This window comes from Cupriavidus sp. 86D6, assembly GCF_057815095.1.
Window position 1 is genome coordinate 169,205 of sequence record NZ_JBYPSB010000006.1, and the last position, 57,084, is coordinate 226,288.

The 57,084-nt window shown below is 66.3% G+C and carries 48 protein-coding genes and 2 pseudogenes (2 of these 50 only partly in view); 25 read left to right on the top strand and 25 right to left on the bottom strand.

Annotated elements, in window-relative coordinates; genetic code table 11:
* The 5 genes and pseudogenes from AC3G88_RS16345 to AC3G88_RS16365 form a co-directional block, all read right to left on the bottom strand.
* Positions 1 to 374: the beginning of an MDR family MFS transporter gene (locus AC3G88_RS16345; RefSeq protein WP_488893684.1), read on the bottom strand. It extends 1,117 nt beyond the left edge of the window; only the first 374 of its 1,491 coding nucleotides appear in the window; it begins with the start codon at positions 372 to 374; the stop codon falls past the left edge of the window.
* 322 nt (positions 375 to 696) lie between these two features.
* The gene (locus tag AC3G88_RS16350; protein ID WP_400396345.1) at positions 697 to 1,137 is read right to left on the bottom strand and encodes a CBS domain-containing protein; all 441 of its coding nucleotides are present in this window, start codon (positions 1,135 to 1,137) and stop codon (positions 697 to 699) included.
* Positions 1,138 to 1,324: 187 nt separating this feature from the next.
* Entirely contained in the window at positions 1,325 to 1,963 is a 639-nt protein-coding gene (locus AC3G88_RS16355; protein WP_488893547.1) for a DEAD/DEAH box helicase, read from the bottom strand.
* 385 nt (positions 1,964 to 2,348) lie between these two features.
* Positions 2,349 to 3,176 (bottom strand): annotated as a pseudogene (locus AC3G88_RS16360) (DUF72 domain-containing protein); the annotation flags it as partial.
* Positions 3,177 to 3,287: 111 nt separating this feature from the next.
* Positions 3,288 to 3,620 (bottom strand): nucleotide pyrophosphohydrolase, encoded by a 333-nt coding sequence (locus AC3G88_RS16365; protein ID WP_153946211.1) that lies wholly within the window; start codon positions 3,618 to 3,620, stop codon positions 3,288 to 3,290.
* A 91-nt stretch (positions 3,621 to 3,711) separates the two neighbouring features.
* Here AC3G88_RS16365 and AC3G88_RS16370 point away from each other — a divergent pair.
* Positions 3,712 to 3,897: pseudogene (locus AC3G88_RS16370) on the top strand (isoprenylcysteine carboxylmethyltransferase family protein); the annotation flags it as partial.
* 55 nt (positions 3,898 to 3,952) lie between these two features.
* On the opposite strand, the gene gyrB reads toward AC3G88_RS16370, so the two are convergent.
* From gyrB to dnaA, 3 genes are all read right to left on the bottom strand, one after another.
* The gene (gyrB, locus tag AC3G88_RS16375; protein ID WP_488893548.1) at positions 3,953 to 6,478 is read right to left on the bottom strand and encodes a DNA topoisomerase (ATP-hydrolyzing) subunit B; all 2,526 of its coding nucleotides are present in this window, start codon (positions 6,476 to 6,478) and stop codon (positions 3,953 to 3,955) included.
* A 184-nt stretch (positions 6,479 to 6,662) separates the two neighbouring features.
* The gene (gene dnaN / locus AC3G88_RS16380; protein ID WP_092600480.1) at positions 6,663 to 7,778 is read right to left on the bottom strand and encodes a DNA polymerase III subunit beta; all 1,116 of its coding nucleotides are present in this window, start codon (positions 7,776 to 7,778) and stop codon (positions 6,663 to 6,665) included.
* 330 nt (positions 7,779 to 8,108) lie between these two features.
* Entirely contained in the window at positions 8,109 to 9,830 is a 1,722-nt protein-coding gene (dnaA, locus tag AC3G88_RS16385) for a chromosomal replication initiator protein DnaA (RefSeq protein ID WP_488893549.1), read from the bottom strand.
* Positions 9,831 to 10,692: 862 nt separating this feature from the next.
* On the opposite strand from dnaA, the gene rpmH reads away from it, so the two are divergent.
* The 13 genes from rpmH to AC3G88_RS16450 all read left to right on the top strand — a co-directional run bounded on the left by rpmH (position 10,693) and on the right by AC3G88_RS16450 (position 20,594).
* Positions 10,693 to 10,827: a 50S ribosomal protein L34 gene (gene rpmH, locus AC3G88_RS16390; protein ID WP_008650850.1), complete on the top strand. Its 135-nt coding sequence runs from the start codon at positions 10,693 to 10,695 to the stop codon at positions 10,825 to 10,827.
* A 142-nt stretch (positions 10,828 to 10,969) separates the two neighbouring features.
* Positions 10,970 to 11,416, top strand: coding sequence for a ribonuclease P protein component (gene rnpA, locus AC3G88_RS16395; RefSeq protein WP_488893550.1), 447 nt, complete (start codon positions 10,970 to 10,972; stop codon positions 11,414 to 11,416).
* Positions 11,417 to 11,424: 8 nt separating this feature from the next.
* Entirely contained in the window at positions 11,425 to 11,724 is a 300-nt protein-coding gene (yidD, locus tag AC3G88_RS16400; protein ID WP_153946232.1) for a membrane protein insertion efficiency factor YidD, read from the top strand.
* Positions 11,725 to 11,746: 22 nt separating this feature from the next.
* The gene (gene yidC, locus AC3G88_RS16405; protein ID WP_400395190.1) at positions 11,747 to 13,423 is read left to right on the top strand and encodes a membrane protein insertase YidC; all 1,677 of its coding nucleotides are present in this window, start codon (positions 11,747 to 11,749) and stop codon (positions 13,421 to 13,423) included.
* Positions 13,424 to 13,550: 127 nt separating this feature from the next.
* The gene (tam, locus tag AC3G88_RS16410) at positions 13,551 to 14,321 is read left to right on the top strand and encodes a trans-aconitate 2-methyltransferase (protein WP_488893551.1); all 771 of its coding nucleotides are present in this window, start codon (positions 13,551 to 13,553) and stop codon (positions 14,319 to 14,321) included.
* Positions 14,322 to 14,415: 94 nt separating this feature from the next.
* A complete protein-coding gene (locus tag AC3G88_RS16415) occupies positions 14,416 to 15,189 on the top strand; it encodes a CHAD domain-containing protein (protein WP_488893552.1) in 774 nt (257 codons plus the stop codon).
* A gap of 45 nt (positions 15,190 to 15,234) precedes the next feature.
* Positions 15,235 to 16,662, top strand: a complete 1,428-nt coding sequence (gene mnmE, locus AC3G88_RS16420; RefSeq protein WP_488771624.1) for a tRNA uridine-5-carboxymethylaminomethyl(34) synthesis GTPase MnmE — start codon at positions 15,235 to 15,237, stop codon at positions 16,660 to 16,662.
* Positions 16,663 to 16,821: 159 nt separating this feature from the next.
* Positions 16,822 to 17,508, top strand: coding sequence for a DUF433 domain-containing protein (locus tag AC3G88_RS16425; protein WP_488893553.1), 687 nt, complete (start codon positions 16,822 to 16,824; stop codon positions 17,506 to 17,508).
* Positions 17,505 to 17,909 (top strand): PIN-like domain-containing protein, encoded by a 405-nt coding sequence (locus tag AC3G88_RS16430; protein WP_488893554.1) that lies wholly within the window; start codon positions 17,505 to 17,507, stop codon positions 17,907 to 17,909. Before AC3G88_RS16425 ends, AC3G88_RS16430 begins: the two co-directional genes overlap by 4 nt.
* 48 nt (positions 17,910 to 17,957) lie before the next feature.
* Positions 17,958 to 18,437 carry a hypothetical protein gene (locus tag AC3G88_RS16435; RefSeq protein ID WP_488893555.1) on the top strand — a complete coding sequence of 160 codons (480 nt, stop codon included), beginning with the start codon at positions 17,958 to 17,960 and terminating at the stop codon, positions 18,435 to 18,437.
* Between the two features lie 101 nt (positions 18,438 to 18,538).
* Positions 18,539 to 19,126: a TetR/AcrR family transcriptional regulator gene (locus tag AC3G88_RS16440; RefSeq protein WP_488893556.1), complete on the top strand. Its 588-nt coding sequence runs from the start codon at positions 18,539 to 18,541 to the stop codon at positions 19,124 to 19,126.
* 94 nt (positions 19,127 to 19,220) lie between these two features.
* Positions 19,221 to 19,781: an OB-fold protein gene (locus tag AC3G88_RS16445; protein WP_400397388.1), complete on the top strand. Its 561-nt coding sequence runs from the start codon at positions 19,221 to 19,223 to the stop codon at positions 19,779 to 19,781.
* A 231-nt stretch (positions 19,782 to 20,012) separates the two neighbouring features.
* Complete coding sequence (locus AC3G88_RS16450; protein WP_092600499.1) at positions 20,013 to 20,594, top strand: Sbal_3080 family lipoprotein; 582 nt, start codon at positions 20,013 to 20,015, stop codon at positions 20,592 to 20,594.
* Between the two features lie 31 nt (positions 20,595 to 20,625).
* Here AC3G88_RS16450 and AC3G88_RS16455 read toward each other — a convergent pair whose 3' ends face one another.
* The 4 genes from AC3G88_RS16455 to AC3G88_RS16470 form a co-directional block, all read right to left on the bottom strand.
* On the bottom strand, positions 20,626 to 22,638 hold the full coding sequence (locus tag AC3G88_RS16455) for a methyl-accepting chemotaxis protein (protein ID WP_488893557.1): 2,013 nt from the start codon (positions 22,636 to 22,638) through the stop codon (positions 20,626 to 20,628).
* Between the two features lie 296 nt (positions 22,639 to 22,934).
* A complete protein-coding gene (locus AC3G88_RS16460; RefSeq protein ID WP_488893558.1) occupies positions 22,935 to 23,909 on the bottom strand; it encodes a M14 family metallopeptidase in 975 nt (324 codons plus the stop codon).
* An 87-nt stretch (positions 23,910 to 23,996) separates the two neighbouring features.
* Positions 23,997 to 24,977, bottom strand: a complete 981-nt coding sequence (locus AC3G88_RS16465; protein ID WP_488893559.1) for a Bug family tripartite tricarboxylate transporter substrate binding protein — start codon at positions 24,975 to 24,977, stop codon at positions 23,997 to 23,999.
* Positions 24,978 to 25,114: 137 nt separating this feature from the next.
* Positions 25,115 to 26,050 carry a LysR family transcriptional regulator gene (locus AC3G88_RS16470; RefSeq protein ID WP_488771632.1) on the bottom strand — a complete coding sequence of 312 codons (936 nt, stop codon included), beginning with the start codon at positions 26,048 to 26,050 and terminating at the stop codon, positions 25,115 to 25,117.
* 90 nt (positions 26,051 to 26,140) lie between these two features.
* Here AC3G88_RS16470 and AC3G88_RS16475 point away from each other — a divergent pair, with 90 nt between their 5' ends.
* Positions 26,141 to 26,980 carry a MerR family transcriptional regulator gene (locus AC3G88_RS16475; protein ID WP_488893560.1) on the top strand — a complete coding sequence of 280 codons (840 nt, stop codon included), beginning with the start codon at positions 26,141 to 26,143 and terminating at the stop codon, positions 26,978 to 26,980.
* A 147-nt stretch (positions 26,981 to 27,127) separates the two neighbouring features.
* Here AC3G88_RS16475 and AC3G88_RS16480 read toward each other — a convergent pair whose 3' ends face one another.
* The 4 genes from AC3G88_RS16480 to AC3G88_RS16495 form a co-directional block, all read right to left on the bottom strand.
* Positions 27,128 to 28,000: a metal-dependent hydrolase gene (locus AC3G88_RS16480; RefSeq protein WP_488771635.1), complete on the bottom strand. Its 873-nt coding sequence runs from the start codon at positions 27,998 to 28,000 to the stop codon at positions 27,128 to 27,130.
* Positions 27,997 to 28,998 (bottom strand): alpha/beta fold hydrolase, encoded by a 1,002-nt coding sequence (locus tag AC3G88_RS16485; RefSeq protein WP_488893561.1) that lies wholly within the window; start codon positions 28,996 to 28,998, stop codon positions 27,997 to 27,999. Before AC3G88_RS16485 ends, AC3G88_RS16480 begins: the two co-directional genes overlap by 4 nt.
* Positions 28,995 to 29,888, bottom strand: a complete 894-nt coding sequence (locus AC3G88_RS16490; protein ID WP_488893562.1) for an SDR family NAD(P)-dependent oxidoreductase — start codon at positions 29,886 to 29,888, stop codon at positions 28,995 to 28,997. Before AC3G88_RS16490 ends, AC3G88_RS16485 begins: the two co-directional genes overlap by 4 nt.
* Positions 29,889 to 29,957: 69 nt before the next feature.
* Positions 29,958 to 31,532, bottom strand: coding sequence for a flavin-containing monooxygenase (locus AC3G88_RS16495; protein WP_488893563.1), 1,575 nt, complete (start codon positions 31,530 to 31,532; stop codon positions 29,958 to 29,960).
* 318 nt (positions 31,533 to 31,850) lie between these two features.
* Between AC3G88_RS16495 and AC3G88_RS16500 the strand changes: the two genes are divergently transcribed.
* The 7 genes from AC3G88_RS16500 to AC3G88_RS16530 all read left to right on the top strand — a co-directional run bounded on the left by AC3G88_RS16500 (position 31,851) and on the right by AC3G88_RS16530 (position 40,186).
* A complete protein-coding gene (locus tag AC3G88_RS16500) occupies positions 31,851 to 32,462 on the top strand; it encodes a hypothetical protein (protein WP_488893564.1) in 612 nt (203 codons plus the stop codon).
* A 19-nt stretch (positions 32,463 to 32,481) separates the two neighbouring features.
* A complete protein-coding gene (locus AC3G88_RS16505) occupies positions 32,482 to 34,077 on the top strand; it encodes a GMC family oxidoreductase (protein WP_488893565.1) in 1,596 nt (531 codons plus the stop codon).
* Between the two features lie 216 nt (positions 34,078 to 34,293).
* Positions 34,294 to 35,235, top strand: coding sequence for a TetR/AcrR family transcriptional regulator (locus AC3G88_RS16510; protein WP_400395025.1), 942 nt, complete (start codon positions 34,294 to 34,296; stop codon positions 35,233 to 35,235).
* Between the two features lie 220 nt (positions 35,236 to 35,455).
* On the top strand, positions 35,456 to 36,352 hold the full coding sequence (locus AC3G88_RS16515; protein ID WP_488893566.1) for a DUF1571 domain-containing protein: 897 nt from the start codon (positions 35,456 to 35,458) through the stop codon (positions 36,350 to 36,352).
* A 227-nt stretch (positions 36,353 to 36,579) separates the two neighbouring features.
* Positions 36,580 to 37,968, top strand: coding sequence for a DUF2957 domain-containing protein (locus tag AC3G88_RS16520; protein ID WP_488893567.1), 1,389 nt, complete (start codon positions 36,580 to 36,582; stop codon positions 37,966 to 37,968).
* Positions 37,969 to 38,088: 120 nt separating this feature from the next.
* Positions 38,089 to 39,312 (top strand): DUF2957 domain-containing protein, encoded by a 1,224-nt coding sequence (locus AC3G88_RS16525; protein ID WP_400393423.1) that lies wholly within the window; start codon positions 38,089 to 38,091, stop codon positions 39,310 to 39,312.
* A 22-nt stretch (positions 39,313 to 39,334) separates the two neighbouring features.
* Positions 39,335 to 40,186 (top strand): OmpW/AlkL family protein, encoded by an 852-nt coding sequence (locus tag AC3G88_RS16530; protein ID WP_488893568.1) that lies wholly within the window; start codon positions 39,335 to 39,337, stop codon positions 40,184 to 40,186.
* A 78-nt stretch (positions 40,187 to 40,264) separates the two neighbouring features.
* Here AC3G88_RS16530 and AC3G88_RS16535 read toward each other — a convergent pair whose 3' ends face one another.
* Genes AC3G88_RS16535 through AC3G88_RS16545 form a run of 3 tightly spaced genes read right to left on the bottom strand, consistent with a single transcriptional unit; the run spans position 40,265 to position 46,209 of the window.
* Complete coding sequence (locus AC3G88_RS16535) at positions 40,265 to 41,743, bottom strand: efflux transporter outer membrane subunit (protein ID WP_153946257.1); 1,479 nt, start codon at positions 41,741 to 41,743, stop codon at positions 40,265 to 40,267.
* A 2-nt stretch (positions 41,744 to 41,745) separates the two neighbouring features.
* Entirely contained in the window at positions 41,746 to 44,901 is a 3,156-nt protein-coding gene (locus AC3G88_RS16540; protein ID WP_488893569.1) for an efflux RND transporter permease subunit, read from the bottom strand.
* 39 nt (positions 44,902 to 44,940) lie between these two features.
* Positions 44,941 to 46,209 (bottom strand): efflux RND transporter periplasmic adaptor subunit, encoded by a 1,269-nt coding sequence (locus AC3G88_RS16545; protein WP_488771647.1) that lies wholly within the window; start codon positions 46,207 to 46,209, stop codon positions 44,941 to 44,943.
* A gap of 432 nt (positions 46,210 to 46,641) precedes the next feature.
* On the opposite strand from AC3G88_RS16545, the gene AC3G88_RS16550 reads away from it, so the two are divergent.
* Complete coding sequence (locus AC3G88_RS16550; protein WP_400393413.1) at positions 46,642 to 47,355, top strand: TetR family transcriptional regulator; 714 nt, start codon at positions 46,642 to 46,644, stop codon at positions 47,353 to 47,355.
* Positions 47,356 to 47,410: 55 nt separating this feature from the next.
* Here AC3G88_RS16550 and AC3G88_RS16555 read toward each other — a convergent pair whose 3' ends face one another.
* Entirely contained in the window at positions 47,411 to 48,502 is a 1,092-nt protein-coding gene (locus AC3G88_RS16555) for an ABC transporter substrate-binding protein (RefSeq protein ID WP_488893685.1), read from the bottom strand.
* A gap of 213 nt (positions 48,503 to 48,715) precedes the next feature.
* On the opposite strand from AC3G88_RS16555, the gene AC3G88_RS16560 reads away from it, so the two are divergent.
* A complete protein-coding gene (locus AC3G88_RS16560; RefSeq protein ID WP_488893570.1) occupies positions 48,716 to 49,408 on the top strand; it encodes a response regulator in 693 nt (230 codons plus the stop codon).
* A 1-nt stretch (position 49,409) separates the two neighbouring features.
* Positions 49,410 to 50,888, top strand: a complete 1,479-nt coding sequence (locus tag AC3G88_RS16565; RefSeq protein WP_488771649.1) for a sensor histidine kinase — start codon at positions 49,410 to 49,412, stop codon at positions 50,886 to 50,888.
* Positions 50,889 to 51,046: 158 nt separating this feature from the next.
* On the opposite strand, the gene AC3G88_RS16570 is transcribed toward AC3G88_RS16565, so the two are convergent.
* From AC3G88_RS16570 to AC3G88_RS16590, 5 genes are all read right to left on the bottom strand, one after another.
* The gene (locus AC3G88_RS16570; protein ID WP_488893571.1) at positions 51,047 to 51,913 is read right to left on the bottom strand and encodes a ChaN family lipoprotein; all 867 of its coding nucleotides are present in this window, start codon (positions 51,911 to 51,913) and stop codon (positions 51,047 to 51,049) included.
* Complete coding sequence (locus tag AC3G88_RS16575) at positions 51,910 to 52,275, bottom strand: DUF2149 domain-containing protein (protein WP_488893572.1); 366 nt, start codon at positions 52,273 to 52,275, stop codon at positions 51,910 to 51,912. The genes AC3G88_RS16570 and AC3G88_RS16575 overlap by 4 nt, the downstream gene beginning before the upstream one ends.
* Positions 52,272 to 52,781 (bottom strand): MotA/TolQ/ExbB proton channel family protein, encoded by a 510-nt coding sequence (locus AC3G88_RS16580; protein WP_400397596.1) that lies wholly within the window; start codon positions 52,779 to 52,781, stop codon positions 52,272 to 52,274. Before AC3G88_RS16580 ends, AC3G88_RS16575 begins: the two co-directional genes overlap by 4 nt.
* 285 nt (positions 52,782 to 53,066) lie before the next feature.
* On the bottom strand, positions 53,067 to 56,264 hold the full coding sequence (locus AC3G88_RS16585) for an efflux RND transporter permease subunit (protein ID WP_488771652.1): 3,198 nt from the start codon (positions 56,262 to 56,264) through the stop codon (positions 53,067 to 53,069).
* 4 nt (positions 56,265 to 56,268) lie between these two features.
* Positions 56,269 to 57,084 carry the 3' portion of an efflux RND transporter periplasmic adaptor subunit gene (locus AC3G88_RS16590; RefSeq protein WP_488893573.1) on the bottom strand. Its footprint extends 435 nt past the window's final position, so 816 of the gene's 1,251 nt are visible here — the last part of the coding sequence; its start codon lies beyond the right edge, outside the window; its stop codon occupies positions 56,269 to 56,271.

Consider the following 57,084-nt stretch of genomic DNA (forward strand, 5'->3'; position numbering starts at 1 on the left):
CGGCCGCGCTGGCGCGGCGCCACCACATCGGCGATGGCCGCCTGGGCCAGCGACATCAGCCCGCCGCCGCCCACGCCCTGCAGCGCGCGGAACAGGATCAGCTGCGTCAGCGACTGCGCCAGCGCGCAGGCCACCGATGCGGCGATAAATAGCGAGATCGCCAGCATCAGCAGGCGCCGGCGGCCAAAACTGTCAGACAGCTTGCCGTAGAGCGGTGTGGTGACCGTCGACACGATCAGGTAGGCCGTGACGATCCACGACAGATGGCCGAAACCGTTCAGGTCGTTGGCGATGGCCGGCACGGCCGGAATGACCACGGTCTGGTCGAGCGCGGCCAGCAGGATACAGAGCACGATCCCGCCGATCACGCGCATGATCGCGGCGTGGTCGTGGGCATCGGGAGCGGCGTCCAGCGTGACGGACTGGGAAGGCGAGGGCGATGACATGCAATGGATGCGGATGGTGTGGGGGCGCCGATGGTGCCGCGCAGATCACAAAAACCACAGACCGCACAACATCGACGCGGCCTTATTCAGTGACCGCATAATTATATGCATGCTTAGTATTTTTTCGCTCGAGCCGATTGCCCGCAAAAGGCCGCGATGGGACAAAAACCACAGGCCGAACGACGCCCCCGGGCACGTTCGCCACATGCCCGGGGTTGAGAGGGTGGGATTGGACCGCGCTGAGGGGCGGCTAGCGTGAGCCGCCCGTGATGTAGTGTTCCAGCTGTTCGATGGTGAAACGCTGCTCGCTGATGATGTCGTTGACGAGGTCGCCGATCGACAACATTCCCATCAGCGTGTCGCCATCCATCACCGGCAGGTGACGCAGGCGATGCCTGGTCATCAACGCCATGCAGTCGTCTGTGCTCTGATCGGCACGTACGTAAATCACGGCCGTGGTCATGATTTCCTTGACCAGCGTCTCGCGCGACGTGCGTTGCATCAGGATCACCTTGCGCGCGTAATCCCGTTCGCTCAGGATGCCGACGATCTTGTCGTGTTCCATTACCAGCAGCGCGCCGATGCCCTTGTCGGCCATCAGCTGCAGCGCCGCGTACACCGTCGCCGTGGGTGGAATACTGTAGATGGCGTGATTTGCCTTGTTTTCCAGAACCTGCCGTGCGGTCTTCATGTCACCGACTCCTTGTTGCCGTTTTGGAAACAGTCGCTGCCCAGACGCGATCGATCTGCGGTGCTGCGCAATAGCCCGCACCCCCCGGGGATCTGGCTGCGTGTATCCAGATTAGCAAACGAATGCGCCGCCTTACAGGGTGACTTTCACGAATCTTCGTCGGCCAGTGCTGGCATGGCGCGCGGCGTCAGACAGACGGCGACTCGCCCATCGCCGGCCGGACGGCGCGCGGCTTGCGCTGCCATTGCCGTGCCAGACGGACGATTTCCGGCGGCGGATCGGCGTCGGGGGACGCATGGAACAGCAGCGTCTGCCGCGACTTCGGGCAGCGGCTGGCCACGAAGGCGATGTCATCGGCAAACCCCATGTCGAGCATGGTGTCGGCGGCTTCGAAGATGACCGTGTTCACCGCACGCAGATCCAGGCTGGCCGCATCGATATGGTCGAGCAGGCGTCCCGGGGTGCCGACAACGATATGCGCGCCGTGAATCAGGCTATCGATTTGTGCCCGGATCGGCATGCCGGTGCAGAGCAGCGCCACCTTGACCTGGCCGGCCACCCGCGCCAGCTGCCGGATGCGCCGCGCCACCATGTCGGCGCGATCGCGCGTGGGACACAGCACCAGCGCCTGCACGTCGAAGCGTTGTGGATCGAGCCGGTGGAGCAGGGCGATCGCCAGCGTGGTGGCCCTGCCGCCCTGGCGCGCCTGGACGATCAGGTCGTGCCCGGCAAGCGCCAGGGGCAGGGCGGCGGCCTGCAGCGGCGTCATCGAAACATGGCCCGATTGCGCCAGCGCGTCGAGCCACATCGGTTCCAGCGGCAGCACCGAAAAGGGTTCGCACCGAAGCGCAATCAACGGGGATGGGGGCCGGCTGGCACGCATGGCCTTACGCGGCGGCGCGGGTGACGGCTTTCTTTGCAGCGGCTTTCTTCGCGGGCGCCTTCCTTGTCGAGGGTGGGGGTGCGGCTGGCTTGCCGGCGGCCGTCTTCGTTGCCGCCGTCTTCGTTGCCGCCGTCTTCGTTGCGGCCGTCTTCGTTGCCGCCTGCTTAGTTGCCGCCTGCTTTGCAGCGGCCTTCCTTGCCGGAGGTTTCTCCACGGATGCCTTTGTTGCGGGGGCCTTTGTTGCGCGGGCCTTTGTTGCCGGGGCCTCCGCCGATCCCTCGACGGCAGCTGGCTTCGACACCGCAACCTTCACCGGGACCTCCTCGGTCGGTGTCCAGCCCAGCCGTTGGAGCAGCGCGCCGGCCGCAGACGGCGCCCGCTCCTTCGCACCGTTGATGAAGAACAGGTAGACCGTCTTCGGCTTGAGCTTCGCGCCCGGCTTGTCTTCCACCGCCGGCAAGTCGTCGGGCGCCTTGCCTTCGGCCCAGCTTGCGACGCGTCCGGCCCACTGGTCCAGGTCCTTCGGCGCGTAGCCGGTCGCCAGCTTTTCCTGTGCATTCATCAGGCGCGCGTAGACAAAGTCGGCGGTCAGATCGGCAAATGACGGAAATTTTGGAGAATCGGTGAATACCGTGGCCGCCTTGAACTTGCGCGCCAGCTTCAGGTATTCGTCGCACATGAAGCTGGCGTGGCGCACCTCTAGCACGTGGCGCAGCGGCACGCCTTCCACGGCATCGGGCAACAGGTTCAGGAAGGCCTCAAAGTCATCGGGCACGAACTGCTTGGTCGGTGCGAACTGCCAGACGACGGGGCCAAGTTTGTGGCGCAGCTCGGCGATGCCGCTGTCGATAAAGCGATGAATCGAATCGGCGCCCTCGGCCAGAATGCGCCGGTTGGTGGCAAAGCGCGACGCCTTGACGGCGAACACGAAGTCATCGGGCGTGGCATCGCGCCAGTTGGCAAACGACGCGCGCTTCTGCGTGCCGTGATAGGTGCTGTTGATCTCGATCGCGGTAAGGTGACGGCTCGCATATTCCAGCTCTCGGGCCTGCGGCAGGCCCGCCGGATAGAAATTGTCGCGCCACGGCGCGAAATTCCAGCCGCCGATACCAATGTGGACATTGCCAAATGACTTGCCTTGCTTGCGCACTGCCATGGCGCCATCTCCGCGAAAGACGATGGACCAAGTCTAGCCGCATTTGCCGCACGCGGCTGTCAGGATGCGGACACGTGATTCGCGCGCGGCATGCTGATTCGCGCCCCTAGCCTACTTTCCCTCGTCCGGCGCCGGATACTTGCGCGCGTTCATCTCCATCTTGGCGCGCACCGCCGCATCGAGGTCGACGCCCAACGCCGTCACCAGCTGCGTCAGGTAGATCGTGATATCAGCCAGTTCCTGCTCGACGTGTGCACGCTCGGTCGTCGACATGATGCCGCGCGACTCTTCCTCGGTTTGCCACTGGAAGATTTCCACCAGCTCGGCCACTTCCACACTAAGCGCCATCGCCAGGTTCTTCGGACTGTGATACTTGCCCCAGCCCCGCGCCTCGCCGAAGGCGAGCGCCGCTTGCTGGAGGTTGCTGAGGTCGATAAGAGCCATGGTCTGCCTGGTGCGAATTCGGGATCAGGCGGCATTGTCCCATTGATCGTCGACGATTCACGGCTCAAGAGCGCGATGCCGGCGGCATACCCTTATGGTCGGTTCGCTAGGGTGGGTACTGGTGTTCCGATCCCTGATCGGTGTGATGCTGACTGCGCTGATGCTATGGCCACAGATCGCGCGGATCCGGGCCGAGGCCCCGCTGCGCGAGACGTTCGGCGACGAATATGCGCGCTATTGCGCGCGGAGATGGCGGATGGTGCCGGGGGTGTGGTGAAAGCGCCAAAAAAAATCCCGGCCTTGAGCCGGGATTTCTGTGCGTCTGCAACCCATCAAACGTCGATATTCCGCGCCACCAGCGCGTTGCTCTCGATGAAGTTGCGGCGCGGTTCCACTTCGTCGCCCATCAGCGTCGTAAAGATCTGGTCCGCCGCGATGGCGTCTTCGATCTGTACCTTCAGCAGGCGGCGTTGCGTCACGTCGAGCGTGGTTTCGAACAGCTGCTCGGGGTTCATTTCACCAAGGCCCTTGTAGCGCTGGCGCGAAACGCCGCGCTCGGCTTCGCTCAGCAGCCACTGCATGGCCTGGTGGAAATCCGCCACGGTCTGCTCGCGCTGCTTTTCGCCTTCGCCGCGCTTGACCTTGGTGCCGTCCGGAATCAGGCCCTGGAACGTGGTGGCCGCGCGCGACAGGGCCGCGTAGTCGGCGCCATGCACGAAGTCCGCATCCAGGTGCGACAGGCGCACATTGCCATGGTGGCGGCGCGCGATCATCAGGCGATGCTTGTCGGTCTTCTCGTCGAATTGCGCGTAGACGTCGGCCGTGCCGTCATCGTTCACGGCGGCACCGATCAGCGTCTTGGCGTGCATCTCGGCAAGCTTTGCCTTCAGCGCCACGGCCGAGGCCTCGGCGGCTGCGGCGCTGTCGAGGTCCAGCGACACGCCATCGGCGATCGCCCGCAGTGCGTCGACATCGACGATGCGCGACAGGCGGCCGATCACGCCTTCGGCCAGCTGGTACTGGCGGGCCAGTTCGCTCAGCGCATCGCCATTGATCTCGCTGCCGTCCGGACGCACCAGGCCCGCCTTTTCCATCGCAAGCCTCAGCATGTACGCGTTCAGCTCGGTGTCGTCCTTGATGTAGCGTTCTTCCTTGCCGTGCTTGATCTTGTACAGCGGCGGCTGCGCGATATAGACGTAGCCACGCTCGATGATGTCCGGCATCTGGCGATAGAAGAACGTCAGCAGCAGCGTGCGGATGTGCGAGCCGTCCACGTCCGCATCGGTCATGATGATGATGCGGTGGTAGCGCAGCTTTTCGAGGTTGTAGTCGTCCTTGCCGATGCCCGTGCCCAGCGCCGTGATCAGCGTCAGCACTTCCTGGCTCGACAGCATCTTGTCGAAGCGCGCACGCTCCACGTTCAGGATCTTGCCCTTGAGCGGCAGGATCGCCTGGAACTTGCGGTCGCGGCCCTGCTTGGCCGAGCCGCCTGCGGAGTCACCCTCCACCAGGAACAGTTCGGACTGGGCCGGATCCTTCTCCTGGCAGTCGGCCAGTTTGCCGGGCAGGCCCATGCCGTCCATCACACCCTTGCGGCGCGTCATTTCGCGGGCCTTGCGGGCGGCTTCGCGCGCGCGGGCGGCATCCACGATCTTGCCGCAGATGATCTTGGCGTCGTTCGGCGTTTCCAGCAGGAAGTCCGTCAGCGCCTTGCCGACCAGATCTTCCACGGGTAGGCGCACCTCGGATGAGACCAGCTTGTCCTTGGTCTGCGAGCTGAACTTCGGCTCGGGCACCTTCACCGACAGCACGCACGCCAGGCCTTCGCGCATGTCGTCGCCGCTGGTTTCGATCTTGGCCTTCTTGGCGATCTCGTTTTCTTCGATGTACTTGTTGATGACACGCGTCATCGCCGCCCGCAGGCCGGTCAGGTGGGTACCGCCGTCGCGCTGCGGAATGTTGTTCGTGAAGCAGAGCACCTGCTCGTTGTAGCCGTCGTTCCACTGCATGGCCACTTCCACGGCAATGCCGTCCTTCTCGGCGTTCGCGTAGAAGATGTTCGGATGCAGCGTGGTCTTGGCGCGGTTGATGTACTCCACGAAGCCCTTCACGCCGCCCGAGAAGGCAAAATCCTCTTCCTTGCCCGTGCGCTGGTCCAGCAGCTTGATATGCACGCCGTTGTTCAGGAACGAGAGTTCGCGGATGCGCTTGGACAGCACTTCGTAGTGGAACTCGACGTTCGTGAAGATTTCCTCGTCGGCCAGGAAGTGCACTTCGGTGCCGCGCTTGTCGGTAGCGCCCACGATCTTCATTGGCGAGACTTCCACGGGCTGGCCATCCGGGCCGGCCACGGTCTCGATGATGCGGTTCTGCACCTCGCCCTTGGCGAATTCGATCAGGTTGACCTGGCCATCGCGGCGCACCGTCAGGCGCAGCCACTTCGACAGCGCGTTCACGCACGACACGCCCACGCCGTGCAGGCCGCCAGACACCTTGTAGCTGTTCTGGTTGAACTTGCCGCCGGCATGCAGCTCGGTCATGGCGATCTCGGCGGCGCTGCGCTTGGGCTCGTGCTTGTCGTCGAACTTGACGGCGGGCGGAATGCCGCGGCCGTTGTCGACGATCGAGATCGAGTTGTCGCTATGGATCGTGACCTGGATCTCGGTACAGTAGCCGGCCAGGGCCTCGTCGATCGAGTTGTCGAGCACCTCGAACACCAGGTGGTGCAGGCCGGTGCCGTCCGATGTATCGCCGATATACATGCCGGGACGCTTGCGCACCGCTTCCAGGCCTTCCAGGATCTGGATCGAAGAGGCGCCGTAAGTGTTTTCCTGCTGCGGTTTCTGCTGATCGGTCATGTTTTCCTACTCACGATACTCACGGCAAATGCGGAGAAATCCGAACCTGCGCCGGACGGCGACGGGTGCGGAACATCCGCATTCGCGGGTTACTTAAAAACGGCAAAAGGGGCGGATCCCGTGGACCCGGCCCCTGCTGCGGTGTGTGCCCGATTGTGTATGGATGGCGACTCGGTGCTGGCCATCAAATGCGCATCGGCATCACGACGTACTTGAAGTTGTCGTCTTCCGGCACGGTAATCAGCGCACTCGAATTGGAGTCGCCGAGGCTGACCTGCACCTGCTCGCTCTTGAGATTGCCGAGCACGTCGAGCAGGTAGGTCACGTTAAAGCCGATATCGAGCGCGTCGCCCGAATAATCGAGTTCCAGCTCTTCCTGCGCCTCTTCCTGGTCGGCGTTGGTCGAGCTGATCTTCAGCACGTGCGTGTCGAGAATGCAGCGCACGCCCTTGAACTTGTCGGTCGTCAGGATCGCGGTACGCTGCAGCGCCTGTTGCAGCTGTACGCGGTCGATCGCGAACGCATTCTTGTAGCCCTTCGGGATCACGCGCTGGAAGTCCGGGAACTTGCCCTCCACCAGCTTGCTGATCAGTTCCACGTTGGCAAACGAGAACTTGACCTGGTTGGCGGCCAGCTGCACCTGAACGGGATCGTCGTTGTCTTCCAGCAGGCGCTGCAGTTCCAGGATGGTCTTGCGCGGGATGATGACTTCCTGGCGCGAACCCACGCCAGTGGCCTCGTTTTCCAGTTCCACGCCGCAATACGCCAGGCGGTGGCCATCGGTGGCCACGGCCATGACCTTCTTGCCGTCCACCACCAGCAGCATGCCGTTCAGGTAGTAGCGGATGTCCTGCTGGGCCATCGCGAAGTGCACCATCGCCAGCAGATGCTTGAACGTCTTCTGCGGCAGGCTCACGCTCGCATTGAATTCGGCGGCTTCGGCAACGGTCGGGAATTCTTCCGCGGCCAGCGTCTGCAGTGCAAAGCGGCTCTTGCCCGATTGCACGGTCATGCGCTTGTCGTTCAGCGACAGCGCCACGTCGCCGTCAGGCATCGCGCGCAGGATGTCCAGCAGCTTGCGCGCGGCCACGGTGGTGGCCACGTCGTCGCTGCCAACGCCGCACTCGGCGTGCGTGGTGATCTGGATCTCGATGTCGGTCGAGAGGAAGGACACGTTCGAGCCGGACTTGCGAATCAGCAGGTTGGCCAGGATCGGGAGGGTGTGGCGGCGCTCCACGATGCCGCTCACGATTTGCAGCGGACGCAGCAGGTTGTCTCGCGAGGTTTTGACCAATTGCATTGAATTTATCCTTCGTCGTTTGTCGTCGGCGACCGCGGAATCAGGTAAAACTCAGATATCCAATTTCCACTTTGGAATCAAAGAGTTAATGCTGGATTGTACCAAGGATAAGCCGCTGCGGTGAAGCGGGGCGAATCCGGCAGGGCGCCGGGCTGTGCACAAAAAGCCACGCTCCGGGCGCCTACGTCCGCCGATTCGTCCCGACTCACCGCAAAGCCTTATCTGAGGCCGGTTTCCCGCGATGCAACAGTTGCTCTGGCGCCCGCTTGCCGCCGGACGCGCACCCAGTAGTATGCCAGCCCGGCAAGGCCGCCCTGCAATTCCAGCGAATCAGCCCTTGAGCGTCTGTTCCAGCACGTGCAGCTCGTGGTTCAGCTGCGCGTCCTTGCCACGCTCGTCGGCGATCTTGCGCACGGCATGCAGCACCGTGGTGTGGTCGCGTCCGCCGAACAGCTCGCCGATTTCCGGCAGGCTCTTCTGCGTCAGTTCCTTGGCCAGGTACATCGCGATCTGGCGCGGCCGCGCAATATTGGCCGGCCGCTTCTTCGAGTACATGTCCGCGACCTTGATGTTGTAGAAGTCGGCGCAGGTCTTCTGGATGTTTTCCACCGAGATCTGGCGGTTCTGCACGGTCAGCAGGTCCTTGAGCGCCTCGCGCGTAACCTCGATCGTGATGTCCTTGCCGTGGAAGTTCGAGAACGCCAGGATCTTGCGCAGCGCGCCTTCCAGTTCGCGCACGTTGGAGCGCAGGTGCTTGGCGACGAAGAATGCCACTTCTTCCGGCACGCTCACGTTCTCGGCGGCGGCCTTCTTCATCAGGATGGCCACGCGCATTTCCAGCTCGGGCGGCTCGATCGCCACGGTCAGGCCGGAGTCAAAGCGCGAGATCAGCCGGTCATCGATGCCGGTGATTTCCTTCGGATACGTATCGCTGGTGATGATCACCTGCGCACGGTTGGCGATCAGCGCCTCGAACGCGTAGAAGAATTCTTCCTGCGTGCGGTTCTTGCCCGAGAAAAACTGAATATCGTCGATCAGCAGCAGGTCGAGCGAGTGGTAATACCGCTTGAACTCGTCGAACGCCTTCCGCTGATAGGCCTTCACCACGTCCGACACGTATTGCTCGGCATGGATATAGCGAATGCGCGCGCGCGGGTTCTCCATCAGCATGAAGTTGCCGATGGCGTGGATCAGGTGGGTCTTGCCCAGGCCGACGCCGCCATACAGGTAGAGCGGGTTGTACGACTTGCCCGGGTTGTTGGCCACCTGGATGGCCGCGGCGCGGGCCAGCTGGTTGGCCTTGCCGGTCACGAAGTTGTCGAACGTCAGGATCGGGTTCAGGCGCGAACGCTCGTGCACCGTGTCGGTCGGCTGCGTGCCGGCCACGGCCGGCTGCTGGGCCGGCACGCGATAGGAACGCGCGCTGGCTTCGGACGCATCCATCTGGGCCACGTCGATGTCGCCCATGTCCTGCATCGGCATATTGGAGGCCGCCTGCAGCGGATGCCCGGTCGGCGCGGCGCCGCGATGCGGCATGCCGCCAGGGCCGGCCGGGTAGGGCACCTGGCCGGCCGGCGCGCCATAGCCGGGCTGGCCGCCGTTCGGCTGGCCGGCGTGCTCGTGATAGCCGCCCGGCTGGAGCGACTGCGGATGCGGCGCCGGCGCGTGACCATAGGCCTGGCCCGGCATGCCGGCCGAGGCCCCGGGATAGGCGCCGCCGCCCGTACCCATTGCAGCGGACGTCATGCCATCGTGGCCGCCTTGCTGCATGGCTTGTTGCGTATAAGTGGCCGCACGGCCCGAGGCCGCGGGGTCTAGAACGAAGTGAACGCTAACCTGCGTTTCCCAGTATTCGCACGCAAGCGCGGTGATCCGCCCCGAAAACTGGCTCTTGACCCAGTCGAGCTTGAAGCGGTTGGGCGCGGCAATCCGCAGCGCATGCGCTTCCTCGTCGAAGGCGACGGGCGCCAACGGCTTGATCCAGGTTTTGAATTGTTGGGGCGTCAGTTCGCGCTCGAGTTGCGCGGCTGCTGCCTGCCAGAAATCTTGCATGTGTTCTTCTGAGTGACCGTGCCATCGTGCCGATGCCACGTCACGGGTGGACGCGGCGCTTGCGTTCCGGGCCCCTGCACATGCCTTGCGCGTCATTTCCCGACGGCGAAAGGCAATAGGCCGTCCACGAATGCAGTGCATCGAAACGGCAACTCGATCGGGTATACGTCGCGGTATACCGAGGCAGGCAGACCCAGGTTGCGCGTGCGCCACGCGGCCCGTGTAGTGTTTGGACCCGGATTGTACCCCCCGCCCCAAGTTATCCACAAAGGATAACCCTGTGGACAAGTTGTGAAAATTCAGTGGATTTGTGTGCACAACCGACGCGGGAGGCGCGCCAGACAAAGGCCTTCGGCGCCCAATAATCCATCGGAAACAAGGACTTGATCCGCTGGGCTACCACCGATAGGTGACCGGGAATACCCACAGAGTTACCCACCGATTGTTGTGGACAATGGAGCACTGCAGTTGACAGGGGCTTGCGCCGCACATGTCGCGCGCATGCCGGAAGTGGCTGTCCGGCGCCTTGACACTCGCGTCGAAAATCGGTTAAATGGCGGGTTCTGCGATGCGGCAGGGGATCACGTATGCGCATCGCCGGGTCTGGCCCGTACCGCCACATGTCAAACATGTGCGGCATCAGGCAAGCGGCCTGATCCCCGCCAGCGCCCCCGGCCCATACGGCCAAGGGCCAGCGGCGGCCGGCAGCAAGACAGAACCAGAATCGTCGGCATCGCCGCAGCAACCTCAACGGATACCGAGCGTCTGCATTGCGGCAGCCCCATGCGAACCATACGCGGCGGCCAAGGCGTCCCGGCAACGGCCGGCGCCCGGAAAGCCCGGATCAACCAGAGAGTGCAACATGAAACGTACCTACCAACCTTCCGTTACCCGCCGCAAGCGTACCCATGGTTTCCGCGTGCGCATGAAGACCCGCGGCGGCCGTGCCGTGATCAACGCCCGCCGCGCCAAGGGCCGCAAGCGCCTGGCAATCTGAGGGCCGGGCGACCGGCCCGGATGGCAGGCAGCGTGACGGTTCGTCGTCCGCGTTGCCCCCGTCGTCCGGTCCAGCGCCTCGCACTCAGGATGGCCAGGACCGCCGCCGCCGAAGCCCGGCTTGTCCGCTAGCTTTGACCAGCGTGTCGACCCATGCCTTTCCCAAAGCCGCGAGGCTGACAAAGACGGATGAATTTTCATCCGTTTTTGCTTTGCGGCCCCGGCGTCGCAGCACGCATTTCGTGCTGTACGTGCGGGCCAATGGCCAGCCGCAGGGCCGGCTGGGCATCGTCGTAGGCAAGAAGTTCGCGCCGCGTGCCGCGGAGCGCAACCTGGTGAAGCGCATGGTGCGGGAACTGTTTCGCAGCCGGCAGGACCAATTCGCGGGCCGCGATATCCTGTTGCGGCTGCAGGCAAGGTTTCCGCGTGCGGACTTTGCCAGCCGGTCGGCCATACGGCGAGCCTGCCAGGCCGAACTGGGCAGCCTGCTGGACGTGGCTGCCCGGCCGCTGCCACCGGCGCCAACGGTCCCGGCATCCGGCGAGCCGCCTGCGTCGGCCGCACCTGCCGCGCCACCCGCGCCTGCCTGATCATCATCATGAAGCGAATCCTGCTTGCCCTGCTGCGCGTCTACAAGATCGCCCTGAGTCCTTACCTGGGCTCGCAGTGCCGCTTCCTGCCAACGTGTTCCGACTATGCCCGCGACGCCATCATCAGCCATGGCCCCGCGCGTGGCACGTGGATGACCGCGTGCAGACTCTGCCGTTGCCATCCTTTCGCAAAGGGCGGGTATGATCCCGTGCCCGAGCCTGTAGTACACGGAAAGGCCTCCGCGGTGCCTCCCGCAGCCACCGCATCCGCCCGCCCGTCCATCACGGTCCGGCTTCCCAGACCCTGATTCCCCCAGACCATAGCGAGACATGGATATCAAACGCACCATCCTGTGGGTCATCTTCTCGATGTCCCTCGTGCTGCTCTACGACAACTGGCAGCGCGCCAACGGCCACGCGTCGATGTTCTTCCCGAGCGCCAACACGCAACAGCAGGCCGCCCCGGCCGCTGGCGCAAGCGGCGCCACGGCGCAGGGTGACGTGCCCAAGGCCAACGCCACCAGCGCGTCGGCCCCGGGCGCCGTGCCGGGCGCGCCGCAGGCGGCTGCCCAGCCCACTGGCGAGAAGGTCATCGTCACCACTGACGAAGTGCGTGCCGAGATCGACACCGCAGGCGGCATCCTGTCGCGGCTGGAACTGCTCAACGAGCACGAGAAGGACGGCAAGCCCGTTGTACTGTTCGAACGTGATGCACAGCGCACCTATCTGGCGCGCTCGGGTCTGATCGGCGGCGACCTGCCGAACCACACCACGGTGTTCACGGCTGCCCCGGGTGCCCGCTCGCTGGCACCGGGCCAGGACAAGCTCGACCTCGTGCTGACCGCCGAAAAGAGCGGCGTGAAGTTCGTGAAGACCTACACGTTCCGCAAGGGCAGCTACGTGGTCGACGCCCGCTTCGACGTGACGAACACCGGTACCGCCCCGGTTTCGCCGACGCTGTATCTGGAACTGGCACGTGACGGCACCAAGGTGGAACAGTCGCAGTTCTACAGCACGTTCACGGGCCCGGCCATCTACACGAACGCCGACAAGTACCACAAGATCACGTTCGACGACATCGCCAAGGGCAAGGCCTCCGTGCCGGCCGCCACCGACAACGGCTGGGTGGCGATGGTGCAGCATTACTTCGCGTCGGCCTGGATTCCGCAGAACGGCAAGCAGCACAGCTTCTACGCCGAGCAGATCGACCCGAACCTGTACCGCGTGGGTATCCAGCAGCCGCTGGGCCAGCTGGCGCCGGGCGCCACGGTGAGCACCGATGCCCGCCTGTTCGCCGGCCCGCAGGAAGAGCGCATGCTCGAGCAGATCACGCCGGGGCTGGAACTGGTGAAGGACTACGGCTGGCTGACCATCCTGGCCAAGCCGCTGTTCTGGCTGCTGGAAAAGCTGCACGGCTTCCTGAACAACTGGGGCTGGTCGATCATCGCGCTGACCGTGCTGATCAAGCTGGTGTTCTTCCCGCTGTCGGCTGCCAGCTACAAGTCGATGGGCAAGATGAAGGACCTGCAGCCGCGCATGACGGCCATCCGCGAACGCTACAAGGGCGATCCGCAGAAGATGAACCAGGAAATGATGGCGCTGTACCGCACCGAGAAGGTCAATCCGCTCGGCGGCTGCCTGCCCATCGTGATCCAGATCCCGGTGTTCATCGCGCTGTACTGGGTGCTGCTGTCGTCGGTGGAAATGCGCGGTGCGCCGTGGCTGGGCTGGATCCATGACCTGTCGGTGCCAGATCCGTTCTACATCCTGCCGATCGTGATGGCCGTGTCGATGTTCGTGCAGACCAAGCTGAACCCGACGCCGCCGGACCCCGTCCAGGCCAAGGTCATGATGATCATGCCGCTGGTGTTCTCGTTCATGTTCTTCTTCTTCCCGGCCGGCCTGGTGCTGTACTGGGTGGTGAACAACATCCTGTCGATCGCCCAGCAGTGGCAGATCAACCGCATGCTCGGCAAGGGCAAGACCGCGGCGGTGGCCAAGAGCTGATCCGGCGGTTGCAAACCCGACCCACGAAAAACCCGGCTGCCAGCCGGGTTTTTCTTTTTCGGCGTATGCTTGCAGTCTTATGTCTTATATAAGACTTGAGCCCATCAACAGGACAAGGGGATACGCCATGACGTGGTCGGCCAGCCAGTACGTGCAATTCGAGGATGAACGGACCCGCCCGGTGCGGGATCTGGTCGGGGCCATCCCCACCGCCAACGCCGTGCGCGTGGTCGACATCGGCTGCGGGCCCGGCAACTCGACCGAGGTGCTGGCGGCCCGCTACGGCGGCGCCGAGGTCACCGGCCTGGACAGCGACGCCGACATGATCGCCGCCGCGCGCGAGCGGCTGCCAAACCTGCGTTTCGAGATCGCCGACGTCACGCAATGGGCCGATGGCGGCCCCTGGGACGTGATCCTGGCCAATGCGGTGTTCCAGTGGGTGCCCGATCACGCCACGCTGTTTCCGTCGCTGGTCCGCAAGCTTGCGCCGGGCGGCAGCCTGGCCGTGCAGATGCCGGACAACCTCAACGAGCCGCCGCACCTGCTGATGCGCGAAACGGCGCTGAACGGCCCCTGGGCGCCCAAGCTGGCCGCCGCCGCCGATGCCCGCACCGCACTGGCATCGGAACGCTGGTATTACGAACAGCTCAAGCCACACTGCTCGCGCGTGGATATCTGGCGCACGATCTACCAGCATCCGCTCAAGGGCGGGGCGGCCGCGGTTGTCGAATGGTTCAAGGGCAGCGGCCTGCGGCCCTTCCTGGCGCCGCTGGACGAGGCCGAGCGCGCCGAATACCTGCGGCAGTACGAAGCCGCGCTGGCCAAGGTGTTTCCCGCCATGCCCGACGGCACCGTGCTGCTGCCGTTCCCGCGCGTGTTCATCGTGGCGACGCGTTAGGAATCAGACGGCGGTGGACGGCGGCGGCGTGCGCCATCGCCTACACTAGACGGACGTTGCGCAGTAACTCTCTTTCCACTTCAGAGACATCGCAATGAGCCGTCAGCCTGTGCTGCACCGGAAAATGCGTCCCGCCGCCGCGTTCGTTGCCTTGGGCGAAGCGGGCCTGAGGGCCGTTCACGATCGCCTGGACGCACTGCAGCATCGCGACGAGGTCGAGGATGTCCACGCGCTGCGCGTCGCCGTTCGTCATCTTCGTGCCGTGGCATGGGCGTTCGGGCCCGTGCTGCAGGGCCAGGTAAAGGCCCGCTGGAAACAGGTGCTGCACGATGTCGCCGACGCCGCCGGCAATGTGCGCGATTGGGACGTCTTTATCGCCGAGACCCTGGCCCCGGCCCTGGTGAAGCAGCCGGAAGACGCCATGCTGGTGGCACTGATCGACACCGCCCAGGCCAGACGTACGATCGCCCACGCCGAGATGATGACAAAACTGTCACGTTACCGGCAATGCCCGCTCCCCACGTTGAAACGCGACCTGCTGCATCTGTCAGAACAGGAGGCCAAGGGCCGGCTGGAGAATTTCGCACCCAAGCGGATCCGCAAGGCGCGCGACAAGGTTCGCGAGCGGGCTCGCATCGCCCGTGACGGGAAGACCGAACACGTCCACAAGCTGCGCATCGGCAACAAACGGCTGCGCTATGCGATCGAGGCGCTGTCGGACGTCTTGCCCGGCCGCTATCGCAAACGCCTGCGCAAGAAGCTCGTGGCGCGGCAGTCGGAACTTGGCGCCGTGATCGACGGTGCCGTGGCGCGGCGGCTGCTGTGCGAGTGCCTGTCCGTCGATCCCCCGGGCGACTCGCCGGCATGAGGCGCGGCCCATCTGCCGGCTGGGCGATCTGCGACAATACCGCACATGACAGCAACCCAGCTTCCCATCGCCGCCATCGCCACCGCACCGGGCCGCGGCGGCATCGGCGTCGTGCGCGTATCCGGCCCCGATGTCGGCAGCGTCATGCGCGCCGTCTGCGGCCGCGCGCTGCAGCCGCGCCATGCCACCTACCTGCCGTTCCTGGACGGCCACGGCAAGGTCATCGACCACGGCCTGGCGCTGTACTTCCCGGCACCCAATTCCTACACCGGCGAGGAAGTGCTGGAACTGCAGGGCCACGGCGGACCCGTGGTGATGCAGATGCTGCTGGCGCGCTGCCTGGAAGCCGGCAAGGACATCGGACTGCGCGTGGCCGAGCCGGGCGAATTCACGCGCCGCGCGTTCCTGAACGACAAACTCGACCTGGCGCAGGCCGAGGCCGTGGCCGACCTGATCGAAGCCAGCACCGAGGCCGCCGCCCGTTCGGCAGCGCGCTCGATGGAGGGCGAGTTCTCGCGGGCCATCCACGCGCTGGTCGAACAGGTCATCCACCTGCGCATGCTGGTGGAAGCCACGCTCGACTTCCCCGAGGAAGAAATCGACTTCCTGGAAGCGTCCGACGCACGCGGCCAGCTCACGCGCATTCGCGAAAGCCTGGCTGGCGTGCTCAAGCAGGCGCGGCAGGGGTCGCTGCTGCGTGAGGGGCTGTCGGTGGTGCTGGCCGGGCAGCCGAACGTTGGCAAGTCGTCGCTGCTCAATGCGCTGGCGGGCGCGGAACTGGCCATCGTCACGCCAATCGCCGGCACCACGCGCGACCGCGTGCGCGAAACCATCCAGATCGACGGCATCCCGCTGCATATCATCGACACCGCCGGCCTGCGCGACGATGCCGCCGACGAGGTGGAACGCATCGGCATCGAACGCACCTGGGACGCGATCCGCCGCGCCGACATCGTGCTGCACCTGGTGGACGCGGCCGACTACCTGGAACACGGCATTTCGGAAATCGACGATCACATCGACGACCGCCTGAGCGGCCAGTTGCCGCCGGGATCGCCGATCGTGCGCGTGGTCAACAAGATCGACGTGGCGCCGGCGGCCGGCCAGATGGGCTTCGGCGGCAACCGCCCGCACGTGGTGGCCGCCAACGGCCCGAACCCCACCGAGATCTGGATCTCGGCGCGCACCGGGGCCGGCATCGACCTGATGCGCCGCGAACTGCTGCGCCTGATCGGCTGGCAGTCGGGCAACGAAGGCACCTTCCTGGCCCGCGAACGCCACCTCACCGCGCTGCGCAATGCCCAGTCGCACCTGGACTGCGCCGTCGAACGCGCCGAGCAAAACGCCCAGGCCCTGGACCTCTTCGCCGAAGAACTCCGGCTTGCGCAGGACCACCTGAACAGCATCACCGGCGAGTTCACCAGCGACGATTTGCTGGGGACGATCTTTACGCGGTTCTGTATTGGGAAGTGAGTGCGGGTCAGTGGTCCAAGCCGTGGGCAGAACCTGCGCGATCACTGAGCGGGGTCAAGCAGGTATCCCGCGCAACGCCCGCTGCGCCATCACCGATTTCGGTAGAATCGGCTTCGATCGATTCGAGTCACAACGGCGCATTTTAACGGGGGAGGATTTATGAAGCTGACAGGCATCGGCCTGTATACCTTTCCAGAAGCCGCCCGGCTGACGAGGATTCCCATCCGCGATCTTCGCCGTTGGCTCGACGGCTACGCGTACAAGGACAAGCGAAGCCAGACAACCGCCGCTGTCCCGCCGCTCTGGGATACAGAGCTTTCGCGCGCGGAACTCGATGGCATCAGTTTCCATGATCTCCTGGAGGTCCGTTTCGTAAAGGCATTCCGACAGCATGGCGTAAGCCTGCAGACAATCCGCGTGGCTAGTGTGCGTGCACGTGAATTGTTCGCAAGCGACTATCCATTCACGTCCCGGCAATTCAGGACGGATGGGCGCACGATCTTTGCGTCCGCCATGCGCGAAACAGGCGAGACCGAACTGCTGGACCTGGTAAGGCAACAGTACGCATTCCGCAAGGTCATCGAGCCGTCGTTGTATCGAGGGATCGAGTTCGGTCCCGACGAATGTGCCGCACGCTGGTATCCGTCCCCGCGCAGCAAGGCCGTCGTTCTGGACCCGCAGATTGCCTTCGGCAAGCCGGTCGTGACCGACGGCGCCGTCAAAACCTCAGTCCTTCATGAAGCCTACCTCGCGGAAGGCGACAAGGGTCTCGTTGCCAAGCTCTACGACGTACCTGTTGCCGCCGTCGATGCAGCCATCGCCTTTGAGGAAGGGTTGGCATCGTGAAGTTCTTCGTGGACAACAATCTGCCTCCGGCCCTGGCAAAAGCACTTCACGCCCTGTCCGAGCCCCATGGACACTCGGCTGCTCATCTGAAGGACATGTTCCCACCCAACACTACCGACGAGGCGTGGATCGAAACGCTGTCCAGGCAAGGCGGCTGGTCGATCGTTACCCACGACAAGCTCAACAAGGGCCTGGAACGGGAAGCGCTGCGCAGAGCGGGCTTGATCGTGTTTCTGCTGGACAGAGGATGGTCAAATCACACGTTCTGGGATAAGGCGCATAACCTTGTGCGGTGGTGGCCCCGGATCATCGATCAATCTGGCGGCATGCGAGGCGGGGCTGCCTTCAAGGTTCCTTACAATTTTTCCGGAAAAGGGCAGTTCGAACAGGTTGTCCTTTAAGACACGCTGGCCCCATACGTGTCCTTCATGCCTCCGCGCCCCACCAACATGTCTCGCCCCCTCACCCCCGGCGAACAATCCCTCGCCCGCTCTGTCTTCGGCGATGCCATCGACTACGCTGCTGTCCGCGTTCACCATCGCAACTTTGTCTTCTGGCAGGGTGCGAACTACATCATCACGCCCGATGGTCACATCTACCTGGGCCGCAAGCTGCGCGGGCTGACCGACTTCAGTGCGGCGGGGCTGGCGATGCAGGGGCTGTTCATCCACGAGATGGCGCATGTGTGGCAGCACCAGCGGGGCATCAACGTGCTGGTGCGCGGCGGGCTGGAGCAGATGCGGCATTTCTGCGGCTTCAACCAGTACCGGTACCGGCTGGAATCGGGCAAGGCGCTCTCCCAGTACAAGCTGGAACAGCAGGGCGAGATCCTGCGGCATGTCTTTCTGGTCCGGCAGGGCCAGCCCACGCCGTACACCGCCGCGCAGTACCTGGCGGCGCTGGGTAGTGGGGGGCCGACCATCGTGTGATGCGTCGATGGCATCGTGAGTGAAGGCAGCCTCCATGCCGTCGCGTTGACTTGCATGGCGATGTGGCGGACCATCGTCCCCATTGCCATCTGGAGTTGATCATGCCCCGCGTATCGAAAGCGGAAGCGGAGAAGAACCGCGCCATCATTGAGCAGGTGTCGTCGCGGCTGTTTCGCGAGCAGGGCTTCCACGGCATCAGCGTGGCAGACCTGATGGGCGCCGCCGGGCTCACGCATGGTGGCTTCTACGGCCATTTCGAATCGAAGGACGCGCTCGCGGCCATCGCCTGTACCCGGGCGTTCGAGGAATCCGAAGCGCGCTGGCGCAAGCGCGTCAATGAGGCGCCGGACCACGCCACGGCGCTGTCGTCGCTGATCGAGGCCTACCTTTCCACGCGCAACCGGAACAACGCGGGCACCGGCTGCGCGGTGGCGGCGCTGGCCAACGACGTGGCCCGCGAGGGCGACGACAAGCCCGTGCGCGCCGCCTTCCACGAAGGGCTGGAGACGTTGATCGACATCCTGGCCGAGGTGCAGCCCGATGCCGATGCCGACACACGCCGCAGTGCGGCCCTGGCACAGATGGCCACGCTGGCCGGCGCGTTGATCCTGTCGCGGGCCACGCAAGGCACGCCGCTTTCCAACGAGATTCTCGCCGCCACCCGGGCCCGGCTGCTGGCGGAAGGCTGACGCGGCGCCGGGCACGCTACACTGGCGGACCTCGCCGTGCCGCATTCCGGTCCGACGCCCCTGAAGCCCCCTGAAGTCCCCTGAAGCCCGCCCGATGTTGAGCCGCACCAGACAAATCCTGATCGCCGTTGTTGCTGTCGTCGTCCTTTTCCTGCTGTGGTTCGTTGGCAATGAGAAGCACGACACCGCGCCGCTTGCCTCCGTCTCCGCTCCCGACGAGCCCGCCAGCGTGCCGCGCGGCATTCCGCGCAACGGCACGCTCGATCCGATCAGCATCGATCCCAACCGCCCCGCCGATTTGCTGCCCCAATACCAGGCAGACGGTCTGGCCGACGACTATCGCAGCGACGCCGCCGCCGCGGACGACCGCTATCGCGGCCGCTATTTCATCGTCGAAGGCGTAGCCAGTGGCGTGCGCCGCGACGGCGACAACCTGGTGCTGGAAATCCGTACCGACAACCCCGGCCAGGTGGTCCGCGCGGCGCTGCTGCGCCAGCAGATCTGCGGCCCGGGCACGCGCGCCTGCGAAGTCGAAGCCCGTGCCACGATGGTCCGGCGCGGCCAGAAGGTGGCCGTCGAATGCACGGGGGCGGGCCAGGGCGAAGGCGGCACCCCGTTGCTGTCCGAGTGCCTGCTCCGGGGCGGCGCGAACTGACCCAGCGGCCCGGCCCTTCTCATCCGGGCTGGCGGTGCCCCACGCATGATTTGTGAGGCACTTTTGCGATTTGCGGCATCTGTCGCCCGCTGTTCCCCGCATTGACTGCCCGCCGGCACGCCTACATTACGCAGGCATGCTGCCGGCAATGCGTCCCTGAACCGCCTCGCTCGAAGTCTGAAGCGGACCCGGACGGCCGGCACCCTCGCCGACGCGCATCCAGGATCCAAGATGAAGAGAGCAACGATAGCCGCCACGCTGGCCCTGCTGGCCACGGGCTGTTCCACCTACCAGAGCGTGACGCCGGTCGACCGCGCAGACCAGGTCGACCCGATCGCCGGCTACCAGAACGGCGCCTATGGCGGTCCGGCGCAGTTTCGCGTGGACGGCAATCGCGTGGTGGGCGCCGATGGCGCGCTGTTCTGCGTGATCACCCACCAGGTCAATGGCAACGCGTATGTGGAAGATTTTGCCAACTCGCTGCGGGCGCGCAACTTCGAGGTGAAGATGCTGCCGCCGTATTCGTCGGTGGCGTCGTGCCCGATGACGGCCGTCTACACGGCCCAGCGCCAGACCTACATCACGCCGTTCCTGGTATCGGCCGATATCACCGTGTTCCGCAACGGCGAGCGTGTGGGCAAGGCCGTCTTCAATGCCAACCGCAGCGCGGGCGGCATCAACCTGAGCCATCTGATCCAGCCCGATGCCAAGATCGAGGAACTGGTCGACCGGCTGTTCCCGGGCCTGAAGCCCCAGCCGGCGCCGGCCCAAGCGTCGCCCGCCCCGGCACCGGCAGCAGCCCCCGCGGCCTGACGCCGAGGGGCTACCGGGAAGCGCCGGCTGGTCAGGCCAGCCGGAATACCTCCACCGCCTGGCGCAATTCCTGCGCCTGGTGGTGCAGGCTTTCGGCCGCAGCGGCCGCCTCTTCGACCAGGGCCGCGTTCTGCTGCGTGACCCCGTCCATCTCGGCCACGGCACCGCTGACCTGGGCCAGCCCCTGTGACTGCTCGCGCGATGCCACGCTGATATCGCCCATCAGTGCCGCAATGCCTTCGACGCGGCGCACCACGTCGTCGATGGCCGTTCCGGCCTGCTGCACGGCCTCGTTACCGCTCTTCAGGTCCGCCACGGTCCGTTCGATCAGCTGCTTGATCTCGCCCGCCGCACTGGCACTGCGCTGCGCCAGGCCGCGCACCTCGCCAGCCACCACGGCAAAGCCACGCCCGTGCTCGCCCGCACGCGCGGCTTCCACGGCGGCGTTGAGCGCCAGGATGTTGGTCTGGAACGCGATGCCGTCGATCATGCCGATGATGTCCACCACCTGCTGCGCGTTGCGATGAATGTCAGCCATGGTGTCCACCACGCGGCCCACCGTGCTGCCGCCCGCGCGCGCTGCATCGGCGGCGCTGGCCACGGCCGCGTTGGCGTCGTGCGCGTTGTCGGCGTTCTGCTTCACCGTGGCGGACAGCTGCTCGATGCTGGCCACCGTGCGTTCCAGGCTGCCGGCCTGCGACGCCGTCCGCGCGGACAGATCGGCATTGCCGCTGGCAATCTGGCTGGTGCTGCCGGCGATGGCGCCAATGCTGCTGCGCACCTTGTCGACGATGCCGGTCAGGCCCTGGCCCACGCCGTCGATAGCACGCATCAGCTGGCCGATCTCGTCGTTGCGGCGCGTATCCAGGCGCGCGGTCAGGTCGCCAGACGCCAGCCGGCCCGCCGCGTCGGCGGCCTCGCCCAGCGGATGGCTGACCATCCGGCGCAGCAGCCACCAGAACGCGGCCGACACGGCCAGCGCCACCAGCAGGCCAAACGCCAGAAAGCGGTTGCGGCTGGCCACGAGTCCATCGCGCAGCGAAGCCATCGGCACCGTGCCCGCGATCAGCCATTGCCATTCGGGGTAGGTCACGAAGGCGGTCAGCCGTTCGGCGGGCGCGCTGTTGCCGATGGCCACCGTGCCGACCACGGCACCGTCCCTGCCGGCGATCATGTCGCGAATCCACGGCTTGCCGTCGGCGTCCCTGGCGTCGATCTGCACCGTACCTTCGGAGCCCGAGCGGTCCACCAGGATCTTGCCCTGGTCGGCGCCGGCCTTGGCATCGATGACGATGAACTGGCCGTCGGCGCCAATCGTCTTGCGGCGGATGCGGTTCTTCAGCGCGGCCAGTTCGGCCTCGACGTTCACGCCCACGTACAGCGCGCCAACGATCTTGCCTGCGGCGTCGCGCACGGGCTCGTACTTGCTCATATAGGGCTTGCCGAACAGCCAGGCCAGCGATCGGTACGACTTGCCCGACGCCACCGCGGCATAGGCCGGGCTGGTGCGGTCCAGGAGCGTGCCCACCGCGCGCTGTCCGTCCTGCTTCTTGAGCGACGTCGTCACGCGAACGTAGTCGTCGCCAGTGCGGGCGAACACGGTGGCCACGACGCCGCCGGTATTGGCGAAAAAGCGATCCGGCACCTCGAAGCTGTTGTTCAGCAGCAGGTCGCCGCTACGGAAGGCCGGCGTGGCCTTGCCCGACACTTCGATGGTCTGGGACGGGTCCACCGCGTACGGGCCGGGCAGCACCGACGCAAAGTTCAGCAGGAAGCGGTCGGCCTCCTGCAGCATGGTGTCATCGAGCTGGGCCACCAGTTCGCGCAGGGTCTGGCTTTCGGCGCCGATGGCGTCGCGGGCCTGCGATTCGAGCTGGTTCATGCTGCTCAACGACAGCGCCAGCGAGAACGCACAGAAGGCAATGATCTGAACAGCCAGCACAACCAGCGCAATGCGCGTGCCGATGCTCCAACTGCCGGCAACCGCGCGCACGCGGTCCGCCGCAGCCTGCCGGGGCAGGGTAAGGGATGAGGTAGAAGACAAGGGGCGCTCCGTGAATAACGCCATGCGCCGTTATGACGCACGGGCGACGTCCGCTCTGACGGCAGATCGTCACATCGCAGTTATCGGATGACGAGACAACACCCTTGAATTAAAGAAATGCTTAATCTAGCCGTCGCCACATATATCACGGCATGACAGGAAAAACGGGCACCGGGCGCGGCCTCTTGTGGGGACCGCTTGCCGGCGCTGACCGCTGAAACACCGCTATGCAACCCGTTTCAGTGCTTTTATCGTGGGCGTGGTTTTTTCGGATTTTTCCTGTCGCGCGCCGTGGCTCAGCTTTCGAGCTGTCCCAGGCGGACGACCGTGACGCCGGGACGCAGCTGGCGCAGCGACGGCATGACCAGTACGCAGTTGGCGTACGGCGTTGTCACAGGCTGGCCATCGCGCCAGCCGATCACGGTACCGGCGTCGGCAAAGGTTTCGAGCCCGGTGTAGGGGCCCGCAAACCGGAAGTCCATGCTGCTGGCCACCACGGGCTCTGTCACGCGGACCACACGCTGCTGGGCTGGCAGCGGCCGCAGCCAGCCGGCCGGCAGGTCGGCTTCGTCGATGATGCCGGCATTGAGCAGGAAGCGCGCGGTGCTGTCGCGCGCCACGTCCACGGCAGCGGTCTCCCAGTGCTGGCCGCATTCGATCAGCAGCGCATTGCGCGGGCTGGCGGCATCGCCAAAATCGGCGTAGTCGCGCATGCGGCGGCCTTCGGGGTGACCTTCGTCGACGATGATGTCGGCCGGCGCCCCCACGGCGCGCGACAGCGCGATGCCCTTGTCCAGCGGGCCCGATACGATCAGCGGCCGGCTTTTCTCGTGCATCGAATGCAGATCGAGCAGCAGGTCCACCGTGTCGATCACCGGACGCATGGCGCGCGCCCGGCGCAGTTCGGACGAATCGCGCGACAGATCGTCCAGCACGGCAGCCGTCCACACGCGGTTGAAATCCTGGTCGACAAAGCGCGAGGCGTCGGGCCGGGCCGCGTCGAAGGTGGCATACGCGTCGACATTGGCAAAGGACAGCGTCAGCCGGCCGCGCCGAGGCCGCAGGCCGTGGTCGAGCAGGCCTGCAACGGTAATCGCGCCGCAGACCTCGTTGCCGTGCGTGAGGGCATTGACCATCACATGCGGACCAGGCTGGCCGCTGTCGAACGTATGCACGTAGGCGATGCCGGTGTTGCCTTGGGCATAGGGCCGGATATCGGGAAACTCGACTTCGACCGGATAGGCGTCGAAGGCGGGGGCACTCTGTGTCATCTGGACTTCCTTGGCTGCCCGCGGGCGGGCAACTATCGTTCTCACCTATCAGACTTGGCTATTACGCCACGTCATCATTCTTCGCACTTATTCCCGGATGTCGGCGGCTTGGACGATCGTCTTGTACTTGGCCGTCTCGCGCTTCACGAAGCTGCCGAACTGGGCCGGATTGGACGGCTGCACTTCCACACCGGCCTCGGCCAGCTTCTTGCGCACGTCCGGCAGCGCCAGCACGGCCTGCATTTCAGTATTCAGCCGATCGATAACAGGCTTAGGCGTGGCGCTAGGTGCCATCAATCCGAACCATACTCCCATGTCCACGCCCTTGAGCGCGGGGGTCTCCGCCAGGGCCGGCACGTTGGGCGCCACGCTGGCGCGCTTGGACTCGGTCACGCCATAGGCGCGCACGCGGCCGGCCTGGATATGGGGCAGGGCCGACGACAGCACCATTACCGCCAGGTCGATCTGGCCGCCGAGCAGGTCGGTGGCCATGGCCGAGGCGCCCTTGTACGGCACATGGGTAATGTTGACCTTGCCTTGCTGCTTGATCAGTTCGCCGGCCAGGTTCAGCGGCGTGCCCACGCCCGACGACGCGTACGACAGCGCGCCCGGCTTGGCCTTGGCCAGTGCAATCAGTTCATTGGCGTCCTTGGCCGGCAGCTGCAGCTTGCCGACCAGCACCATCGGCTGGGTGCCGACGAAGGTGATCGGCGCCAGGTCTTTCTCGCCGTCGTAGCGCACCGCCGGATTGGTCAGGCGGGCAATCGACACCTCGCTGCCCGAACCCATCAGCAGCGTGTAGCCATCGGCTTCGGCCTTGACCACCTTCTGCGCGCCGATGGTGCCGCCGGCGCCGCCCAGGTTCTCGATCACCACGCTCTGGCCCAGGCGCTTGCCCAGTTCGGGCGCGACGGTACGCGCCACCAGGTCGACGCTGCCGCCGGCGGTGTAGCCCACCACCAGCGTGATCGGCTTGGTCGGATAGCCGCCGGCCGCCCCGGCGCTGGCCGGGACGAGGGCACTACTGGCAAGGGAAACGGCGGCAAGCGCGCGCAGCATCGGGTTCATGATTTCTCCGGCAGGTCGATGGTCTATGAATGTTTTCCGGCGATGGTAGAGAGCGCGCACTGCCGCGGCATGCGGCTTTGGCAATCGGGATTGCCATTTCGGCAAGGACGAAAATGGTGCGCGCCGGCGCACACGCACTACTTCGAGGCGGCCTGCCAGAACGCTTCGGCCAGCGGACGCATCGCCGCGCGCGGCCGGTACAGGCGGATGTCCAGCGCCAGGTCGGCGCTGTCGCCACCGTGCAGGTCGGCCCGCACCAGGCGGCCGGCATGCAGGTCATCGGCAATCAACCGCGCCGGCAGCCAGGCCAGGCCCATCCGCTGGCGCACCATCTCGTGGACCGACTCCGCGAAGTCGCTCACGGCAATCACATCGAGCCAGCTTGCCAGCTTGCGCCGTGCGATCTCCTGGTTGACCATGCGGCCCATGGTCAACGTCTCGGCATAGGCAATCATCTGCACCGGCACCGGACGCGCCCCCGGCTTGGGCTTCTGCAGCCGGAACGCGGGCGCGCCGCGCGCCGTGGCGGCCGACACGCAGACCAGCCGCTCCACACCCACGGCGTGGAAGCGGTAGCGCGCGTCATCGAGCATGATCGGCAGGTCGTGGGGGCTGTAGCAGAGCAGGAAGTCGGCGTCGCCTTCGGTGAACATCTCCAGCGCGTCGTGCGTGGCGTGCGTGGATAGCCGCGTGCGGAAGCCCGCGCCGACCGGATCATCGCGCAATGCGTCGCGCAGGCCCGCCAGCCACGCCGGCACCATCGACCGCGCCAGCGTCTTGCCCGTAGCGATGGTGATGGTGCTGGCATCGGCCCGGTGCGCAGCCCGCAGCGCCACGCGCGTGTCGTCAAGGGTGCGCAGCGCGGACTGGGCGGCCTCAAGAAACTGCCGCCCCTCGTGCGTGAGCCGCACCGGAAACACGCTGCGGTCGATCAGGGGCGCGCCGGCCCACACTTCCAGCGCCTGCATGCGGCGCCCGAACGCCGGCGGCGTGACGTTGCGCAGCTCCGCAGCACGCGCAAGGCTGCCAGCCTGGGCCAGACAGACGAAATCTTCGAGCCAACGGATATGCATGGGGACCGGGGATGTTGTGGGCGCATTGTAACGTCGCTGTCACGACCCGCCGCCGGTCATGCCGCCAGCCGCTCGGTTAGAATTTTCGCCATGCCTCCACCCAAACGCGGCGCCAGCCCATCCTCCTCCGCTGCCGGCCCGTCCGATGCGACGCCATTGGACCGCGCCGCCTTTCCCGAATACACGATAGACGAACTGGCACGCGCGGCCGGCACCACGGTGCGCAACATCCGTTCGTACCAGGACCGTGGTCTGATCGACCCGCCCGAGCGGCGCGGCCGGGTCGGCATCTACACCCAGACCCACCTGGGCCGGCTGCGGCTGATCCATCATCTGCTGGCACGCGGCTACACGCTGGCCAACATCATGGAGCTGCTCAAGGCCATCGTCGAAGGCCACGACCTGCGCTCGATCCTGGGCCTGGAAACGGCCATCAGCAGCCCATGGAACAGCGAGGCGCCGCGCCACTATTCATATCTGGCGCTGGCCCGGCTGTTCGGCCGCGCAATCTCGCGCCCGGCGCTGGCCAAGGCCATTTCGCTGGGGTTGCTGGAGCCCGACGGGATCGGCTACCTGGCCCGCAGCCCGCGCGCGCTGGCGGCCGGTGCGGAAATGGCCCGCGCCGGCTTTCCGCTCGAAGACGTGCTGGACATCATCGACCACGCACGCGGCCATTTCCAGGCCGTGTCGGACCGTATCGTCGGCATGGTGGTGCGCGAACTCGACAAGTTCGGCGAAGGCCAGCTGCCGCCGCCATCGGAAGTGCCGCGCATCGTCGATGTGCTCTGGCGCATCCGCCCGCTGGCGCTGGTGGCGCTGGAGACCGAGATGATGCGATCGCTGGAGATTTCGGCGAACAAGTATCTCGGGGACCGGGTGGCGGCGATTCTGGAACACCTGCACGACAAGGATCGCGTGGCAGGCGATTGATGCGCCGGCCCTCTCCCCCGACCCCTCTCCCGCCTTGCGGGAGAGGGGAGCAAACCCGCTGCAATTCGGGTACCTGTGGTTGTCTCCCCTCTCCCGCCAGCGGGAGAGGGGCTGGGGGAGAGGGCATGCGCCTGAAGCACTACCGCCTCACGCGGCACTCCGGATCGACGGCGCGCGCGTACTGGCCCCTGCGCGAATCGCCGTATCTTCAATTTCTGCGATCAACGGCACGATCCGATGCAGTTCGGCGCGGTTGTCCTCGTCCCACGGATGAAAGCCCGGGCGGAAGTAGTCGAACCACTCCGGAATCATCTTGCGCAGCACGCCGGGCGAGCCCCACAGGAAGTTCACCACGCGGCCGAAGCCCAGCAGCTTGTTGCGGCACGTCTTGTCGGCCATCACCAGCCGCACGTGGAACACGAACACCATCGCCCAGAACGTGACGGTGGTCGTCAGCATCGTGAACGTGCGCAGCAGGTAGCGATAGGGCCCCGGCTTCATCACCGTATTCCAGACGTCGTAGGCCACGGCCTTGTGCTCGGTTTCCTCCAGCGCATGCCACGTCCACACCTGCCGGTAGCCCGGTTCCGATTCGCCCATGTGGCGGGGGTCGGACAGCATGCCGCCGGCCAGCATCGCCGTGTAGTGCTCCAGCGCGATGGTGTGCGCCAGCTGCCACGACTTGGGCAGCACCCTGCGCAGCAGGTTCAGCAGCTTCGCCACCGCGCGATCGAGCTTCGACGCGGGCAGGCCGGCATCGTCGAGCAGCCGGTTGTAGAGGATGTGCTCGCGCGTGTGCATCGCTTCCTGCCCGATGAAGCCGGCAACGGCCTGCTTGAGTTCGGGGTCGGTCACGCGGTCGCGGTAGTGGCGCACGCTGTCCATGAAGAAGCGTTCGCCGGCCGGGAAGAAGATCGACAGCGCGTTGATGAAGTGGGTCACGTGCTGCCCGCGCTCGTGCCAGTCGCAGATGCGTTCCGGCGGGAGGTGGGGATGCACGTCGCGTCGGACTGGCATCATGGTGTGGGCTCCGGTTGTTGGGTGGCTGGCGCCGCGCGGGCGCCGTCCAGGAAGCGCAGCAGGTCGGCCGCCACGCGCTGCGGGTCTTCTTCCATCGGCACATGGCCAAGACCCGCGTAGCGGTGCAGCGTCACGTCGGGGATACGTGCCGCGAACTCCGCGGCATGCGCGGGCGGAATCCAGCGGTCGCGGTCGCCCCACAGCACCAGCGTGGGTTGACGCACGCCGCGCAGGCGCTCGGTGTCGAGCTGATCGAAATCGAGCTTCGGCACCATGCGGCCCACCGCTTCGCGGCTGCCTGCTGCGTAAAAGAAATCGACGTAGCGGCGGAACGTGGCCTCGGGCACGCGCGCGGCATCGCCATACACATCGCGCGTGGCCGCGCGGATGATCCATTCGGGCAGCAGCCACGGCGCCGACCAGCGCACCGCGGCGTGACGGAACAGGTCGATGTAGATCGGCAGCTTCATCGGAAAGCCGGCGGCGTCGATCAGCACCAGCCGGTTCACCATGGCGGGCCGGCGCGCGGCCAGATCCCAGGCGATCAGGCCGCCCAGCGAGTTGCCGATGAAGGTGGCGCGCGACAGGTTCAGCGCGGCCAGGAAGCCGTCGATGAAGCGGCGGTAGACGTCGATATCCATCGTGGCGATACGGCCATGTGCGTCGCGCAGCGGCCCGGTCAGGCCGAATGGCGCCAGGTCCAGGCGAATCACGCGGTATTGCTGGCGCAGCGCGGGCATCAGCCCTTCCCACGTGTGCAACGACGCGCCGAAGCCATGGATCAGCACCAGCGGATCGCCCTCCGGCACGCCTTCCTCGGTGTAGTGCACGAGCGCGCCCATCACCTGGATCCAGCGTGAAGCGGGCAGTGCGTAGCGGCGCGCCAGCGTATCGCGCGACAGACTGACCAGGCCCACGCGGCCCTGGCCGAACCAGCGCGTGAACGTGCCCGGTGGCGACTGCAGCGCGGCCTCGCGGGACAGCGTGGCGCGGGTCATGCGCGCTCTCCGCCGCGCGCAGGTGCCGTGGCGGCATCCGGCACGAGCTGCTTGCGCTTGCGCCGCGTCTCGCGCACCACCAGCGACTGGTATGCGGCCGGCAGCAGACGCGCCATCGCGTCGGCGGCCACCGCGTCGGGGCCGATCAGCACGCGACGCCGGTTGGCACGCACGCCGTCCAGGATCACGCGCGCGGCCTTGTCGGCCGTGGTGATGAAGAACTTCTCGAATTCCTCGCGGCCCTGCTGCGCGTCACGCACCAGCAGGCCGTTGACACTCGGCGATACCCGGCTGGCCCGCGCGATATTGGTCTTGATGCCGCCCGGATGAACCGAGGTGGCCGACACGCCGCAATCCATCAGGTCCAGTTCCTGGCGCAGCGCCTCGGTGAAGCCGCGTACCGCGTACTTGCTGGCGTTGTAGGCGCCCATGCCGGGCTGTGCGAACAGCCCGAACACGCTGGACGTATTGACCACGTGGCCTTCGCCGCTGGCCTTCAGGTGCGGCAGGAACGCCTTGGTGCCGTACACCACGCCCCAGAAGTTGATGCCGATGATCCATTCGAGGTCGTCGTAGCTCATGCCTTCGACCGTGCTCGACAGCGCCACGCCGGCGTTGTTGAAGATCAGGTTCACGCGGCCGTGGTCGCGCACCACCGCGTCGGCCCAGGCGTAGACGGCCGCACGATCGGCCACGTCGACCGGCGCGACCGTGGCGCGCACACCGGGCGCGGCACGTTGCACGTCGGCCAGTGTCTGCGCCAGCCCGGCTTCGTTGCAGTCGGACAGCGCCACGTGGCAGCCTGCCTGCGCGAGCTGCACCGCCAGGCAACGGCCCATGCCGGAGCCGGCGCCGGTGATCGCGGCCACCCTGTTGCGGAAATCCTTCATGCCTTGCCTCCTGAGTTCTTGTGTCGGGTTCGGATGCGTAGTGTCCTGCGGGTGCGCGGGGCGCCCTTGTCAGGCGCGGATCGGCGCAGCCTGTTCGGTCGGATCGGTGTCCGCCAGCGGTTCTACGCTGGCGTGGCGCACGGGCCAGCGTTCGTAGTCGCTCATGCGGAACGATTGCGTGGCACGGCGGAACTGGAACGTGAAGCCCGGCCACAGGGTGGTGTTCTTCTTGCTGCGGGGGTCGATGTACCAGCTTGCGCAGCCGCCGGCGGCCCAGATCGCGTGACCGAGCTTCTGCTGGATGCCACGGTTGAACGCGGCCTGCACGGCCGGGCGCACGTCCACGGCCTGCACGCGCTCCTGGCGCATCTGGCGCAGCGCATCGAGTACGTAGTTCACCTGCGACTCGATCATGAAGACCATCGAGCTATGACCCAGGCCGGTGTTGGGGCCGACGATCATGAACAGGTTCGGAAAGCCGGCCACCGTGGTGCCCAGGTACGCCTCGGCGCCATCGCGCCAGGCATCCAGCAGGTCGCGTCGGTCCCGGCCGACAATCACGCCGCGCGGCAGCGGATCGGTGGCATGGAAGCCGGTGCCAAGGATGATCGCGTCAGCGGGCCGGCGCGTGCCGTCGCGCAGCACCACGGCGTCGGGCGCCACATGGTCGATGCCCGTCGCCACCACATCGACATTGCTGCGCGTCAGTGCCGGGTAATAGTCGTTGGAGATCAGCACGCGCTTGCAGCCGATGGTGTAGTTCGGGGTCAGCGTCTGCCGCAGCGCGGGGTCTCGCACCTGCTTCTTCAGATGGCGGCGCGCCACGCGTTCCACGGCCTTCATCAACTTTGGGTGCACCACGAAGCCGAGCACGCGCGATTCCAGCATCCAGTACAGGCTGGTGCGCAACAGCGACTGCGTGAAGGGCAGATGGCGAAACAGCCATCGCTCGGCGGCCGTCACCTGACGGTCGGGCTTGGGCATGATCCACGGCGGCGTGCGCTGGTACAGGTCGAGCTTCGCCACCTGCGGCGCGATCTGCGGCACGAACTGGATGGCACTGGCGCCGGTGCCGATCACGGCCACGCGCTTGCCGGCCAGCGGATAGTCATGGCGCCACTGCTGCGAATGGAACACGGTGCCGGCGAAGCGATCCAGCCCGGGGATATCCGGAATCGATGGCCGGCTCAGCCCACCCATGCCGGCGATCAGCACCCGGGCGCGCACACGGCGGCCATCGCGCATCCGCAGGCGCCAGAGCGCGGCGGGCGCGTCCCATTCGGCGTGCGCCAGTTCGTGGCCCAGCCGCAGATGCGGGCGCAGCGAGAAGCGGTCGGTGCAATGTTCCAGGTAGCGGCGAATCTCGGGCTGCGTCGAGAACATGCGCGACCAGTCGGGGTTCGGTGCAAACGAGAACGAATAGAGATGCGATTGCACGTCGCAGGCGCACCCGGGGTAATGGTTGTCGCGCCACGTGCCACCCACTGCGTCGGCCTTCTCGAAAATCAGGAAGTCATCCACGCCCGACTGCTTGAGACGGATACCCATGCCGAGCCCGGCAAACCCGCTGCCGATGATGGCGATGTCGCAGGCCTGCTCCGCTTCGGTCGGAAGATGAGCCTGCAGGTCCAGAGGTGCATTCATGGGGCGGCTTTCCGGTGCGGTGCGACGGGTCATGGCCGGTTGGCGGGACGTCGTCGACACTGTTGATCGTGACATTGAACGATGTCATCGTAGGTACCGAAAATGGGCCGGTCAATGCGGTGGTTTGAAGAATCGTTCTATTTTTAGCGGTTTTCCAGCGTCTTTCGCATCACATTAAACGACGTTAGTGCCGCAAGACCCGCCTCGGACGCACCGCTCATTCGTGCGTTTGAAACCCGTGCACCAGAGCGAAATATTTTCGGGCGCTTCGGCAGAATCGCAACGCCGCCACCACAAGAAACCCATCACGGAGACACGATGCCCACACCTGCCCGCGCGGCCGCGCCGTCCGAGTCACCTGATCGAAACGAACCGCATGACGCATCCCGCCGCCTGTTCCTGAAGGTGGGGGCAGGCTTTTCGGCGGCCATCGCGTGCTCGACGCTATTGCCGGCGCTGACTGGCTGCTCGCCGGCCAACACGCCGCCGGCGCCCGGCATGGCCTTCCTGCGGCCCGCCGATGTCACGCTGTTTCGCGCACTGCTGCCGGCCGTGGCGATCGACCTGCAGACGCTCGACGCCGCCACGCGTGGCCGGCGCGTCGATGCAGCCATGAAGAACATCGACGGCACGATCGCCGCCATGGGCCAGAACGGCCAGCGCGAGCTGCGCAAGCTGCTGGACCTGCTGGCGAGCACGCCGCTCCGGTGGGCACTGGCCGGCGTGCGGACGCCCTGGGACCAGGCCACGCCCGAACAGGCGACAGCCTTTCTGGCGCGCTGGCGCGGCAGCCGCTTCGCCACGCTGAATGCCGGCGGCGTGGTGCTGGTGAAGCTGGCCAGCGTCGCCTATTTCGTGCTGCCCGATACCTGGACGGCCAGCGGCTACCCCGGCCCCAATCCCGCGATCTATCGCGCCCTTCACAGCTGAGTTTCCAGCGGATTTCCACATGCCGATCAACGATATCTACAGTGCCGGCATCGCGTCCGGCTGGAAGGTGCTCGACGCCGCCACGTTCACCGCGCCCCGTACGTTTGACGCCGACGTCGCCATCGTCGGCACTGGCGCGGGCGGCGGCATCGCCGCCGAGGCGCTCAGCGACGCCGGGCTGACCGTGCTGCTGCTCGAGGAAGGGGGCCTGCATACTTCGGACAGCTTCCGGGACATGGACGAAGCGCGCGCCTATCGCGACCTGTACCAGGAGGCCGCCGCCCGCGCCACGTCAGATGGCGCGATCTCGATCCTGCAGGGCCGTGCCGTGGGCGGCAGCACCACGGTGAACTGGTCGTCCAGCTTCCGCACGCCGCCGCAGACGCTGGCGCACTGGGCCGCCGAGCACGCGGTTGCAGGCCACAGCCAGGCCGACATGGCGCCCTGGTTCGCGCAGATCGAGGAACGCCTGGGCATGGCGCCGTGGGCGATGGATCCGAACCCGAACAACGCAGTGCTGCGGCGTGGCTGCGAAAAGCTGGGCTGGGAATGGCACGTGATTCCGCGCAACGTGAAGGGCTGCTGGAATTCCGGCTATTGCGGGCTCGGCTGCCCGGTCAACGCCAAGCAGTCGATGCTGGTGTCGACCCTGCCGAACGCGCTGGCGCGCGGCGCCACACTGGTGCACCGGCTGCGCGTACGGACCATCGACCACGACGGCAAGGTCGCAAGCGGGCTGACTGGCGACGCCCTGGGGCAGGACGGCTACACGCCGACCGGCGTCCGTGTCAGCGTACGGGCCCGGTACGTGATCGCCGCCGGCGGGGCCATCAATACGCCGGCGCTGCTGCTGCGCTCGCGCGTTCCCGATCCGCATGACCGCCTCGGGCAGCGAACCTTTATTCACCCTGTGAATTTAAGCATCGCCGAAATGCCGGAGAAAATCGATCCATATTATGGCGCGCCGCAATCGGTGGCTTCCGACCATTTCCAGTGGCGTGACGGCGCAACGGGGCCGATGGGGTACAAGCTGGAAGTGCCGCCGATGTTTCCGGGCATCAGCGCGGGTGTGTTCAATGGCATGGGGCAGGCGCTGCAGCGCGAAATGGCCGCGTTACCGCATACCAACGCCATGCTGGCCCTGCTGCGCGACGGGTTCGTACCGGACAGCCCGGGCGGCCGCGTCAGAATTGCCGATGACGGCAGCCCCATCCTGGATTACGAAGTGAGCGACTACCTATGGGATGGCGTCCGCCGTGCGTACCTCAGCATGGCCGAGGCCCAGTTCGCGGCCGGCGCCGTTCGCGTACGGCCGGCCCACCTCGATGGCAGCGACTACACGACGTGGGCGCAGGCGCGCGCTGCCATCGGCCAGCTGCCGCTGAAGAAATTCCGCGTGCTGCTGTTCAGCGCCCACCTGATGGGCGGCTGCGCGATGAGCGAAGACCCTGCCCGCGGTGTGGTGAACAGCGCCGGCCGCCACCATCATCTGCAGAATCTGTACGTATTCGACGGCTCCGTATTTCCGACCAGCATCGGGGCCAACCCGCAGTTGTCAGTCTTCGCATTGACGGCGCAGAATGCCTCTGTGTTGCGCAAGACCATCATGGCGTGACCGGAGGACTGCCAGGCAAACGCGGTGCGTGGCAGGGACTTGCAATTTAGAGCATGTCTTCGAAAAATGGTCTTGTGAAACGCTCGGGGCGCTGGATAGGCTCCCTACAACCGTTTGAAGCATCCGTATGCCAACAGAGCAAGGAGCGGACGGTTGTGGATTTGTAGTTTTTTTTTTGCAGGGGTCCACAGCGGTTTTTCAGCGAGAGACGCCCCCATGAAGACCGGGAAAACCACGGCAGGAGATACCAAGGCTCGCATCCTTGATGCGACCGAGAAGTTGTTCATTGAGGTTGGCTATGAAGCGACTTCGCTCAGGCAGGTAACGTCCCGAGCGATCGTCAATCTGGCCGCCGTCAACTATCACTTCCGTAGCAAGGAAATCATGATGCAGTCGGTGTTGAGCCGCCGGCTGGATCCGCTCAACACGCGGCGGCTTGCATTGCTGGATGCCTGCGAGGCACGCTGGCCCGGCAACGCCATCCGCTGCGAACATGTGATGGGCGCCCTGTTCGTGCCCGCGCTGCAGATGGCGCGCGAGCCCGACATTGGCGGCCCGTCATTCCTGCGCCTGCTCGGGCGCGTGTATTCCGATACCTCACCGTTCATCCAGTCCTGGCTGATGGGGCACTACGCCCCCGTGTTCGGACGCTTCTTCGAAGCGTTTGCGCGCGCGCTGCCCGACGTGCCACGGCAGGAGCTTGGCTGGCGGCTGCACTTCGCCCTCAAGGCGCTGGCCGGTGTGCTGGCCGGCGACGAGCTCGGCAACCTGATGCCTGCGTTCACACAAGGCAAACGGATGAGCGATGCGCAGGTGCTGGCGCAACTGACATCGATGGTGGTGGCCGCCCTCAAGGCGCCATCGCCGGCGGTGCAGGAGCTTGGCGCCCTGCAGGAAGTATTCGAGATCGGCGAGGCCCAGCAGGCCGACGAGCAGGCCAGCATTGCGGCGATGGCCGCCACGGCCGAAAACGAGGCCCAGGAGCTTGCTGCCGCGACGGCTGCCGCCATGGGCCGCGCACGACGCAGCGCACGGGCCGCGCGCAGCGAAACCGCAACGCGCCCGCCCACCGCCAGCATGACGGTGCGCCGCGAGCATTGCGCCACCTTCCCCAGCAATCCGCTCGACGACTGGATGCGTACCCGCCCCAGGACATAGCGGCACGCCGCCGCGGTCTCCACCGGGACTGCGGCGCGCGCTGCGGCGAGCCGCGACGGTAACCGTCGCCTTCACCACCGACCTGTCGATCTGCCACGCCCACCGCGAGGCGTGACCCGCTGCGCGCCGCGGTTCTGGTGCGCATCCAGCCTGCCGTGTTCCGCACGGCCGGAGGGGCCCCGTCTTGCCTGAAGAAAGCAAAACACACTGGAGACTCGCAATGAAGCAGATGTTCGTGATCGCCGCGTTCGGCGGCATCCTCGGATTCGTGGCCACGCCACCGGGCAGCCTGTTCGAAGCCCACGCGCAGGGCGCACCGGCCGCGCAATCAGCCCGTACGCCCACGCCGTACGACGGCCTGCCCACATCGCAACAGACCGCGCTGCTCGGCAAGCAGATTGCCAGCGGTGAACTGGCGGCAATGACCGATGCGCAGGTGCTGGCCGTGTTCGACGCCCTGCAGCCCGAGGCGCTGCTGACGTGGGCGCGGCAGGAAATCAACCGCTATCCCGAGTACGAATACTGGATGACCCGCCAGGAGCGGCTCAACGGCCAGTGGCAGGACAAGCCCGCGCGCATGATGATCCGCTACCGCCATATGCCGCGCCAGCTCTATGCGAAGTGGCTGCCCAACGGCGTGCAGGCCGGACAGGAAATCATCTACGACGAGACCCGGCGCAAGGAAGAGATGTACGGCCACCTGGGCGGCATCATGGGCTTCACGTCGATCTGGACGGCCATCGACGGCACGCTGGCGAAATCGCAATCGAACCATACCGTGCGCGACCTGGGCTTCCAGTTCTTGCTGTCGATGCTGGAGCGCGACGCCAAGACGCTGCGCGCCGCGGGCCTGTCCGAGAAGTACACCCGCACCGAGATCGTGCAGGAGCAGGGCACACGCATGGTGGCGCTGACCTGGGACCTGCCCGAAGGCGCGCCCAGGTATTACGCCAAGAAGGTGCAGCTGATGTTCGACCTCAAGCATCCGTGGCCGCGCATGGAAACGGCCTGGGACACCGACGGCAACATGGTCGAGAAGATCGTCTTCGAAAAGGCCGTGAAGAAGACCTTCGATGCCTCGGCGTTCGACCCCGCCAACAGCGAATACAAGTTCTGATACCGCCGGCACCAGGCGCCACCCCCCGTTTGAATCTGCGCGCATCGGGCCGCGCGCACGGTTTGAACAAGGGCGCGAGGCGCTTGGCGGACAACGGCAGACGGCACAGCGGCAATGTTTGGAACATGCGCTCTATTGCGCGCAGGCGCTTGAAACGCGAGATTCCGACCACCGTGCGACACCTCGGCCAGTGCCGGTGCGCCCGTCATAAGAACGAGGAGACCACCATGAAACAGTCGAACTTTCGACGCACCGCCTTTTGCCTGGCTGGGGTAAGCCTGACGATCGCGCTGTCCGCCTGCGGCGGCGGCGACGGAGATCCCGGCGGCAGCACGCCGCAAGCCACCGCGCAGCAATGCGCCACCAATGGAACGTGCAGCCCGTCGGGTCCCACGGTCAACCAGCCCGTGGCCGCCATCTGCCCGAGCGTGCTGGACTATCGCACCACGTACACCGGGGGATCGGGCGCGGGCGAATTCGTGAAGATCCAGCTCGACAGCACCAAGGGCACGTATCGCATCCAGTTCCTGGAATCGCCGGTGCCGAAGACCACGGCCGATATCTACCCGACGCGCGCCGGCGTGACCATCACCGGGACGATGTCGCATCCCACCCGGCCGTTGCCCACTGCAGCCCAGAACAACTGCGCATACGAACTGAAGACCGCGACGGCATCGGACGGCACCTCGCAGGCGCTCATCGATCCGGCCCATCCCCCCATCCTGTTCGTCGGCAATGGCGTGGCCGGCGGCGGCATTCCGGGTGCCACGATCAAGTACAACGGCCTCGGCGGCACCGACGCCGTTCCCGGCTTTGGCGCCATCCCCGCCACGACCTTCGCGATGTACCCGGTGCTGGCCTTTGCCGAGACCGAGACCGATTTCAGCAAGGTGGCCGGTAGCTACAACGTGCTGGGCTACCACCTGATTCCGTCAGGGGGCAATCCGCTGTCGACGAACCACTTCGTGCCCGCGGTCGCCAACAAGGTGGAAACCCTCAACGCCGACGGCACCTGCACGGTGGCTTCGGGCAACTGCGTGACCACCGGCAAGGCATGGAAGCTGCGTGCAGGCACCGACGGCGCTTTCGAAAGCTTCGACTCCACCGGCCAGAAACCGTATCCGTTCTTCTTCACCCAGACGTTCGCGGCCGGCAACCAGACGCTGGCCAAAGGCGTGCTGATCGTGGGAAAGCTCGAAGGCAAGCTGGTGCCGCTTCTGGTTCGCGTGGGCTACGCGCGCGTCGACTTCTCCGACATTTCCAACATCATCCTCAGCGTCGATGATGAATCGGGCATCGCGCTGCTGTCGCCAACCACGGCGACGAGCGCCGCCGCCCTCAAGGGCGGCTACATCGGCGCGGGCAGCGACTTCAAGTACGTGGCGTCGTCGCTGCACGACAACGTCGGTGCCTGGCTCGATCCGCAAGACCCGTCGCTCACGCCGATCGGCGGCTTCCAGATGGATCTCACGCAGGCCACGCGGCCCGGCGTGGTGAGCACCGTCGACAACAGCGGCAAGGCCGGTGCGCTGATCACCACCGGCCCCGTGTACGCGCACCTGTTCGGCGACGCCTCCGATCCGACCTTCCGCGTCAGCGCGGTGGCCAATCGCTAGCGCGCGCCGCGTATCCAGAACCCTGCCTCACACATAAGAAAGCACCAAGGAGACTTCATCATGCAGCTGCCGCAATCGCATTCGCCGCGCACCGCCGGCGCCCCCTCGCAGCGGACACGGATGCCGCGCCTGGCGCTGGCGCTTGTCACCACCGCCTTGCTGGCCGCCTGCGGCGGCGGCGGCGGCGATGGCGGCGGCAGCAGCACGCCCGCCGCGGTGACGCCGCGCCTGTGCCCCGCATCGGTCGATTACTCGACGCCGTATATCGGCGGCACCGGCTCCGGCGAGCTGGTCAAGGTGCAGATCGACACCACCCAGAAGACCTGGGCCGTGACGTTCCTTGATTCGTCGGTGCCGCGCACCACGGGCACCGTGTCGCCGACGCGTTCGGACCCCACCGGCGGCAAGAACGTGATGACCGGCACGCTGGCGCAGGAAACCGGCCTGCCGACGCAGAAGCTGAACCAGTGCGCCTTCGTGCTGCAGGGTGCGAGCCTGGACCCGGCCCGCCCGGCCAAGCTGTTCCTGGGCGAGGGCGTGATGGGCGGCACCATCCCGGGCGCCCGCATCCAGTTCAACGGCCTGCTCGGTGCGGGCGCGGTGCCCGACACCACGTTCCCGTACTTCCAGTTCATCGGCTTTGCGCAGACCGAGACCGACCTGGGCAAGATCGCCGGGCTCTACAACGGATCGGGCTTCCACGAGATCCCGTCGAAGAACTTCGCCCAGGTGGCGCAGGACTACAGGATGTCGCTGGCTGCCGATGGCTCTTTCACGGTCTGCGACAACAAGGCGGGCGGCACCTGCAAGCAGAAGGGCAACAAGTTCGTGGCGCAATCGGATGGCGCACTGGTGTCGACCAACTATGAAGGCGAACAGCCGCCGACGCTGGGCAATGTGATGGGCCGCGCGTACCTGATTGTCGGCAAGCTGCGCGGACAACTGGTGCCGGTGATGATCCGCGTGGGCTATGCCAGCGCCGACAAGCTGCCGCTGGGCGCCGACGACGAGATCGGCATCGGCATGATGGCGCCTGCCGTGGCCGCCACGCAGGGCACCGTCAATGGCGAGTACGTCGGCGTGGACAGCAACTTCGACTACAAGACCACGGCGCTGGTGGGCGCGGATGCCGCCATGCTCGACCCGTTCCACGCGTCGGACGCCACGCGCGCCGTGGCGCTGAAGCTCGACTTCTCGCAGACCACGGCAGGCGTGATCACCACCACGCGCAAGGAGGGCACACCCGGCATCACCGGCAAGCTGATGTTCACCGGCGGCGTGTTCGGATTCCTGGAAAACCGCAACGGCAGCCCGTACTTCACGATCGGCGCGTTCGTCGAATAACAGGAACCGGGGAGACATGACCATGCAGAACAAGCGACTTGCCGTGAAGCACCTTCTTGCCCTGGGCGCCACCGTTGCCGCGTGCCTTGCCGCGCCCGCCCACGCCCAGAAGGCAGGCGACAACGTGGTGTCGGCCGGCTGGTTCCATATCCAGACCTTTGGCACCAGCGGGCCGCTGACCACCAACGTGGTGGATGTGCCGATCAACTATCCGCTGGGACTGCCCTCGACGTTCTCGGCCCCGGGCAGCGGCCTGTCGTCGTCGAACGCCGACACGCTGGGTCTCACGTTCAGCCACTTCTTGACCGACCACATCGCCATTACCGCCGTGGGCGGCATTCCGCCGACCTTCAAGATCTACGGCCATGGCGAGCTGATTCCGCCGGGGCCGGCCGGCGCACTGGGCCACCAGAGCCTGGGCGACCCGTCGCTGAATCCGATCATCACGCAGGCGCGGCAATGGAGCCCCGCCGCCATGGTGCAGTATCACTTCCGTTCGCCCGGGGTGACGTTCCGGCCGTTCGTCGGCCTCGGCGTGTCGTATAACTTCTTCACCGATATCAAGGTGAATCCGGCCTTCGCCCAGTCGGTCAACAACAACCTTGGCGCCATCCTGGCGGCGGGGGCCGGCATCCCGGGGCAGACTTCGGTCAGCGCCGATGCCTCGTCGTCCTGGGCGCCGGTTTTCAACGTCGGCGGCACGTACAACGTCAACGAGCACTGGGGCGTGACCGGCGCGGTGACGTACATTCCGCTGAAATCGGAATCGACGATGACGATCAAGGCGTCGGACGGCACCGTGCTGTCAACATCGAAAACCACGCTGCGGCCCAATCCGCTGGTCTTCTTCCTGGCGGCGACGTACAAGTTCTGAGCGGCTGTCACGCGCGCAAGAAAAAGGGCGAGGCCATCGCGGCCTCGCCCTTTTCACTTCTGCTTCCGGACCGATGCGTTACTGCGTGGTCTGCGTCGCCGGCTGCGGCGCCGCCTGGGCCACCGCGCCGGTTTCCTTCAGCCCGCCGCCCAGTGCGCGATACAGGTCGATGGCATTGGTCAGGCGCAGCTGGCGTGCCTGCACCAGTGCCTGCTCGGCCGAGAACAGCTGGCGCTGCGCATCGAGTTCGTCCAGGTAGCTTGCCACGCCGCTGCGGAAACGCAGGCGCGACAGCTCGTAGCGCGCGGCTTCCGCATTGCGTTGCGCCTCCTGGCCGGCCACCTGCTCTTCGAGCGTGCCGCGCGCCACCAGTGCATCGGCCACTTCGGCAAACGCGGTCTGGATCGTCTTCTCGTAGTTGGCAACCTGGATGTTCTTGCGCACGTTGGCCAGATCCAGGTTCGACAGGTTACGGCCGTAGTCGAAGATCGGCAGCACCAGTTGCGGCGAGAACGACCACACGCCGGCACCGTTGTCGAACAGGCTGGTGAACGACGTGCTGATGTTCCCGGCGCTGGCCGTCATCGTGATCCGCGGGAAGAACGCCGCGCGTGCCGCCCCGATGTTCGCGTTGGCGGACAGCAGCGCCTGTTCGGCCTGGCGGATGTCGGGACGCTGCGTCAGCAGTTCCGAGGGCAGGCCCTCGGGAATGTCGCTGATGATGCGCTCGTCGGACAGGCGCATCGGCGCCGGCAGGTTCGGGATCTCGGCGATCGGCTTGCCCACCAGCACTTCGAGCGCGTTCTGGGCCTGCGCACGCTGGCGCGCCAGCTGCGCGGCAGAGACGCGCGCCTGGGCCACCAGCGATTCGTTGTCGCGCAGGTCCAGCGCCGAGGTGGCACCGGCATCGAAACGCTTCTTCGACAGTTCGTACGTGCTCTGGCGCGCCTCCAGCGTCTCGCGCGCCAGGTCGTACTGCTCGGCGGCGGCGCGTTCGGCCAGATAGGACTTGGCCACTTCCGACACCAGCGAAATATAGGCGGCCCGATGCGCTTCCTCGGTGGAGAAGTACTGCGCCAGCGCGGCATTCGACAGGCTGCGCACACGGCCGAAGAAGTCCAGCTCCCACTGCGTCACCGACAGGCCCACCTGGTAGATGTTGCCGGTGAACGACTGGGACACGCCCGAGGTCGTGCCCGAGAACCGCCCGCGCTGGAAGCTCGCGTTGCCGTTGATGGTCGGCAGCAGGTCGGCGCGCTGGATCTGGTACTGCGCGCGCGCTTCCTCGATCCGCAGCGCGGCCGTGCGCAGGTCGCGGTTGTTTTCCAGCGCCGTGGCAATCAGCGTCTGCAGGCGCGGATCGGTGAAGAACTCGCGCCAGCCGATATCGGTGGCCTGGCGGGTTTCGCCGCTCTTCACCTCGGCCGTGGCATAACCCTCCGGCGCAGCCGGATAGCTGCCAGCCACGGGGGCGGCGGGGCGGTCATAGTGCGGCGCCAGTGTGCAGCCGCTCATCACCCCGGCCACCAGCAGCAATGTGGTCAAAGTCTTGGTCATTGTCAGATTTCCCTCTGGCTGCTTTCCAGGCGCGCCTGCTCACGTTCGTGCTGGGCGCGGCTGCCCTTGAACCGGCTGCGCACCACGACGAAGAATACCGGCACCAGGAAGATGGCCAGCAACGTTGCCGTGATCATGCCGCCCATCACGCCGGTACCGATGGCGCGCTGGCTGCCCGAGCCCGCACCCGTGGAGATGGCCAGCGGCAGCACGCCCAGGATGAACGCCATCGACGTCATCAGGATCGGGCGGAACCGCAGGTGCACCGCTTCCAGCGTGGCATCGACCAGGCTGCGGCCCTGCGCCTGCAGGTCCTTGGCGAATTCCACGATCAGGATGGCGTTCTTGGCCGACAGACCGATCGTGGCGATCAGGCCCACCTTGAAGTACACGTCGTTGGGCATGCCGCGCAGCGTCACGCCCAGCAGCGCACCGATCACACCCAGCGGCACCACCAGCAGCACCGATACCGGGATCGACCAGCTCTCGTAAAGGGCCGCCAGGCACAGGAACACGATGATCAGCGACAGCGTGTACAGGATCGGCTCCTGCGATCCGGCCAGGCGTTCTTCATAAGACTGGCCCGACCACTCGAAACCGAAGCCAGGCGGCAGCTTGGCGAAGTTCTCTTCCATCACGCGCATCGCCTCGCCCGTGGACTTGCCCGGCGCGGCCTGACCTGCCAGCTTCACGGCCGGCATGCCGTTGTAGCGTTCCAGGCGCGGCGAGCCCATCACCCACTGCGACGTGGAGAACGCCGAGAACGCCACCATGTCGCCGTTGGCATTGCGCACGCGCAGCTTGCCCAGGTCGTCGGGCAGCAGCCGGTCAGACCCCTGGGCCTGCACGATCACGCGGCGCACGCGGCCTTCGTAGATAAAGTCGTTCACGTACGACGAGCCAAACGAGATCGACAGCGTCTGGTTGATGTCCGCCACCGCCACGCCCAGCGCACGCGCCTTTTCGCGGTCGATGTCGATGCGCAGCTGCGGCGCGTCTTCCTGGCCTTCCGGACGCACGCCCACCAGGGCAGGCGATTGCGCGGCCATGCCGAGCATCATGTTGCGCGCTTCCATCAGTTTCGCGTGGCCCTGGCCAGTCCGGTCCTGCAGGCGGAAGTCAAAGCCCGACGAGTTGCCCAGCTCGGAAATGGCCGGCGGGTTCAGCGGGAAGATGATCGCGTCCTTGATGAACGACAGCGCGCCGAACGCACGGCCCACCAGGGCCTGCGCGGTCTGGTCCGCACCCGGACGCTCCTTCCAGTCCTTCAGCCGCACGAACGCAATGCCGCCGTTCTGGCCACGGCCGAAGAACGAGAAGCCCGCCACGGTGATCATCTGGTCCACCACCTTCGATTCCTTCTGCAGGTAGTAGTCCTCGATCTGCTTGAGCACGCCGATCGTGCGCTCCTGCGTGGCGCCCGTGGGCAGCTGCACCACCGTGATCATGTAGCCCTGGTCTTCGTCAGGCAGGAACGACGACGGCAGGCGCTGGAACAGCAGGACCACGCCGGCGATGATCACCGCGTACACGATCAGGTAGCGGCCCGAGCGCTTGAGGACGCGCGCCACGATGCCCTGGTAGCCGGTCGACGCCGTGGCGAACGTCCGGTTGAACCAGCCGAAGAAGCCCTTCTTCTCGTGATGATGGCCTGCCTCGACCGGCTTGAGCAGCGTTGCGCACAGGGCCGGGGTCAGCGTCAGGGCCAGGATGGCCGAGAACACCATCGACGAGATCAGCGACAGCGAGAACTGGCGGTAGATGTTGCCGACCGAGCCCGAGAAGAACGCCATCGGGATGAACACGGCGGTCAGCACCAGCGTGATGCCGACGATGGCGCCCGTGATCTGGCTCATGGCCTTGCGGGTGGCCTCGCGTGGCGAGAGACCTTCCTCGCTCATGATCCGCTCGACGTTCTCGACCACCACGATGGCATCGTCCACCAGGATACCGATGGCCAGCACCATGCCGAACATGGTCAGCACGTTGATCGAGAAGCCGAACGCCAGCATGGCGCCGAACGTCCCCAGCAGCGCCACCGGCACCACCAGCGTCGGAATCAGCGTGGCCCGGAAGTTCTGCAGGAACAGGTACATCACCAGGAACACCAGCACCACGGCTTCCAGCAGCGTCTTGACCACTTCCTCGATCGAGATCTTCACGAACGCGGACGTGTCGTAGGGAACGCTGAATTCGTAGTCGGGCGGGAAGAACCGCTGCAGCTCGTCCATCTTCGCGCGCACGGCGGTGGCCGTGGCCAGCGCGTTGCCGGTGGGCGACAGCTTGATGGCGATGGCCGAAGCCGGCTTGCCGTTGATGCGGGCCAGCGTCGAATAGTCGGCGCCGCCCAGTTCCACGCGGCCCACGTCCTTGATGCGCACCGACGAGCCGTCCGGATTCACGCGCAGCAGGATGTTGGCGAACTGATCGGGCGTGGTCAGCCGGCTTTCGGTGTTGACCGTGGCGTTCAGCTCGGTGCCGCGCGGCGACGGCGTGCCGCCGAGTTCGCCCACGGCCACCTGGATGTTCTGCTCCGACACGGCGGCGGTCACGTCCAGCGGCGTCAGGTTGTAGCCCGTCAGCTTGGCCGGATCCAGCCAGATCCGCATCGCGTACTCGGTGCCGAACAGGTCGGCCGCACCCACGCCGGGCACGCGGCGGATCGAATCCACCACCTGGGCCGACACGAAGTTCCCGAGCTCGATCGCGTCGGATTTACCCGACTTCGACGAGACCGTGATGAACATCATGTAGTTGTTGCCGGCCTTGTCGACCCGCACGCCCTGTTGGCGCACCTCCGCCGGCAGACGCGCTTCCACGCGCTTCAGGCGGTTCTGCACTTCCACGGAGTTCAGGTCGGCGTTCGAGCCCGGCGCGAACGAGATGTTGATCGTCGCCAGCCCTGACGATTCGCTTTGCGATTCGTAATAGAGCAGGTTGGGTGCGCCGTTGAGCTCCTGCTCGATCGGCGTGATCACCGAGTCCTCGATCGTCTTGGCCGACGCACCGGGGTAGGTGGTGGTCACCGTGATGATCGGCGGGGCGATATTGGGGTACTGCGCAATCGGCAACTGCACGATCGACAACAGACCGCCCAGCGCGATGATCAGCGCGAGCACCCACGCGAACACCGGCCGGTCGATAAAAAACTTCGCCATGAAGCTGGCTCCCTTTTATGGCTTTGGTCGAGGGCCCGATCAGCCCTGCTTGGCGGCCGACTTGTCGTCGGCCTTGGCGTCCTTGGCGTCCTTGCCGTCCGCGGCGGGCTTGTCGCCCTGCGCGGTGGCGGCCGGCGCCGATGCCGGGGCATCCGCCGTCTTCGGGGCCTGGAACGGCACGGCCTTGGCCGGCGCGCCCGGGCGCACCTTCTGCAGGCCTTCCACGATCACCTTTTCGCCGCCCTTCAGGCCTTCGGTCACGACCCAGCGGTCGCCGATGGCCTGCGGCGCCTTGACCGGCAGCGCGGCCACGTTGCCATCGGCGCCCACCACCAGCACGCTGGCGCCCTGGGCGCTGCGGATCAGCGCGCGCTGCGGCACGGTCAGCGCGTTCTCGTCGACACCCTGCTCGATCTTCACGCGCACGAACGTGCCCGACAGCAGTTCACGCTTCGGATTCGGGAATTCGGCCCGCAGCGTGATGGCGCCGGTGGTCGGGTCGACGGTCATGTCCGAGAACAGCAGCTTGCCCGTCGCGGCGTATTCCTTGTCGCCGGCTTCCGGGTACAGATGCACCTTGGCCCCGCCGTTCACACCCTTGACCTTGCCCGATTCGATGGCGGCACGCAGGCGCGCCACTTCCGAAGCCGGCTGGGTAAAAGTCACCCAGATCGGGTCAACCTGCTCGACGGTGGTCAGCTTGGTGGCCTCTCCCTTGCCGACCAGCGCCCCTTCGGTCACCAGCGCCCGGCCCACGCGGCCCGAGATTGGCGACGTCACGGTCGTGTAGCCCAGGTTGATCTGGGCCGTGGTCACGGCGGCCTTGGCGGCGGCGATGTCGGCATTGGCCTGGCCTGCGGCGGCCACGGCCTCGTCATATTCCTGCTTGCTGACCGCGTTCACGGCCACCAGCGGCTTGTAGCGTTCGGCCTTCTGGCGCGCGGAGACCGCATTGGCTTCGGCGCGCTCCAGTTGCGCCTTGGCCGAGGCCAGCTGCGCCTGGTACGGGGCCGGATCGATGCGGAACAGCACCTGGCCGGCCTTGACCTCGCCGCCCTCGGTGTAATTGCGGGACAGGACGATGCCTTCGACACGCGCACGCACTTCGGCAGTGCGCACACCTTCGAGCCGGCCCGGCAGTTCATTGACAACGGCAACCGCGGACGGCGTGACGGTGACCACACCCACTTCCGGCGGCGGCATCGCGCCGCCCTGAGCCGCCTTCTGGCCACAGGCAGACAGCGCCAGGGCAGCGGCAGTGACGGCGGCAGCAACGGCTGCGCTACGGATACGTTGGGACTTCCTCATCGATAACCCCATGATGAAAATTTGAGATCTGCCGCGCCGCCCCAACGCTGGGCTGGAAGCAGGCGCGCCCCGGGGGCGGGGCGCGGCGGCTAAAAAAGTGATGCTTGAGTCAAACGGACGCCAGAGGTTGCGGGTGGATGATCACCGCAACCGGCCAAAAAAACGGCTTGGCCGAAATCCGGACAGGCGAGTAGTATAGATACATTCGCGCATGTATGTAAGTCCCGGTTACGAAATTAGCGCAGTTAGCAACACATGGCACCTGTTGTGTGCATTGGAATGTTCCGCCCCTGTAAGCACGATTGTTCCATTCAAGGTACGATGCGGCCGCCGGTGCGGTAGAGCAATTTGGCAAGAGAAGCCCTTCGGCGCATTTGCGCGTTGGCATCAGGAGACCCGGACGGCCATCCACTGGCCCCGGGAAAAGAGGAAATGGTCAGACGTACCAAGGAAGAAGCACTCGAGACGCGCAACCGGATTCTGGACGCGGCGGAGGCCGTGTTCCACGCCCGTGGCGTGGCGCGCCCGTCGCTGGCGGACATCGCCGAGGCGGCCGGTGTCACGCGCGGCGCGATCTACTGGCACTTCAAGAACAAGAGCGACGTGTTCGCCGCCATGGCGGACCGCGTGAACCTGCCCGTGGAAGCGTTGTGCGCGCCTGAGCGGCTGGCGCTGCAGGAAGATCCGCTCGGCGGCATCCGCGACATCTGCGCCTTCGTGTTCCGTCAGACCGTTACCAATCCCCAGTGGCGCCGCGTCTTCGAGATCATTTTCCACAAGTGCGAGATGGTGGAGGACAACGGCGCCATCTTCGAACGCCAGCGCGCGTCGCACCAGGACGGCACGGTCAAGATGCGCGAGCATCTGCGCCTGGCCATGGAGCGCGGCCAGTTGCCGGCAGACCTGGATCTGGACCTGGCCGTGATGGCATTCCACGCCGCGATCGGCGGCGTGCTGGCCCACTGGCTGTTCTCTCCGACCGATTTCGACCTGAACCGCGAGGCCGAGCGCCTGGCGGACACCTTCATCGATACGCTGCGCCTGTCCCCGGCCTTGCGCGTGGGCTACGTGCCGCGCCCGATGGCGCCGCTGGACCAGGAAATGGCCGCGCTGTGCGAGCGCCAGCCGCAGGTCGTCGCCGAATAGACATCCGGTGCCGGCAGCTTCAGCCCGGCCACCCCAACCACCGACCCCGCCCGACTCAACCCTTGAGGGCCTCGCGCCAACGCGCGAGAAAGGCCTTCTTGCGCAGGGCATCCTGCGCGGCGAGCAGGCCCGGCCCCACGCTGATCGGCTTGAGCGCGTAGCCCAGCCGCTCTGCCAGGGCGTTGGCCGTATGCGCACTGTCGGTATCGGTGCGGATGGTATAGAGCTGCGACGTGGACTGCCCCAGCAACGCCTGCCCTGCGCGCGACAGCAGGTAATCGAGCCATAGCCGGGCGGCATTGGGCCGCGGCGCCCGGCGCGCGATAAATGCCACGCGCGACATCACCAGCGTGTAGTCGCGCGGCGCAATCACGCCGATACCGGCGCCGCGCTCCATCAGCGACAGCGCGTACGACCCCAGCAGGTTGTAGCCAAGCACCAGTTCTCCGCTGGCGATGCGCTCGACCATGTCGGCCGTCGATGCCGACATCTGCACCTGGGCACGCCCCAGCGCCTGCGCCAGGTACCAGAATTCGTTACCCATGCGGGCGTCCTGCTGCGCCAGCAGGTAGCCCACCCCCGAACGCTCCACGTCGTACGTCACCACCTTGCCGCGCCACTGGGGCGCATGCTCCTGCAGCAGGCGCGCCAGGCCGCTGCGGCTGCCCGGCACATGCGCCGACGCGAAATGCTTGCGGTTGTAGACGATGACGGCCGGCTCGAACGTCGTGCCCCAGGCTTCGTCGCGCCACACCGCCCAGCTGGGCAGTCCGGGGCGCTCGGGCGACTCGTAGCGTTGCGCATGGCCATCGTTGACGAGCTTGATCTGCAGGTCCATGGCCGTGCTCCACAGCACGTCGGCGTAGGCGGCGTCGCGGCTGGGCGGCGCCGGGCCCATGCCCGCGCTCTCGGCCAGGAACCGCTCATGCAGTTCCAGCGTGTTGAGGTCCTGGTAGCGCACGCGCACGCCGGGATAACGCGCCTCGAACCCCTGGATCAGCAGCTGCACCACTTCCAGGTCGGTGGATGCGTACACCGTGACGCCCCCCTCGCGCTGGGCGCGGGCGATGACGTCGGCGTAGTCGCCCGGATATCCATCCGGCACACGCGGCCCTGGCTGGGCCAGCGCCGGGAACCCCATGGCCATGGCGCCACCTGCCAGCAGCAACTGGCGACGCGTGAAGCAGGACGGTTCCGGGGATGGGGGCGGCACGGGCGGCGGAGAAGACAGGACGATGGTGTGCGGACGTGGGCGAGGCAGCCAGCAGACACCTGCGGGCAGGGCGGGGGTATTATAGGCGCCCGCGGCACGCAGGGGCGGCCCGCGAGACACGACAAGAGCGGGCAGAGGAGGTCCGGCATGCGCATCCTGCTGGTGGAAGACGAAGTGGAACTGGCCCGCTGGGTGGCACGTGCGCTGGAGCAGGGCGGCTTCGTGATCGAGCACGTCGCCGATGGCCTGCAGGCCGAAGCGCGCCTGATGGCCGAGGAGTACGACGCCGTGGTGCTGGACCTGCGCCTGCCCGGCAAGGACGGCCTGGCCGTGCTCAAGTCCATGCGCGGCCGCGACGACCGCACCCCGGTGCTGATCCTGACCGCCCAGGACACGCTCGATGAACGCGTGCGCGGCCTGAACCTGGGTGCCGACGACTACCTGCCCAAGCCGTTCGCCATCGCCGAACTCGAAGCCCGCATCCTCGCCCTGATCCGCCGCAGCCGCGGCCGCGCGCATCCGCGCCTGCAATGCGGCACGCTGGTGTTCGACGGCGAGACCCGCAGCTTTACGCTGGGCGGCGCACCGCTGTCGCTGACCCCGCGCGAATCGACGCTGCTCGGCGCCCTGCTGGCCCGCAGCGGCCAGCCGCTGACCAAGGCGCAACTGCTGGACAAGGTATTCTCGCTCGATGCCGACGTGAGCCCCGACGCCATCGAAGTGCTGGTCTACCGCCTGCGCAAGAAGCTGACCGGCCACGGGGTCACCATCGTCACGCTGCGCGGGTTCGGCTACCTGCTGGAACCCGAAGCCACGGAACCGCCCTGGGCCGGAGCCTGACATGTGGCGCCGCCACCTGCGCCAGCGCGCCCGCCTGCCGGTGCGGCTGTGGCTGCGCGGCAGCCTGCGTCGCCAGCTGCTGATCCTGCTGGTGCCGGCGCTGGCGCTGATGATGGCTGTCGACACATGGTTCACCTACGGCACGCTGCGCGATGCCGCCAACACGGCCTACGACCGCTCGCTGTACGGCTCGATCCGCACCATCGACAACGCCATCGGCATGGCTGGCGAAAGCGTGCAGCTCACGCTGCCTGACGCGGCGATGGAGATGTTCGAGACGGCCGCGCAGACCCATGTGTTCTATCGCGTGTCGATGGAACGCGGCGGCGGCATCGAGACCGTGACCGGCTACGACGACCTGCCGCTGCCCAAGGGCCCGCTGGCCAACAACGTGCCGCGCTTCAACGACGCCATCTACCACGGCGATCCGGTGCGCGTCGCCACGATGGCGCGGCCCATCTACCGGCCCGACGCCAACATGCGCGTCATCATCCAGGTGGCCGAAACCGCGGAGCCGCGCGCCGCCCTGATCGGCAACGTCTGGCGCAGCGCGCTGCTGCGCGATATCGCGCTGATCGTGCTGTCGGCCGTGATCCTGGTCGGCGGCATCACCTACGTGCTCAAGCCGCTGCAACGGGTACGCGACGACGTCCGCGCCCGTTCGCCCGACGATCTCGCGCCACTGGCCTTCGACGTGGTACCCGTGGAGGTGCGGCCGCTGGTCGATGCGGTCAACCTGCACGTATCGCGCTCGGAGACCATGGCGCAATCGCAGGCGCAGTTCATTGCCGACGCCGCGCACCAGCTGCGCACGCCGCTGGCCATCCTCAAGACCCAGGCGGAATTCGCACAGCGGCAGCTGCAGTTGCGGCAGGACGAGCCGGCCCGCGAAGCCGCCGCCGAGGCCGTCGGCGGCATCGTCACGCAGCTGGAACAGGCGGCGCGCCTGACCAACCAGCTGCTGGCCCTGGCGCGCGTGCGGCAGCCGGGGCGCGAAGGCACCACGCAGGATGACGAAGCGGGCATCATCGACGCCGTCACGGTGGCGGAACAGGTGGCGCTGGACTACCTGCCGCTGGCGCGCGGCAAGCAGCAGGATTTTGGATGGGAGCGGCCTGCCGGCCTGACGCTGCCGGTCCGTGCGGACGCCGCCCTGCTGCGCGAGGCACTGGCCAACCTGGTACACAACGCGATCCAGTACTCGGGGCGCGGCAGCCGCATCACGCTATCGGCCGCACAACGCGAAGGCCGCGCGCTGCTGGTGGTCGAGGACGATGGCCCCGGCATTCCGGAGAGCGAACGCGAGAAGGTATTTGCGCGCTTTTACCGGCGCGTGGAAAACACCGAGCCCGGGTCGGGTCTCGGGCTGGCGATCACGCGCGAGATGGCGGCCAGGTTTGGCGGCAAGGTGACGCTGCGCGATGCCACGCAGGGCCGGGGATTGCGCGCGGAACTGAGTTTTGCGCTGGCGGATACTTAGCTGCTGCTGTCCGGCTCCCCTCTCCCATGGAATGGGAGAGGGGTCGGGGGAGAGGGCATCGAGGTTCTGCTTGCTGACCCGTCGCATTTGGAACGGCTCGCCCTCTCCCCCTGCCCCTCTCCCGCTCGCGGGAGAGGGGAGCAATGCAGGCAGGTGGCTCACTGTTTCATCGGCTTGCCCATCACCGCCCCCTTGCACGGGTCGTCGCGCTCCTTCGCCGGTACGCGCACCACGACGTCGAAGCCCTTGTCGGGCGAATCCGACTCGATATACCCGACGCTGAGCACGCGCGAACCGTCCTCGGGCAGCCAGCGCGGCACGCCGATGTCGCGCCGCACGTGGCCGTTGCCCGCGATCAGCACCGCGCCCCGCCCGGCGTAGGGCCGCAGCGTCTGCGCCATCACGGCGTCGCGCGCCGCCTGCGCGTTCAGCATGCCCGGCAACATGGCCGGCGGAAAATGGCCGCAGTGGCCGGCGTCGAGCACGGCGGTCTGTGCCGTCACGATGTCGGCAGGCAACGCGCCATCGAGCCCCAGCGCCGCCTGCTGGTCGCTGGCGAAGACATCGCCATAGCCACCGCGCACGATCCTTGCCGCGTCGGCCCGCGACAGGTTGGCCGCGCGCAGCGGCAAGTCGTACTGCAGCGCCAGCGCCACCACGGGCTTGTACAGCGCCCAGTCCCATCCGCTCTGGCTGCCGGCCGCCTGTTCGATCAGGTAGTCGGCATCGTGCGGCCGTTCGCGCCGGGCCCGCTCGATATCGGACTGACGTTCGCGGTCGAACTGCTCCATCGCGATGGCAGGACGCCAGCCCGCTTCCACCGCACGCGTCAGCGCCTGCAGGCGCTGCTGCTGGGCCGGGGCGCTGTCGTGAACTTCGCCCAGCAGCACGTATGACTTGTCGGGGAACATCAGGCCGATCGCGGCCGGCGTGGCAGGGGGCGGCGGCATGGCGGTCGATGCGCAGCCGGTGGCAAGCGCCACGGCCACCGCCATCGCAAGCAGGGCAACGGGTGTGCGCATCATGGCCGGGCGGGCTCCGGTTGCGTTTGTGCCTGGGTGCCGCCGTTCGCTGCCACCGGCGTCTCGGGTACGTAGACCATCGATCCATCCTTCATGCGATAGGCCACGCCGGCCTTGATGCCGTCGCCGGACCCCACCTGGCCGCTGGCCTGGTAGCGCACGATCTTCTCGCCCTGGCGCGACACGATTTCCATGTTCGGCTTGCCCGGGTTGGAGATGATCGTCACGTCCTGGTGCGTGAACGGATTGAGCGGGTTCTGGGCGATGGTCACCAGCAGGGCGGCAATCACCACCAGAAACACGTCAATCAGGTTGACGACCGACAGGATCGGATCGTCGGCCTCGCTCTCCTCCAGGAACTTCATGCCTCGGACTCCCATTGCGGCTGCGACTGGCCCAGCCAGACCAGTTCCTCGGCCAGCCAGCGCCGGCGCACATTGACCACCCAGAACGTGATGCTGGCCGCGATCAGCGCCAGGATCACGGCCGAGAACGCGATGGTCAGGTTCTCGCCCACATTGGCCAGATTCCCGCCGGACAGGCTCTTGAGCGCCGGCCCCATCGGGATCATCGTGGCCACCAGGCCCAGCATCGGTGCCACGCGCGTGGCAATGCGCGGACGTTCCAGCAGCTTGTGCGCCGTGACGTCCAGCGCGTCGGGGTGGCTCACCTTGTGCCGGCGCGCCCAGGCGACCAGCGGATAGCCGCGGCCCGAGCTGACGGGATGGCGGCCGCGCAGCCAGGCCTGCATCGCAAAATCGCCAAGCGCCCAGAACGCGTAGAGGAACAGCAACCCGATCAGCGCCAGCGTCGGATACAGGAACAGCTGGCCAACGTCGTACATCAAGGTTTCAAGCAGGGTAGGGGTCATGGTCTAGCGCGACGACGGATATCCATACGACGAATAACCGAACGCATAGATATCAAAGTTCAATTCTTTGTGTAGATCAGCATGCGACTCTGCGCCGCCCGGCCCACCGCCGGGTGTTGCAGTTGCCAAGGCAAGGCGCCGGGCCAGCCAAGATAGCATCGGCACGATGGCTGTGACAGGTGAATTGCGCACCTGTTCTCGGGAATCAGTCGGAGGGAAGGCGGGGATGGGGGACCGGAATGGCGCCCCGTCCCGCGCGGGACGGGGGCGCACGCGTGGTGTCAGTCAGTGTGCAACCGCCTCGGGCTGCTTCTCTTCCAGCGGATTGCCTTCGGAGTCGATCTGCAGCGGGCCGGTGCCCGAGTATCGATCCAGCGCCAGGTAGATCACCGGCGTGATGAACAGCGTGATGACCTGCGAGAACAGCAGGCCGCCCACCACGGCCAGGCCCAGCGGCTGGCGCAGTTCGGCGCCGGCACCCAGGCCCAGGGCCAGCGGCAGGGCACCCATCACGGCGGCGAACGTGGTCATCATGATCGGGCGGAAGCGCAGCAGGCAGGCCTGGCGGATGGCCCTGCTCGGCGCCATCCCTTGTTCGCGCTGGGCCGCCAGCGCGAAGTCGATCATCATGATTGCGTTTTTCTTGACGATGCCGATCAGCATCAGCACGCCGATTGTTGCAATCAGCGACAGTTCGACGTTAAAGAGGAACAGCGTCAGCAACGCGCCAATGGCCGCCGACGGCAGCCCGGCCAGGATGGTCAGCGGATGGATGTAGCTCTCGTAGAGCACGCCCAGCAGCGTGTAGATGACCGCGATGGCCGCCACCAGCAGCACCACCTGCGTGGCTTGCGACGACTGGAACACGGCGGCGTCGCCGCCCCAGCTGGTGAAGATCGACGACGGCATCTCGATTTCGCGGCTGAAGCGGTCGATCAGCTTCGAGGCATCGCCCAGCGCCGCGCCCGGCGCCAGGTTGAACGACACGGTCACCGACGGCAGCTGGCCCTGGTGGTTCACCGCAATCGGGCCCACCCGGCGCTCGGTCGTGGCAAACGCCGACACCGGCACCATCTGCCCGGTCTTGCTGCGCACGTAGAGCTTGGAGAAAGCGGTCTCGTCCACGCGATCGACATCGGCGGCGGTGAGGATCACGTAGTAGTTGTCGATCGGCGTATAGATCGTCGATACCTGGCGTTCGCCAAAGGCCGTGTACAGCGCCGCCCGGACGTCCTGCATCTGCACGCCCATCGCGTTGGCCTTGTCGCGGTCGATGGTCAACTGGGCCTCCAGGCCCGACTGCTGTGAATCGCTGGTCACGTCGCGGAATACCGGCTCGGCGCGCATCTTCGCCATCAGCTTGTCGCTGTACTCCTGCAACTGGCCCGACTTCACGCTCTGCAGCGTGTACTGGTAGCGGCTCTTGCTCTGCCGGCCGCCCAGGCGCAGGTTCTGCACCGGCGAGAAGTACACCTGCAGGCCCGGCACGCCCGACACATCCTTGCGCAGCGATTCCACCACCTGTGGCATCTTCGGGCGCTCGCCCAGCGGCTTCAGCTCCACGAACATGCGGCCCGTGTTGATGGCCGGCGACGGTCCGCCGCCGATCGACGCCACCACGCTCTTCACCGCAGGGTTGGCGCGGATGCGCTCGGCCGCATCGCGCAGGCGGTCTGACATGGCGTCGAACGAAATATCCTGCGGGCCTTCGGCGTTGACCTGGATCTGGCCAATGTCTTCCTCCGGGAAGAAACCCTTGGGGATCTTCACGAACAGCACGGCGGTCAGCACGAACGTCAAACCCGCTGCCGCCAGCACCACGCGGCGGTGCGCCAGGCACCAGTCCAGGCCACGCGCATACTTGTGCAGCGTCCACTCGAACAGGTCTTCGAACCATTGCGTGGCGCGCAGGCCGATGGTCTGCTTCTGCTGCACGTGATGCACGGGCGCGCCGGGCGCGTGATCCCCATAGGCATGTTGCGATTCGTCCACCGGTACGTTTTCGGCCGACAGGAAGCGCGCGCACAGCATTGGAATCAGCGTCAGCGACACCAGCGCCGACACCAGGATCGACAGCGACACCACCGCGGCGAATTCGTGGAACAGCAGGCCGATCACGCCGGGCATGAAGAAGATCGGGATGAACACCGCCACCAGCGAGATCGAGATCGACAGGATGGTGAAGCCCATCTCGCGTGACCCCACCAGCGCCGCCTTCAGCGGCGGCACGCCTTCCTCGATGTGGCGCACGATGTTCTCGAGCATCACGATGGCATCGTCCACCACCAGGCCCACGGCCAGCGTGATGGCCAGCAGCGACACGTTGTCCAGGCTGTAGCCAAACGCCTTCATCAGCGCCACGGTGCCGATCAGCGAAATCGGCAGCGACACCGTGGGAATCAGCGTGGCCGCCGCCCGGCGCAGGAACAGGAAGATCACCATCACCACCAGCGCCACGGTCAGCGCCAGCGTGAACTGCACGTCGTGGATCGACTCGCGGATCGAGTTCGAGCGGTCATTCACCACGCTCACGTTGACCGACCCCGGCATCTGCTGCACCAGGCGCGGCAGCGCGCCCTTGATGGCATCGACCACGGCCACCGTATTGGCGTCAGGCTGGCGCAGCACGGCCAGCACGATCGACCGCTCGTTGTTGAGCCAGCTGCCGGTCTTGATCGTCTCGACGCTGTCTTCCACGTCGGCCACGTCAGACAGCCGCACCACGGCGCCGCTGGGCTGGCTGGCCACGATGATGTTGCGGAAGGCGTCGGCGCTGGTCATCTGGCGGTTGGCCTGGATGGTCAGCGTCTGGCGCGCGCCGTCCAGCGTACCCACCGGCGTGTTCGCGTTGGCGCGATTGAGGGCGGTGGCCAGCTCGTCGAGCGTCATGCCACGGGCCGCCAGCGCGTCGGGGTGGGCGCGCACGCGCACCGAAAAACGCTTCTGGCCGAAGATCTGCACCTGCGCCACGCCGGGCAGCGTGGCCAGCGTGGGCGAGATCAGGTTGTCGCCAAACGCGTTCAGTTCGCCCAGGCTCATCGACGGCGAGTTGATCGCCAGCAGGATCACCGGCGCATCGGCCGGGTTCACCTTGCGGTACGACGGCGGCACCGTCATCTCGATCGGCAGCGACCGCTGCGCGCGGAACAGCGCGGCCTGCACGTCCACGGCCGCGTCGTCGATATTGCGGTCGCTGTTGAATTCAATCGTGATGCTCGAATTGCCGAGCGTGTTCGACGAGCTGATCACCGTCACGCCCGGAATCGTGGCGAACTGCTTCTCCAACTGCGTGGCCACCGACGCGGCCATGGTCTCGGGGCTGGCGCCGGGCAGCGTGGCCGTGACCTGGATCACGGGCGAATTGAAGCTGGGCAGGGCCGCGATCGGAATGGTCGGGTACAGCACGATGCCCGTGACGATGACGGCCAGGCACAGCAGCACCGTCATCACGGGCCGGCGGATACAGAGCTCGGACAGCGACATGGTCTTAATGTCCGCGATTGGCCGATGCCGGCGCTGCGGCGGCCGGCGCCGAAGCGCCACGCGCGGCGGCCTCGCGCACCAGCGTGCCCGGACGCAGGTTCTGGGCGCCTTCGGTCACCACGCGGGCACCCGGCTGCACGCCTTCCACCACGGCGGCGGCGGCGGTGGTCACCACCACCTTGACCGGCACGCGGGCCACCTTGCTGTCGGGCTGCACGATATAGACAAAGCGGCCTTCCGGCCCCGTCACCACGGCCTGCGGTGGCACGCTCAGCGCGTTTTTCAGCACCTGCACCGTGGCGTTCACGTTGGCGTAGGTGCCGGGCCAGAGCCGGTGCTCGTCGTTGGGGAACATCGCCTTGACGCGGATGCTGCCGTACTGCGGGTCCACCGTGTTGTCGACGAACGTGATCTTGCCGCTCACCGGGGCCGGATTGCCGTCATTGGGTTGCGCGGATACCGTCACCGGGCCCGCCTGCAGCGCCTCGCGCAGCGAGGCCAGCTGGCGCTCGGGCAGCGTGAACATGACCGTGATCGGCGCGATCTGGGCAATCGTCACCATCGCGGGCGTGGTGGTGGTGTTGGCCGGCGTCACGAGCGAGCCCGGAAACACGTTGATCACCCCGGTCCGGCCGCCGATGGTGGCGCGGATCTGCCCGTAGCTGACGGCGACCCGCCCGGCCTCGATGGCCGCCTGGTCGGCCCGGATCGTGGCCTCGAAGCCGTCCACCTTGGCCTGGGCGGTATCCACCGCGCTGCGCGAGATGAAATTGCGCTGCAGCAGCTCCTGGCTGCGGGTCAGCGTGCGGCGTGCATCGGC

Excerpts from the sequence above, each read along its gene's own strand:
- AC3G88_RS16350 (WP_400396345.1), bottom strand. The coding sequence starts at position 1,137 with ATGAAGACCGCACGGCAGGTTCTGGAAAACAAGGCAAATCACGCCATC.
- AC3G88_RS16365 (WP_153946211.1), bottom strand. The coding sequence starts at position 3,620 with ATGGCTCTTATCGACCTCAGCAACCTCCAGCAAGCGGCGCTCGCCTTC.
- gyrB (WP_488893548.1), bottom strand. The coding sequence starts at position 6,478 with ATGACCGATCAGCAGAAACCGCAGCAGGAAAACACTTACGGCGCCTCT.
- dnaN (WP_092600480.1), bottom strand. The coding sequence starts at position 7,778 with ATGCAATTGGTCAAAACCTCGCGAGACAACCTGCTGCGTCCGCTGCAA.
- dnaA (WP_488893549.1), bottom strand. The coding sequence starts at position 9,830 with ATGCAAGATTTCTGGCAGGCAGCAGCCGCGCAACTCGAGCGCGAACTG.
- rpmH (WP_008650850.1), top strand. The coding sequence starts at position 10,693 with ATGAAACGTACCTACCAACCTTCCGTTACCCGCCGCAAGCGTACCCAT.
- yidD (WP_153946232.1), top strand. The coding sequence starts at position 11,425 with ATGAAGCGAATCCTGCTTGCCCTGCTGCGCGTCTACAAGATCGCCCTG.
- yidC (WP_400395190.1), top strand. The coding sequence starts at position 11,747 with ATGGATATCAAACGCACCATCCTGTGGGTCATCTTCTCGATGTCCCTC.
- tam (WP_488893551.1), top strand. The coding sequence starts at position 13,551 with ATGACGTGGTCGGCCAGCCAGTACGTGCAATTCGAGGATGAACGGACC.
- AC3G88_RS16415 (WP_488893552.1), top strand. The coding sequence starts at position 14,416 with ATGAGCCGTCAGCCTGTGCTGCACCGGAAAATGCGTCCCGCCGCCGCG.
- mnmE (WP_488771624.1), top strand. The coding sequence starts at position 15,235 with ATGACAGCAACCCAGCTTCCCATCGCCGCCATCGCCACCGCACCGGGC.
- AC3G88_RS16425 (WP_488893553.1), top strand. The coding sequence starts at position 16,822 with ATGAAGCTGACAGGCATCGGCCTGTATACCTTTCCAGAAGCCGCCCGG.
- AC3G88_RS16435 (WP_488893555.1), top strand. The coding sequence starts at position 17,958 with ATGTCTCGCCCCCTCACCCCCGGCGAACAATCCCTCGCCCGCTCTGTC.
- AC3G88_RS16440 (WP_488893556.1), top strand. The coding sequence starts at position 18,539 with ATGCCCCGCGTATCGAAAGCGGAAGCGGAGAAGAACCGCGCCATCATT.
- AC3G88_RS16445 (WP_400397388.1), top strand. The coding sequence starts at position 19,221 with ATGTTGAGCCGCACCAGACAAATCCTGATCGCCGTTGTTGCTGTCGTC.
- AC3G88_RS16450 (WP_092600499.1), top strand. The coding sequence starts at position 20,013 with ATGAAGAGAGCAACGATAGCCGCCACGCTGGCCCTGCTGGCCACGGGC.
- AC3G88_RS16460 (WP_488893558.1), bottom strand. The coding sequence starts at position 23,909 with ATGACACAGAGTGCCCCCGCCTTCGACGCCTATCCGGTCGAAGTCGAG.
- AC3G88_RS16465 (WP_488893559.1), bottom strand. The coding sequence starts at position 24,977 with ATGAACCCGATGCTGCGCGCGCTTGCCGCCGTTTCCCTTGCCAGTAGT.
- AC3G88_RS16470 (WP_488771632.1), bottom strand. The coding sequence starts at position 26,050 with ATGCATATCCGTTGGCTCGAAGATTTCGTCTGTCTGGCCCAGGCTGGC.
- AC3G88_RS16475 (WP_488893560.1), top strand. The coding sequence starts at position 26,141 with ATGCCTCCACCCAAACGCGGCGCCAGCCCATCCTCCTCCGCTGCCGGC.
- AC3G88_RS16480 (WP_488771635.1), bottom strand. The coding sequence starts at position 28,000 with ATGATGCCAGTCCGACGCGACGTGCATCCCCACCTCCCGCCGGAACGC.
- AC3G88_RS16485 (WP_488893561.1), bottom strand. The coding sequence starts at position 28,998 with ATGACCCGCGCCACGCTGTCCCGCGAGGCCGCGCTGCAGTCGCCACCG.
- AC3G88_RS16490 (WP_488893562.1), bottom strand. The coding sequence starts at position 29,888 with ATGAAGGATTTCCGCAACAGGGTGGCCGCGATCACCGGCGCCGGCTCC.
- AC3G88_RS16495 (WP_488893563.1), bottom strand. The coding sequence starts at position 31,532 with ATGAATGCACCTCTGGACCTGCAGGCTCATCTTCCGACCGAAGCGGAG.
- AC3G88_RS16500 (WP_488893564.1), top strand. The coding sequence starts at position 31,851 with ATGCCCACACCTGCCCGCGCGGCCGCGCCGTCCGAGTCACCTGATCGA.
- AC3G88_RS16505 (WP_488893565.1), top strand. The coding sequence starts at position 32,482 with ATGCCGATCAACGATATCTACAGTGCCGGCATCGCGTCCGGCTGGAAG.
- AC3G88_RS16510 (WP_400395025.1), top strand. The coding sequence starts at position 34,294 with ATGAAGACCGGGAAAACCACGGCAGGAGATACCAAGGCTCGCATCCTT.
- AC3G88_RS16515 (WP_488893566.1), top strand. The coding sequence starts at position 35,456 with ATGAAGCAGATGTTCGTGATCGCCGCGTTCGGCGGCATCCTCGGATTC.
- AC3G88_RS16520 (WP_488893567.1), top strand. The coding sequence starts at position 36,580 with ATGAAACAGTCGAACTTTCGACGCACCGCCTTTTGCCTGGCTGGGGTA.
- AC3G88_RS16525 (WP_400393423.1), top strand. The coding sequence starts at position 38,089 with ATGCCGCGCCTGGCGCTGGCGCTTGTCACCACCGCCTTGCTGGCCGCC.
- AC3G88_RS16530 (WP_488893568.1), top strand. The coding sequence starts at position 39,335 with ATGCAGAACAAGCGACTTGCCGTGAAGCACCTTCTTGCCCTGGGCGCC.
- AC3G88_RS16535 (WP_153946257.1), bottom strand. The coding sequence starts at position 41,743 with ATGACCAAGACTTTGACCACATTGCTGCTGGTGGCCGGGGTGATGAGC.
- AC3G88_RS16540 (WP_488893569.1), bottom strand. The coding sequence starts at position 44,901 with ATGGCGAAGTTTTTTATCGACCGGCCGGTGTTCGCGTGGGTGCTCGCG.
- AC3G88_RS16545 (WP_488771647.1), bottom strand. The coding sequence starts at position 46,209 with ATGAGGAAGTCCCAACGTATCCGTAGCGCAGCCGTTGCTGCCGCCGTC.
- AC3G88_RS16550 (WP_400393413.1), top strand. The coding sequence starts at position 46,642 with ATGGTCAGACGTACCAAGGAAGAAGCACTCGAGACGCGCAACCGGATT.
- AC3G88_RS16555 (WP_488893685.1), bottom strand. The coding sequence starts at position 48,502 with ATGGCCATGGGGTTCCCGGCGCTGGCCCAGCCAGGGCCGCGTGTGCCG.
- AC3G88_RS16560 (WP_488893570.1), top strand. The coding sequence starts at position 48,716 with ATGCGCATCCTGCTGGTGGAAGACGAAGTGGAACTGGCCCGCTGGGTG.
- AC3G88_RS16565 (WP_488771649.1), top strand. The coding sequence starts at position 49,410 with ATGTGGCGCCGCCACCTGCGCCAGCGCGCCCGCCTGCCGGTGCGGCTG.
- AC3G88_RS16570 (WP_488893571.1), bottom strand. The coding sequence starts at position 51,913 with ATGATGCGCACACCCGTTGCCCTGCTTGCGATGGCGGTGGCCGTGGCG.
- AC3G88_RS16575 (WP_488893572.1), bottom strand. The coding sequence starts at position 52,275 with ATGAAGTTCCTGGAGGAGAGCGAGGCCGACGATCCGATCCTGTCGGTC.
- AC3G88_RS16580 (WP_400397596.1), bottom strand. The coding sequence starts at position 52,781 with ATGACCCCTACCCTGCTTGAAACCTTGATGTACGACGTTGGCCAGCTG.
- AC3G88_RS16585 (WP_488771652.1), bottom strand. The coding sequence starts at position 56,264 with ATGTCGCTGTCCGAGCTCTGTATCCGCCGGCCCGTGATGACGGTGCTG.